The organism is Actinomyces sp. oral taxon 180 str. F0310, assembly GCF_000185285.1.
GTDB lineage: Bacteria > Actinomycetota > Actinomycetes > Actinomycetales > Actinomycetaceae > Pauljensenia.
In genome coordinates this window covers 683,528-732,333 of record NZ_GL622194.1, presented here as the reverse complement: position 1 = coordinate 732,333, position 48,806 = coordinate 683,528, and the positions used below count along the sequence as shown (strand labels likewise).

The following is a 48,806-nucleotide window of genomic DNA, read 5'->3' as shown; positions in this document are numbered from 1 at the left end:
TTTTGCTCGCGCAATTCACGCAGTTCCTTGGCCTCACTACGATTCATCGACCCATAACGCTGGCGCCACCGGCACAACGTTGCCTCGCTGATACCCAGCACGCGGCACGCCTGGGCCGTACTCATGCCCTCACATCGCAACGCCTCGGCCCTCTCTAGCTTCACAACAATCAGCTCAGGCGTGTGCTTCGAAAACTTCCTCATAGTCATCCATTCAGCCCGGCCACAAACAGCCGGGACTACTCAGAACAACCCTCTCACAACAAACGGTCCGAAAAACCCAGACCCCTCCAGGGCTCGCAGACAGGAACGATCGCGGAAGCTGGAATCCCGCAATACGAAAGAAGCGGCCTCAACACCCCTACACAAACCCCGGGACTTGGCATGCCAATCAAGTGGCGACGTCACGCGGGGCGCTACACCCGTTATGTGGCGCTAGACCCGATCAGAACGGGTGCAATGCCCACGTATCGGGTGTACCGGGCTCGCAGACAAGAACGATCGCGGAACCTGGAATCCCACAACACGAAAGATAACGGCCTCAACACCCCCTCATACATAACCCGGGACTTGGTAATCCGTCGTGTTTGAGCACGCATGGATAGGTTAATGATTCCAGTAGTCGGACCCAGCTGCGTAGGCGTGGGCGCATGGGAGAGGGGAGCGGTCGCTGAGTGGCCTCATCAGTGGGTGGTTACTTCGCACGCTCGCACGCATGTCCGTGTGGTCGCTCGCCTGACGTGAGTAGATGTCGCGGAATTTCAATGTTCTGTGGCTATGTCTCATACGTGCCGAATGGACATCATGTGTGACTGTGGGTGCTGTGCGCGATGGGTGTCCAGGTCCACACCGAGTGTGATGTGGGTCATATTTGCTGAATGAGCTTGACGGGATAGGTGGTTCGGTGGTTTATTAGTCATGTAAGGAACCACTGAACATGAATGGGAGGTGTCCATGCCCCCGACCTTCGTCTCGGGGATCCCGATCTACGTCCAGATCGCCGACAGTATCCGCGCCCAAATCCTGCGCGGCGCACTGCGCGACGGGGACCAGCTCACGTCCACCACCGAATACTCCGCCATGTACCGCATCAACCCCGCCACTGTCGGCAAGGCGTTCGCCATCCTCGTTGACGAGGGCCTGGTCGAAAAGCGACGCGGCATTGGCATGTTTGTCGCCGAGGGGGCCCGCGCCTCCCTCGTCGAGGCGGGCATGAGAACCTACGTCGACGACACCCTCTACCCGGCCGTCGAGGCGGGACTCGCCCTCGGCCTCGACATCGACTCTATCGCCAACCACGTCCGCGCCTATGCCGCCGACCTTCGCACCAAGGAAGACTCATGATCACCTTCAACGCCATCAACCACACCTATCCGGGGGAGGCGGAGCAGGCCCTCACTGACCTCTCCCTTGAGTTCGGTGACTCCACCGTCACCGCGCTCGTGGGCCCCAACGGATCGGGTAAGACAACCCTCATGCAGATCCTTTCCGGCCTGCTTCCGTCCTCCTCGGGAGGCGTGTCCATCAACGGAACGGGCATGCGCCCCAACGACCTGCTCGGCTACTCGGTCATGGCCTCCTCCGACAGGGACTTCGACAACTCCTCGGCTGGGGCGCTAGTCGCATACGCCTCCCTTCGCCCAACCTGGGATCAGAAGCTCTTCGACCACTACGCCCAGCGTTTCGGATTCCAGATGAAGCCTCGCAAGAAGCTACGCAAGGTCTCCTCCGGCCAGGCCGCGATCCTTACGGGTGCCGTCGCGCTGGCTTCCGGAGCTCCCGTCACCGTCCTCGATGAGATCCAGGCACCCCTGGACGTTCCCACCCGATACGCCTTCTACGAGGAGCTGCTCACCCTGGCCGCCGACGCCTTGGAGGGACGTCGCCCTCGGCGCACGTTCCTAATCTCCTCGCACATGGTCTCCGAGCTTGAGAACGTCGCCGAAGACGTCGTTGCCCTCAAGAATGGGCGCCTGCTCGCCCACGAGAGCGTTGAGACGTTCACCTCGCGCATCTGCGCCATCGCCGGCAACGCCGCCGACGTGGAGAGCTTCCTGGTCGACCACCCCGGCCTCGGCGTCATCACCTCGCGCACGCTCGGATCCGCCCGCGAGATCGTTGTGGACCTGCGCGGCCGCGGCATCACCGACCGCGAGATCGCATCCCACAGCCTCACACTCTCGCCCTGCACCTTCCAGGACGCTTTCGCCTACCTCATCCAGGAGAACGACCAATGAGCACCGCAACCCCCGACCTCATCACATCCTCCCCCTCGCCACTGCGCGTCGGCCTCGTCGGCTGGCGATTCACGGTGGTGCTCTACCTGCTGATCGAGAGCTTTCAGTTCCTCGTCAACTTCGTTGTCAACGGCATCGTCTACCTCTCGGTCTCCGACGTCACCGAACAGGTGGAACAGGCCGCCACGAACTCCGCCGCCGTCACGGGCGTCTTCCTCTTCGTCTGCGGGGTCCTCAGCGCCACCGTCAACATGCGAGCCTCCGCCCTCAGCGGCGGGTCGCGCCCCGTGCTCACAGCGGCAAGCTACGTTCAGTCTCTCCTCATCATCGCTCTGGGATCCCTCGTCTGGTGGCTGCTCATCGTCATCCATCCCTTGCTCTTCGTCATGGGACGCGATTCCTTCCCCCTCGGTATTGACTCGTGGATCTACGTCGTCCTCACGTGGGTTGCCTGCGACGGGGCCGGGCGCTTTATTGGTGGCCTGTCCCGCTGCATCGGCTCGACCTGGAAGCGGGTTATGGCACTCATGGTCGCGATCCCGTTGGGCATCTGCGCCATCGGCGCGCCGATCACCTGGCTGGTCCTCAGCCTCGTCCACAAGTCCGGCTACCTCCCACCCATGCACCCGGCCTTCTGGCTGCTCGGCCTCATCCCGCTGACCGTCGTCGCCGCCGGCTGGCCGCTGACCGCCTCGGGTCACATCCGGCGCGTCGGCTGATACCGAGCCAACTCGCTGAACACCGATCCCGACCGCCGCATCCCCGGCCTCGTCCCCTCTCGCGGAAGGGGCGAGGCCGGGGCTGTTTCATGGGTTATCGGACGGTGCATGCGCTGGCGGTGTGACTGTGAGGCGTGCTGGTGTCGAACAGCCGATGTTGAAGGCTGCCGTCACTACCGACGAGAATGGCGCATTATGGTGATGGAGTGTTGACACTTTGTCTTTTTTGTACGGAAACTCTATGTTTGAGGCGATTGTCTGTACCTCGGGGATACGGCTACTTCATCGTGCCCTGTGTGTGGCTGCCCCGTCATCTGTCGTCGCTATACGGGTGGCCTGGAGGGGCCTGCTCGCGCGCATGTGGATAGGTTACGACGATGTGGATAGGCTATTGACATCCGGATAGGTTAATTACCTATCCGGATCTGCATAACCTATCCGTATGTTCATAACCTATCCGCGAGCGCGCCGGGCGAAGGCTGCCTGCCTGATGGGAGCATGGATTGTGTACAACCTATCCGCGAGCGCGCCGGGCGAAGAGCGCCGCAGGACCCAGCCAGAACTCCAAGCGCGACCCTGTGGTGGGATCCATGAGTGCGCAGTGGCCCGGAATCACCCGACACAGTAGTTATCGGCTAGTATCGGGTGAGACATGACAGCCAGTCATGCCCCTCATATCAAGGAGTTACAAGTGGCACAGGGACCCTCCCGCCTCGACAACGTCATCAGCCTGGCCAAGCGCCGCGGCTTCGTCTTTCCCTGCGGTGAAATCTACGGAGGCACCCGCTCCGCCTGGGACTACGGGCCGCTGGGCGTGGAGCTCAAGGAGAACATCAAGCGCGCCTGGTGGAATTACATGGTGCGCCGCCGCGCGGACGTCGTCGGCCTGGACTCTTCGGTGATCCTCCCGCGCGAGGTGTGGGTCGCCTCGGGTCACGTCAAGGCCTTCACCGACCCGCTCATCGAATGCCTCAACTGCCACAAGCGCTCGCGCGAGGACCAGCTCATCGAGGAGCTCGCCGACAAGAAGGGCGTCGAGGAATCCTCCCTCACCCTGGCCGATGTTGCCTGCCCGACCTGTGGGGTGCGCGGCCAGTGGACCGAGCCGCGCGCGTTCTCCGGCCTGCTCAAGACCTACCTGGGCCCCGTCGACGACGAGGCTGGCCTGCACTACCTGCGTCCCGAGACCGCCCAGGGCATCTTCGTCAACTACGCCAACGTCATGAACGCCGCCCGCAAGAAGCCGCCCTTCGGCATTGGCCAGATCGGCAAGTCCTTCCGCAACGAGATCACGCCGGGCAACTTCATCTTCCGCACCCGCGAGTTCGAACAGATGGAGCTCGAGTTCTTCTGCGAGCCCGGCACCGACGAGGAATGGCACCAGTACTGGATTGACTACCGCAAGGCCTGGTACGTGGACCTGGGAATCGACCCGGAGAACCTGCGCGAGTACGAGCACCCCCAGGAGAAGCTCTCGCACTACTCCAAGCGCACCGTCGACCTGGAGTACCGCTTCGGCTTCCAGGGCGGGCAGTGGGGTGAGCTCGAGGGCATCGCCAACCGCACAGACTACGACCTGACCGTGCACTCCGAGGCCTCCGGCGCCAAGCTCGACTACTTCGACCCGAGCACGAAGGAACGCTGGACCCCCTACGTCATCGAGCCCAGCGCCGGCCTGACCCGCTCTCTCATGGCCTTCCTCATCGAGGCATACCACGAGGACGAGGCCCCCAACGCCAAGGGCGGCGTCGACAAGCGCGTCGTCCTCAAGCTGGACCCGCGCCTGGCTCCCGTCAAGGCGGCCGTCCTGCCCCTGTCTCGCAAGCCCGAACTCACCGGCCCGGCCCAAGAGCTGGCCGACCAGCTGCGCGGCCTGTGGAACATCGACTACGACGACGCTGGTGCGGTCGGTCGCCGCTACCGCCGCCAGGACGAGATCGGCACCCCCTACTGCATCACCTACGACTTCGACTCTGTCGAGGACCGTGCGGTGACCATCCGCGAACGCGACTCCATGCAGCAGGTGCGCATCCCCCTCGAGGGCGTCAAGTCCTACCTCGTTGAGCGCCTGGGCTGCTGACTTGTCTCACGTCCGCTCACCCGCAGCGGCCCCGCTTCACGTGGGGCCGCTGCGCCTATGGACGCCCGTCGTCCTCGCCCCCATGGCGGGCGTGACAGACGCCCCCTTCCGGCGCCTGTGCCGCATCATGGGAGAGTCGGGCCTGCCCGGCGCCCTGCGGCCCGCCGGGCTGCCCGCGTGGGCCGCCGACGCGTCCCCCGGTGCCGATGTCTCGTCCCAGATGGACCCCGAGGCGGGGACGGCGCGACGCGTGGCGATCCCCCGCGTTGACGCCCCCGCCGGACTGTACGTGACCGAGATGGTCACCAGCCGCGCCCTGGTCGAAGGAAACGAGCGCACCCTCGACATGGTGCGCCCAGACCCCGCCGAACGCGTCCGCTCCCTCCAGCTCTACGGCGTGGACCCCGCCGTCATGGCGCGCGCCGCCACCATGCTCGTCGAGCGCGACCTCACCGACCACGTGGACCTGAACTTCGGGTGCCCCGTGCCCAAGGTCACGAAGAAGGGCGGGGGAGCGGCGCTGCCGTGGAAACGAGACCTCTTCGTTGACCTTCTCGATTCCGTCGTTCGCGCCTGCCGCAAGGCGGGCGAGCGCGCCGGGCGTGAGATCCCCGTGACCGTCAAGATCCGCATTGGCATCGACTCTTCCCACGAGACCGCCACCGACGCGGCCCTTTCCGCCCAACGCCTGGGGGCCGCCGCACTCACGCTGCACGCGCGCACCCAGACCCAGCACTACGCGGGCAAGGCCCAGTGGGAACACATCGCGCGACTGAAGGAGCTCCTCGACATTCCCGTCTTCGGCAACGGCGACGTCTTCGAAGGGGCGGACGCCCTGGACATGCTCGAGCGCACCGGGTGCGACGGGATCAGCGTCGGACGGGGAGCGCAGGGGCGACCCTGGATCTTCCGCGACATCGTGGCCGCCTACCACGGCGCACCCATCCCGGCCGGTCCCACCCTGGCGGACGTGATCGCCGTGATCGAGCGCCACGCCGCGTGGTGCGTCGCCGACCAGGGATGCGAGGAGCGTGCCCTGCGAGAGATGCGCAAGCACATCGGCTGGTACCTGAGGGGATTCGCCGTTGGCGGAGCCCAACGTCACGCCCTCTCCATGGTCTCCACCCTGCAGGAACTCCACGACAGACTCGGCGAACTGGACGCCGACCAGCCCTTCCCGCCCGCCGCGCGAGGCCCACGCGGACGGGCCGGCGGCGAGAAAACCCCCCACCTGCCCGACGGCTGGCTGGACCACCCCCACCTGACCGAGGCCGAGCGGGCGCGCTTGCACCTGGCGGAAATCGGATACTAGAGCGAAGGAACCATGCCGCAACCAGAAACGCCTGCCCCCGACCCCGCGCCCGGAGTCATCACCCTTGGCAGAGCCGGGAAGAAGACGACACTCGGTGGACGCACCCGGGTGATCGTCCCCTTGACCGGCGACGCCGCCTCGCTGCGCTCCCAGGTGGCCGCGCTGGCCTCCTCCCGCGCCGATATCGCCGAGTGGAGGGCCGACACCTTCCTGGCCTCCCTCGTCGGCTCACACTTCGTGGCCGCCGCAGACATTCAATCTGAGCTCACGTCTGCGGCTCGCTACGTGACCGACGCGTCGCCCGTCCCGGTCCTGGCTACCATTCGCACCTTTGTCGAAGGGGGCCACGCCTACCTCGACGACGAGGAGTACTGCGCGCTCGTGCGCTGCCTCGCCCCCCTCGTCGGGGCCGTCGACGTGGAGATATCCCGGGACGGAGCCGCCTCGCTCATCGAGGATGCCCACGGGGCCGGTGCGCTCGCGGTCGCTTCCTTCCACGACTTCGAGGCCACACCCTCGGACGAGGTCCTGGCCGAGGTCCTGGCGGCCATGAACCACGCGGGTGCGGACGTGCTGAAGTTCGCCTGCACGGCCACCAGCGCGACTGACGCCGCCCGCGTTCTGGCCGCGCAGGCCTGGGCGCGCGAGGCCTACGACCGGCCCATCATCGGCATCGCCATGGGGCCCGCGGGCGCGCCGACGCGCCTGGTGGGATCCGCCCTCGGGTCGTCCGCGACCTTCGCGTGCCTGCCCGGCTGGGCGGGGAGCGCTCCCGGCCAGTTCACGGTGGAGCAGGCGCGCGCTGTCCTGGACGTGGTCGAGCGTGCAGGCCTGGGCGCCCGCGGCGCTGAGTGAGACACAGGGGCTGCGTCGGTGCCCGTTGTGTACGATGAGTCCGGTCCCGTCAACAGAACAATGAGAGCGCCTGTGCCGCGCACACAATGAGGCGCTCGGAGGGGTGAGAATGAACTGGTCCGACGTTCTTCAGTGGCGCTCTGAGCCGCTCGCCGAGTACGGGCGCGAGGCTGAGAAGCACTCGCGTGAGCTCCAGGAAGCGGCTGAAAGACTCGTCGCCCGGCTGAACTCCCTGACCGGGCGCGGCCAGACCGTCACGGCAGTGCGCCGAGCCCTCACGCAACGTATCTCGGTGATCGATGAGCAGGTCAACTACCTGATCAGCGTCAGTGAAATCGCCAGCGCCGGAGTCGACGGCATCGCCGACATTCGCGCCGACATCGCCGACATCCAGGAGACCCTCGCGTCGCAGCCGATCCACATCGATACCAGAGGCGTCGTCTCCCTCGTCTCCAGTTTGCTCGAGTCGGCTCGGGACCTCCCGACGCACTACCTGGAGATGGTGCGAAGCGTCGCGGAACGAGTGGCGAGGGTCCTCGCAAAGGCCATTGCGCTGGAGGCGAAACTGGCCGGGATGATAGCGGCCCTCGGCCTGGGCGCGTACGACAATCACGTGAACTACTCCGCCTCGGGTCCCTCGCGTCCCTCGCTTCCCCCTGCGGGTGCCAGCGAGCAGGAGGTCGCCTCGTGGTGGGCGAACCAGAGCGACGCCAACAAGCAGTGGCTCATCGAGAACTATCCGGAGAAGATCGGCAACCTTAACGGCGTTGACGGCACGTCGAGGGACAAGGCGAATCGGATCGTCCTGGACCAGAAGCTCAAGGACCTGCCCGGACAGATCAGTCAGCTTGACGAGGAGATTGCCGGTGCGTCCTCCCCGTCCGTGCGTGAGGCCCTCCGGCAGAAGAAAGCAAAGCTCCAGCATGAGTTGGATGAGCTGGAGGTGGTCAAGACGACCCTCGATAGAACGTTCGTTGATCCTAAGACTGGGGGCAAAGGTGATGGTGTTCCCCGCCAGCTGCTGGGCCTCGATTCCTCCGAACGTAACCTCAAGGCGATCGTCGCCCAGGGCAACGTGGACACGGCGGACCACGTGGGCGTGGTCGTGCCCGGATTGCACACGAACGTCGAGAAAACGTTGGATGCCTACGACAACCGAGCATCGGACATGATGAACAGTGCGAAGGAACAGGTCAAGTCGGGTGAAACCGTGGCGATGGTGTCGTACCTGGGATACGACGCCCCGCAGAAAGAACTCGAGGCTGCGACCACCGTGTACGCGGACAAGGGAGCCGTCGGCCTCGCAGGCTTCCTCAACGGCATGGATGCCTCGCGCGAACACGGGGCGGGGGACGCGCACATGACCGTCTTTGGTCACTCGTACGGCTCCACGACCTCGGGTAAGGCCGCAGCTCTCGTGAACGAGGGGGTCGTGGACGACATCGTGCTGGCCGGGTCGCCGGGCGCGGGCGTACAGAAGACCTCCGACTATCACGTGCCCCAGGGACATGCGTGGGTGAGCGCGGCACCCTACGCGTACGACCTGGTTCAGGGCTTGGGGACCGATGTGAACTTCGGGAGGAACCCCGACACGATGCCCGGCTTTCACCACCTGTCGGGCGACGTGGGGCCGACGCCGAAGGCGTACGATCCCGTCGGCCTGCACATGGCCTATTTTAATAAGGGTACTCAGGCCCAGCGTGAGATTGCCGGCGTGATTGCTGGCGTGGGGAGGAGTTAAGCGTGAGGCTCGCACGTGCCGTCGTTTCAGGAGTCTGTGTGGCGTTGCTGTGTGCTGCGTGCGTTCCCCGTTCGGAAGGAGATAACAAGGTGAATCCTGAGCATGAGGCAGCCGCGGAGGTTGCTCAGCATCTGCACTCGATTGAGGAGTTTCAGCGGGATGTGGAGCCCGCGATTGTTGCCGCGCGCAACGAGTTCCTCACCGAGGACACGATCATGGGTCTGTTTAAGAACGATTACATCTCTGAGATTTATCCCGAGGAACCTCCCCTGTACACGCTGCTCTCTCGTTTGTATTTCTTCTCTGAGACTGACGCTGATCGTCTTCGGGATGTTTACGATGCGAAGCTCAAGCCGTTGGGGTTTACATTCTCGGAGAAGCGCACCCCCGAGATGGTGCTCATGCTGTGGACCAATGCCGACTATTCGGCGAGCGTTGAGGTCGTGACCCACCTGGGGATTCGAAGTGGCGCACACTATGGTGCCAGGAACCTGCGCAGCGACGGAAGTACCGACCAACCGTCGAGGCTGTTGCCCCTTGAGGGGCGGGAGCCCGACTGGCTGACCCCGGAACTGACCGAGAAGTACCGGGAGCAGTAGCAAGGGGGCGGGTAAGAGTCCGCCATCCCTTCGCTGACCTCGTTCGCGCGGTAGCGAGGGCTCGTGCCAGCGTGGACGGGGAGGACGCTGTCCCCCGCGAACCGCGATGCAGGTGGGGGCGGACCGCATGGTCCGCCCCCACCTCAGGCAACGATAGCGAGTCGGCTTACGCCTCCTTCGGGTTCACGGTCACGACCGTGTCACCCGGGGCAACGGGGCCCGGCTGCGCCGGCGACACCTCGCCGAACTTCTTCTTATTCGTCACGACCATGGGGGTGATCGTGTCGTAGCCTGCCTCGCGAATGACATCCCAGTCGACCTCCGCCAGCACGTCGCCGCGGCGCACCACGTCGCCCTTGGCCACGCGAGGCGTGAAGCCCTTGCCCTCCAGCTTCACCGTGTCCATACCGATATGGATCAGCACCTGGATGCCCGACGCCGACTTGATGCCGTAGGCGTGACCCGTCGGGAAGGCCACCGATACCTTGCCGTCACAGGGCGCCACGACCGCGCCACCCGAAGGCGAGACCGCAATACCGGGGCCAAGAGCCCCCGCAGAGAAGGCCTCGTCGGCCACATCCGACAGCGCAACCAGCTGACCCTCCAGCGGAGAGGTCAGCGTCAAGTCAGCCACCGCCGCGGCGCTAAACTCCGGAGCAGCAAAGGAGGCGGAAGCGGCAGGCGCGACCGGGGCCCCCGGCGCGGCAGCCTGGGTGGGGGTCACGCCAGCCTTCAGCGCGGCCTTACGCTCGCGAGCCTCGGCGCGCTGTTCCTTCGTGCGATAGTCGAAGATGACGACCATCAGGAACGCCGTGAAGAACGCGACCGCGATACCGAGACCGTACAGGGCGGTGGGGGAGAACACGGGGATCGTCAGCAGGGACGTGAACACGAAGGTGTGGGTGATAGCGCCCCCGCCAATGCCGATAGTGAGGCCGCCCGCAACACAGCCGGTGAGCATCAGCGGGTAGATGCGCTTGAAGCGCAGGTGAATGCCGTACAGGGACGGCTCCGAGATGCCTCCGAAGAGCCCGGCAGCCAGCGCGCCGGAAGCGGTCTGACGCATGTCGGCGTCGCGGTCGCGAATCGACAGGAAGAGCACACCGGCCGTGGCGCCAAAGCACGCGAAGTTCCACGCGCCCATCGGACCCTGGATGAAGTCGGACCCGGTGGCGGCGATGTTGGCCAGCTGCAGGGCGTTGAGCGGCCAGTGCAGGCCCAGTGGCACCAAGAAGGGGTAGATGATCGGGATGATGATCGCGAAGAGGATCGGGGCGTTGCCGTTGAGCCACGCCAGGCCGCCACCCAGGCCATTACCGATCCAGATGCTCAGGGGGCCGATGAGGAAGGCCGTCAGCGGCATGATGATCACGAAGGAAATGAAGGGCACGAACACCATCTGCACGTTCGCGGGGATGATCTTCTTCAGGCCCTTGTACAGCAGCGCCAAAATCGGAACCATCAGCAGGGGCACGAACACCTGGCCGCCATAGTCCGCCAGCTGCAGGGGCAGGCTGCCGATCAGCGGAACATTGTCGATCTGGGTCGTGCACTGCAGCAGATCGTCTTTACCTTCGACGAGCTGGATACAGGTGGTGGCGGGGAACTTGGCAACGTCGCTCAGGCCAAGGAAGTTCGGGGTGAGCAGCGACAGGATGACGGCGGTGCCCACCCACGGGTCGATGTCCAGCTTCTTCGAGGCGTTGTAGGCCACCATCGCCGGCAGGAAGTAGAAGACCGCGCGCCACATGGAGTTCACGTAACCCAGCCACACCGGAATCGTGTCCGCACGCGTGTCAACCACGTGCAGGGCATCCAGGACCGCCAGAAACGCCAGGATCAGGGAAGCGCCGAGCAGGACGGGAAGCAGGGGGCGGAAGGAATCGGACAGATACTCGAAGAACGCATCCACGATCGCGTTCTTACCGCGCGCCTTCGCACGAGCAGCAGCCTTCACGTCCTCGTTGGACGCCGCACCCGCGGACTTCATCGCGGGAAGGTTCTGGATGTCGTTGTAGACCGACTGGACGGCACCGCCGATAACGATCTGGTAGCGGTCGCCCGACTGCGGGACCGCCCCCAGGACACCGTCGATGGACTCGACCGTGTCCTTATCGATCACGGAAGCATCGCGCAGCTCGAAACGCAGGCGCGTCGCGCAATGGGTCAAGTGGATGATGTTGTCGGGGCCACCGACTGCATCGAGGATGGCCTGTGCCGTGTTGGACACGGGGGCTCCTTCCGGTAGAGCGCCTTTCGACGCTGAATGGGACACCTTGAGTATCACAGGGCGCGGCCCCTCATGGGAAGTGCGCGCGGTCCACTTCACACTGCGGTGCTTCCCTGCGGGCCCGCGAGCGCGCTCCTCAGCTCATTAGAGGTTTCTCATGGGCGTCTCATTCCCCTCTGGGCTTGACATCCCACAGTAGAGGCATTGGACCGCTACAGGAAGGGGGTGGCGCGTTGACAACGCCACTATCCGTGCTGCTCTACAGCCACGACTCCCAAGGGTTGGGGCACGTGAGGAGGAACCTGGCGCTCGCCCACCACATCGCCGCGGGCGTCGGCGCGGGAGGGCTGCGCGGACTCGTTGTCTCGGGCCTTGCTCCCTCGCCCCTGTTCACCCTGCCCAACGGCTTCGACTGGCTGGTGCTGCCGGGAGTCGAGAAACGAGACGGAGTCTACGTTCCCCGTAGGCTCCCCGGCACCCTGTCCGAGACCGTTGCGCTGCGCTCCTTGATCCTCGGCGCCGCGCTCGCCGGCTTCGCTCCCGACCTGGTCGTCGTCGACCGACACCCGCTGGGGATCCGCCGCGAGCTCGAGGCCCCGCTTCGGGCGCTGCGCCGCTCCCACCCGGGAGCCCGCGTCGTCCTGGGACTGCGCGACGTCCTCGACGACCCCGCCGTCGCTGCCCGCGAGTGGGAGGGGCTGGGCGGCGCCGACACCCTGGTGCCCCTGGTCGACCAGGTGTGGGTCTACGGCGACCCGCGCGTCCACGACGCCACGAGCAGCGGCGAGATCCCTCCGGCCCTGGCCTCGCGTGCCCTCTTCACCGGCTACCTGGCCGCGGGACGCGCCGACGTGGACCCATACCCCGGGCGGCTCTCCCGCCCCTACGTGCTCACCACGGCCGGCGGAGGCTCCGACGGAGGACCCCTCGTCGAGGCGGCGGCCAGCGCACGGGTGCCCGCCGGCCACGAACACATCGTCGTGGCCGGCCCCCAGCTGGCCGAGGATCGCTTCGCCCGCGCCCAGGCCCTCGCTGGGCCCTCGACCACCGTGGTGCGATCCTGCCCCGGCCTGGCCCACCGGATCCGCGAGGCCGCCGCCGTGGTCGCCATGGGCGGCTACAACACCGTGTGCGAGATCCTCGCTACCTCCACCCCCGCCCTCATCGTCCCGCGGGAGAAACCGCGCCTCGAACAGGCCATCCGAGCCCGCGCGCTCTCCCGCGCCAGCGCCGTTGACACCGCCCGCCAAGAGGCCGCCACCCCGGACCTGCTTTCCCGCTGGCTCGCCGGTGCCGTCTCCACCCGAACCGACCGATCCCACGTTGAGCTCGGCGGCCTGGCCGCCGCAGCCCGAGCCGCCGCCCGCCTGCTCACCTGCACCCCCGAAGGAGAACTCACATGACCCGCATCGGCTACGTCCTCAAGGTCTACCCCCGCTTTTCCGAAACCTTCGTCGTGACCGAGATCCTTGCCCGCGAAGACCTCGGCCAGGACCTGTCCATCTACGCGCTGCGGCCCACGACCGACACGCGCTTCCACCCCGAGATCGCGCGCGTCGAGGCCCCCGTCAGGTGGGTGCCCCGCCCCCGCAAGGCCGCCGAGCTGTGGGAGACCCTCACCGAGGGCCTCACCGACGAGGACATGCGTCGCCGCTTCGTTGATCTCATGCCCCACATAGCATCCCTGAGCGCCGATGACGTCGCTCAGGGAGTCGCCCTCGCGCGAGCGGCCCGCGAGGACGGCATCACCCACCTGCACGCCCACTTCGCGTCCCTGGCCGGGCGGACCGCGTGGATCGCCTCGTCCCTGACGGACATCCCCTACACGGTCACGACCCACGCCAAGGACATCCACCACGAGTCCGTCGATATGAACCTGCTGCGCAAGGTGTGCGCGGGCGCCGCCCAGGTGATCGCGATCTCGAGCTACAACCAGGACTACCTCAACCGGGTGCTCGAGGGCACGGGGGCGCGCATCATCCTGCAGCGCAACGCCCTGGAGCTGGCGCGCTTCGCCTACCGAGACCCCAGGCCCTCCTACGGGCCGCTGCGCATTCTCGCGGTCGGACGCCTCGTCGAAAAGAAGGGCTTCGCCCACCTCATCGACGCCCTCGCCCTGGCCCGAGATGCCGGGATCAACTTCGACGCCCAGATCATCGGCGAGGGGGACCTCGCGGGCGAGCTCGTCCAACGCATCGAGGACAGGGACCTGTCGGATTCGTGCCGCCTGCTCGGGGCGCGCACACAGAACGAGGTCCGCTCCCTCCTCGAAAACTCCGACGTTTTCGTCGCACCCTGCGTGCCCGGCGCCGACGGCAACATTGACGGGCTCCCCACCGTCATCCTTGAATCCATGGCCGTGGGCACTCCCGTGATCGCCACCTTCGTCAGCGGCATCCCCGAGGTCGTCATCAACGGGCGCACCGGCGTCCTCGTTCCCCCGGCCTCCGCGGGCGCCCTCGCGCAGGCTCTGGGAGACATCGCGTCGGGTCGCGTCCCCGCCCGGGATCTGGCCCGAGGTGCGCGAGCCCTCATCAAGGAGACCTACGACTCCCACGTCCAGGCCGCCCGCCTGGCGAGCCTCGAAGACGAGGAGGAGCGCTGATGAGAATCGCCTACGTGTGCGCCGACCCCGGCATCCCCGTCTACGGCACCAAGGGGGCCTCCGTCCACATCCAAGACGTCGCGGGCGAACTCGTGCGGCGCGGGCACGAGGTCGAGATCCACGCCGTGCGCCTGGGCGAGCACCCGAGCGCCGACCTGGCGAGCGTGCCCACGTGGACCTACCCGCTGCCCGTCCACTGCTCCGACCGCGAACGCGCGCAAGGCATGGCGGCGAGCGCCATTGCCGAGCACCTCGAAACGGACACCCCCGACCTTGTGTGGGAGCGCTACTCACTGTTCTCCACCGTGCTCGCCCGCCTCGCCGACACCCGGTCGGTCCGAGGAATCCTCGAGGTCAACGCACCCCTCATCGACGAGCAGCGAGAGCACCGCAGGCTTGACGACGAGCAGGGTGCCCTGGCGAACCTGAGGGAGCAGGTGCGCGCGGCAGCCGCCACGATCTGCGTGTCCGAACCCGTGCGCGCCTGGGTTGAGGAGCGCACCGGCACCCGGCGTGCCCACACGATCCCCAACGGCGTGGACACCACCAGGATCACGCCGGTGGGCGAGGAGGACGGCCGCGTCGTCGTCACCTTCGTGGGAACCCTCAAGCCCTGGCACGGCGTCGAACACCTCATCGAGGCGCGCCGACTGGCTGCGGCCCCCTGGAGCCTGCGCATCATCGGCGACGGCCCCCAGCGTCCCCACCTGGAGGAGAGCGCGAGGCGCGCGGGCATCGAGGCGGACTTCCACGGTTCCGTCCCGCCCCACGACATGCCCGCCCACCTGGAGGGAACGGCCATCGCGGTCGCCCCCTACCCGATGCCCGAACGCGCCGCAGACCACTACTTCTCGCCCCTGAAGGTCTATGAGTACATGGCCGCCGGCCTTCCCGTTGTCGCCAGCTCGCTTGGGCAGATACCCGACGCGCTCGACGGCTGCGGCGTCCTCGTGCCGCCGTCCGACCCCGCCGCCCTCGCGCGTGCGATCGACTCCCTCGCCCAGGACCCGGCTCGGCGAGCCGAGCTGGGGGAGCGGGCGCGACGCCTCGCCGTCGACCGCCACTCCTGGAGCGGGGTCGTCACGCGGGCGCTCGACCTGTTGGGGGTGCGCCATGCCTAAGATTTTCCGGGGTAAGCGCCTGAGCCCGCTGGCACGCACCCTGTCCCTCGTTGGGCCGGACGTGCGCCCCAACCGAGGCCTCGCCGTGGGCGGCATCGTCGCTCTCCTCATGGACGTCGTGTTCCGCGTCATGGAGCCCTGGCCCATGAAGATCGTCGTCGACTCGGTGTTCGAGGCCGCCCTGCCCAAAACGGACGACGCGTGGGCGGCCGCGCCCATGATCGTGGCCTGCGCGCTCCTGCTCGTTCTCATCGTGGGACTGCGTGCGGCCAGCAACTACCTGGCCACCGTGTGCTTCGCGCTCGTCGGCTCCCGGACCGCCCAGTCCCTGCGCGCCCGCGTGTTCCGCCACGTCCAGGGCCTGTCCCTGCAGTTCCACGCGCGCAACCGCAGCGCGGATACGGTGCAACGCATCGTCGGAGACGTCAATCGCCTGCAGGAGGTGGCCATCACCGCCGGGCTGCCGCTGTTGGCCAACACGGCGACCCTGGCGGTCATGCTCATCGTCATGATCGTCCTGGACCCCTTGCTCGCGCTCATCGTCGTCGCGGCCATCGCGCTGTTTCTTCTCCTCTCGCGAGGCTCCTCCCAGCGCATCACCGTGGCCGCCAGGAGCACCCGCAAGGGCGAGGGCCAGCTGGCCAACACCGCGCAGGAATCCCTGGCCTCGATGCCCGTCGTCCAGGCCTATGGCCTTGAGGACTACATCGCGAAGCGCTTCGGGGGAGCCAACGGGCGGGCCGTGCGCCAGGGTGTGAAATCCCTGCGGCTGGCGGCCAGGCTCGAACGCTCCACGGACCTCCTGGTCGGCATCGCGTCGGCCATCGTCCTCGTCGGAGGCGGCCTGCGGGTCCTCGACGGCGCGATGGGTGTGGGTGACCTCGTCCTGTTCACCTCCTACCTGCGCACCGCCATGAAGCCCCTGCGTGACATGGCCAAGTACACGGGCCGTATCTCTCGGGCCGGGGCCTCCGGTGAGCGCGTCGCCGACCTCATGGAGGTCCGCCAGGACATCGCGACGCACCCGGACGCTCTCAGCCCCGCCCACATCGGTGGGTCGCTCGAGTTCGACCACGTCGTCACAGAATACGACGGCGTGGAGGTCCTCCACGCCGTGTCCCTCAGCGTCGCCCCGGGGGAGAGGGTGGCGATCATCGGCCCCTCCGGCTCCGGAAAGTCCACCTTGGCGTCCCTGGTGGTGCGCGCTCAGGATCCCGTGCGCGGCCGGGTCATCATGGGCGGCTACCCGATCAAGGAGCTCTCCCTTGCCGCGCTGCGATCCAACGTGACCCTGCTGCACCAGGAGGCCGTCCTCTTCGCCACCACGATCCGCGAGAACATCGCCCTGGGGCGCGAGGGCGCCTCGGATGAGGAGATCGTGGCGGCGGCCAAGGCCGCCAACGCGCACACCTTCATCATGGAGATGCCCGGCGGCTACGACGCGCAGGTGGGCGAGCGGGGAGGAACTCTCTCCGGCGGCCAACGCCAACGCATCGCCATCGCCCGAGCGCTGCTGCGCAACACGCCTGTCATCATCCTCGACGAGGCCACCACCGGCCTGGACCCCGAATCCGCCGGCCTCGTCCTGGACGCCATCGACGGCCTCGTGAGCGGGCGCACCGCCCTGGCCGTCACCCACGACCCCCAGGTTGCCCTGCGCTGCACGCGCGTCGTGTGGATCGAGGAGGGACGGATCCTCCTGGACGGAAGCCCCGCGCGTCTGCTCGCACAGTCCGATCTCTTCCGAGCCTGGATGGCAAGCGCCGCGGCGAACACCAGCGGAGCGGGGGCATCATGAACGAGTCCATGTCCCTGGCAATCTCCACCCTCCTCGACCCGGAGCGCCTCAGCGGCGCCCTGGGCGAGGCCAGAGCGGCCAGCCGGGTGCGCATCAAGCCCGGTGTTTCCGTCAGCGCATCGCTCGTTGACGCCGACGGGGTCCCCGCGGGTTGGGCGCGCATCCTGTGGCCCGCCGCGCGCCCGAAGGCGGACAAGACCGCCAGGAAGGCGCGCAGCCTCGGCCTGCCCACCCGGATCCGCCCCCTGCCGTTCGACCTGCGCATCCAATGGGGCGGCGTCGAATCCGACCCCGCGCTCATGACCCACATCGCGCGCGCCGCCGCCGCGGGGAGCGTCGACCCGGCGACCTGGAGCATTCTGCGCCACAACCCCCTGCGTCGAATTGTCGCCCGGAGCGGCGGAACCATCGTGCGGATCCGGACCCACTCCAGGCGGGTCGACACCGCCCTCGGCCGCTACCTGCAGGAGGCCATCCCCGTCCCCGAGCGGCTTGACGACGCCGCAGACCCCCACGTGTGCGTCCTGTCCGACGCGGGAGGCTGTGACCTGTCCACCCCGCGCGGGAGCGCCGAGCAGGTGCTCAGCTGGAACGAGGAAGCCGGTGGCCTCTTCGCCCGCCTCCATGCCAGCGCGCCACCCCTCCACGTGCGGGCGGCGCTGGCCGCGCCCGCGCCCTCCACGACCGACACGCTGCGCGTCCACGCCGCCATTATCGGCGCGCTTGATGCGGACCTGGGGGCACGCATCGAGGCTCTCGCACGCGTTGCCCCCGAAGCACCCGGCGGGGCCTGCGCGATCATCCACGCCGACGCCTCACCGGATCAGGTGCTCGTCAGCGGGTCGGGTCGCCTGCTCCTGGCCGACTTCGACCGCGCCCGAATGGGGAACGCCGCCTTGGACGTCGCCTCCTACACGGCCGCCACCAGCCCCGATGCCGCCTCCGCCTTCCTGCGCGGCTACGAACAGGCCGGTGGGTGCATTCCCGACGAGGTGACCATGGCGGCGGCGGTTCTACACGCCCGCGCCCTGTCGCTGGCAGACCCCCTGCGCGAGGCGCGCCCCGACTGGGCGCTGCGGGTCGGACAATCTCTGGACCTCATGGAGGAGAACACCCATGGCACTCATTGATGATGTCGTGACGATCCCCGGTCTTCGGCGAGCCTGGCCCGCAGACGAGGCCATCAGCGTGGAGATCGTCGACGAACGCGGACGGATACGAGCGGGACGCGTCGACCAGTCGGGACTGGTCCTCTCCCTCTACGCTTGCGACCCGGTGCTGGGCACAATCCCCGTGGGGGAAGGAACCCTCGTCGTCCACCGCCTCGCACGCCGCGCCGTCGTGGTTGGCGAGGACCGGGTGACCAAGCACGTGCGCAAGGGCGGCGAACGCATCGCCCGCGCAACCGTGACCGCCGGGCGCGCCTACCGATCCTGGGGGCTTGAGACGGCCTCGATCACGTCCTGGACGCCCACCTCCGTCACCTTCACGAGTCTGCCCGGACGCTGCCTCGCCGACATCGGAGACGCGGGCCTGCCCGGGTGGCGCCTGCTCGCCGACTCCTGGCGCCCCGTCAGCGAGGCTGACCTCGCCCGGCACAGCGGAGCCCACGAAGCCAGGAATCTCGCCCGCTGGGCGCAGCACGCGCGACGATTCGACACCGTCCAGGACGGCCCTCGCCTCGCCGAGGCCGTACTGGAGACCTCCCGGCGCCTCGTGGAACCCGCCGACGCGACCCCCGTCGTCTCCCACACCGACCTCCACGACGGTCAGCTCCTGTGGGATGGCACGACCCTCGGGGTCATTGACCTTGACGGAGCCCGCCTCGCCGAGGCGGCCCTGGACCTGACGAACCTGCGGGCGCACGCCGAACTGGCGCGCCTGCGCGGTTCCCTGAGCGCCCGAGGCCTCGACTCCATCATCGGGTGGCTCGACGACGCCGCCCGACGCATGCCGACCTCGCAAGGGCGCCTGAACGCCTACCTGGACGCCGCGCGCCTGCGCCTCATCTTCGTCCACTCGTTCCGGCCCGGATCGCGCGCCTGGCTGGATGACTGGAGAGATCACGCGCTCGGTGGCCTCGCGAACACCCCCTAGCGCACCCCACCCCTAGCACACCCCATACGAGAAAGAGCACTCCCATGAAAATGACAGTTATCGGTTGCGGATACCTTGGCGCCGTCCACGCCGCCTGCATGGCGTCCCTGGGCCACGACGTCGTCGGCATCGACATTGACCGCGATAAGGTGCGGGCGCTGGCAGCGGGCCGCTCTCCCTTCCACGAGCCGGGCCTGGAGGACATCCTCGATGAGGGTATCGCCGCCGGAAACCTGCGCTTCACCGCCGACCCGAGTGCCGCCGACGTGCGCGGGCGGAGCCTCCACTTCATCACGGTGGGCACGCCCCAGGCCACCGACGCGGGAGCCGCTGACCTGAGCCACCTCATGTCCGCCGTCTCGATGCTCGCCGAGGCGCTCGACCCGGCCGAGCGCGCCGTCGTCGTGGGTAAGTCAACGGTCCCGGTGGGTACCGCTGCGCGCGTGGAGCGGGAGCTGGCCGCAGCCGGAGCCTACGTCGCGTGGAACCCCGAGTTCCTGCGCGAGGGCTACGCCGTGGAGGACACGCTTCGCCCCTCCCGCCTCGTCTACGGTCTCTCAGATAACCCCGAGGCCGCCACGCGCGGGCGCGAGGCACTCGACGAGGCCTACCGGCCCCTGCTGGAGGCGGGCACCCCCGTCATCGCATCCGATTTCGCCACGGCCGAGCTGGTCAAGGTCGCCGCCAACTCCTTCCTGGCCACCAAGATCAGTTTCATCAACGCGATGGCGGAGATCTGCGACGCTACCGGAGCCGACGTCACGATGCTCGCCCATGCCCTCGGCCACGACGAACGCATCGGCAGGCGCGCCCTGGGAGCCGGCATCGGATTTGGCGGAGGCTGTCTGCCCAAGGACATTCGCGCATTCGTGGCGCGCGCCGAGGAACTGGGGCGGGGAGAATCCGTGGCCTTCCTCAAGGAAGTGGACGCCATCAACCTGCGTGGGCGAAGCCGGGCAGTCGCGGCCGCCGAGGCCGCCCTGGGAGGCAGCGTCAAGGGCGCCAACATCGCCGTCCTGGGTGCCTCCTTCAAGCCCGACACCGACGACGTGCGTGATTCCCCGGCCCTGGATGTGGCCTCGCGTCTGCACGAGCGTGGAGCACGCGTGCGCGTCACCGACCCGATCGCGCTGTCCAACGCGGCTGTCGACAAGCCCCACCTGACCATGGTGGAGGACCTGGACTCTGCCCTGCGCGACGCCGACCTGGTGTTCCTGGCGACGGAGTGGCCGCAGTTCGTCGGCCTGGATCCCAAGGAGATCGCTCCCCTTGTGCGCACCCGCACCGTGGTCGACGGGCGAAACGTGTTGGATCGCGACAAGTGGAGCGAGGCCGGGTGGACGCACGTCGGGATCGGACGGTGAGCGATGCGCTCCGCGGGGCGCGCCCCTCGTGGAGAACTCGCGAGGAGCCGCCCCGCCGGGGTGCGCGCCAGAGCGGTACGGGTCACAATGAGGCCATGAGCGCCCAGCCCGCACCTCCCCGGGTGTCCGTCAGCATTCGCACCAGGATTATTGCCGCGATGATCCTGGTCGCGGGCGCGGCACTCACCGTCTCTGGGATCCTTGTCTCCGTCCTGCAACAGCGCGCCCTGGATGCGCGGGCGGTGGACAACCTGCGTCGGTCCAAGGCGGCTCTCGAGCATCTGATCGCCGAGGGAACAGACCCCGACACGGGAGGGCCTCTCACCGACCCTTCCGAGATCGTGCGCACGCACCTGTCTCGCACCTTCTGGGGCTCAAGCGCCGGGGAGGTCGGCTTCGTGGAGGGGAGCCTCTACTGGCTTCCCTCCCAGGAGCCTCGCCTGCACCCAGAAGAGGACCTCGAGCTCATGGCCCACGTGGCGGCCTTGACCACGGGCACGGACACCGTCTACGAGACCTTCACGAGCGCGCAGACCACCTATCGTCTCGTCGTTATTCCCGTCAGGGGCCAGACCTCGACGGCGGCTCTCGTGCACGTCATCGACATGAATCGCTACTCGCAGTCCTTCCACTCCACGATGCTGCTGTACGCGGTCTCGGCCGTCGGTACGGTCGCGCTGGTGGTTCCCCTCGCCTGGTTCGCCGTCACGAGGCTCCTGCGCCCCATCGGCGAGCTTCGCCGAGCCACCGACTCCATCGGTGAGGCCGACCTGGCGACCCGCGTGCCCGTTCGCGGCAGGGACGACCTGTCGGCCTTGGCGGCGGCGGTCAACAGGATGCTGGATCGAGTCGAGCGGGCGGTGGTGGCGCGGCGCGAGCTCCTCGACGATGTCAGCCACGAGCTGCGCACTCCGATCACGGTGGTGCGCGGCCACATGGAGCTCCTGGACCCGTCCGATCACGCCGACGTCGTTGACACGCGCGCCCTGGTGATTGACGAACTCGACCGGATGGGCATCCTCGTCAAAGACCTGCTAGAGCTTGCCCGCGCCTCCGACGCCGTCGCCCCCACGCCCGTCGATCTGGCGGCGCTCACCGACGCCGTCGTGGACAAGGCCAGCGCACTCGGCGATCGCGACTGGGTCCTTGACGCCTCGGCGCACGCCAGCTGCAGCCTCGATTCGGCCCGCATGACGCAGGCGTGGCTGCAGCTGGCGCAAAACGCCGTCCAGTACTCGGCGAAGGGCACTGAGGTGGGAATCGGGTCGCGTGTCGAAGGGGACGTCGCGCGCATGTGGGTGCGCGACCGGGGGGAGGGCATCGCCCCGCAGGACATTGAGCGGGTCCGCGGCCGTTTCGTGCGCGGGGTGGGCGCCGAGCGCGTGTCCGGATCGGGCCTTGGCTTGAGCATCGTCGAGTCCATTGCGCGCGCCCACGGCGGGCGCCTTGACATCGAATCGACGCTGGGGGAGGGATCGACCTTTACCCTGGTGATACCAGTGCGCCCGGGCGGCGCGGACTCAGGAGTCACACCATGACGACCATTCTTATCGTCGAAGACGAGCGCAGGATTGCCTCCTTCGTCGCCAAGGGGCTTCGCGCCGCTGGCTTCGTTCCGGAGGTGTATTCGACGGGGGCGGAGGCCGTCGAGGCGGCCCTTCAGGGGCGCGGCGCCCTCATGCTGTTAGATGTCGGCCTGCCCGACATTGACGGCTTCGAGGTCCTCGAACAGATCAGGGGACAGGGGGTGGAGATGCCGGTCATCATGCTCACGGCGCGCACCTCGGTGTCCGACCGCGTCGCGGGCCTGGAGGGTGGGGCGGACGACTACGTGCCCAAGCCTTTCTCCTTCGAGGAACTCCTTGCCCGAGTGCGCCTGCGTCTTCGGGAGGAAGCGCCGGTTCCGGGGGGACTGACCCTGACGAGGGGGTCCCTCGTCCTTGACCTGAAGAGCCGACGGGTTCGCGTGGGGGAACGATCGGTGGATCTGTCGGCCCGGGAGTTTACCCTCCTGGAGACGTTCATGCGCAATCCCGGGCAGGTTCTCAGCCGCGAGCAGCTGCTGTCGGCGGTGTGGGGGATCGACTTCGATGGCGGATCCAACGTGGTGGATGTCTACCTGTCCTATCTGCGTCAGAAGATAGGAAAGGATCGTTTCGAGACCGTGCGAGGCATGGGGTACCGTCTCGTGTGAGCAGGGAAACGTGTGGGGGCGCCACCGTCGGGTGGCGCCCCCACACGTCTCGTTAGTCGTCGTGGTCGGAGTCCTTATCGTCGTCATCGTCGCGGTCATGGTCGTGGTCATCATCGTCGTCGGAGGTGGCGCGATACGGCTGGGAGGGAGCCACGCGGTAGGGCGCTGGCGGAGGATCAGCCACGGGTGCGGGCGCGGTCGGCGCAGGAGCAGGCTGCTCGGGGGCGGTGGGATCAGGTTCGGCGGTCGGCGTGGGCACCTGGGCGCCGGAGTCCGACTGCGCGGCGGAGCCCTCGGGCCGAGAGGGCACCACGAGGCCGGACTCGCTCATGGACTCGCCCGACCCGCTGGCGAGTGCGCGCAGGCCCGTGAAAGCGACGACTCCGATGACAGCGATGGCGCAGATCGCCGAAGCGATCCTCATGCGTTCTGACATGTGTACTCCTTTCATCACTGCCGAGGATGGCGTGCGAGCGTGAGAAGCCGATTGTCCTGGCATGAGGATATTCTCATGAAAGCCGTCATCGGTTTGAGGGATGGTTCGGGTGGGCGGCCCGGGGATGCCTCTTACCCTGTTCGACGAACCCCAGTGTCCATGATATCGGCCCGTCGGTCGGCAGTGGGACCGTCTGGCGCGCGCAGCGTAAAATGGGCGGGTGACCGAGTTTTCTCTTGCCATCCCCGGCGTCGACGGGGTCGATGCGCGGCCGCCTTACGCACATGCCGATTCGCAGCGGTGGGTGCCGGAGGACCACAAGTCTTCTGAACGCACCGAGTTCGAGCGAGACCGCGCTCGAATCCTGCACTCCTCGGCGCTGCGCCGCCTGGGGGAGAAGACTCAGGTGCTGGGGCCCATTTCGGATGATTTCGTGCGCACGCGCCTCACTCACTCCCTTGAGGTCGCCCAGGTGGGGCGTGAGCTGGGTAAGGAGCTGGGGGCGGACCCCGACGTGGTGGACGCGGCGTGCCTGTCGCACGACCTGGGACACCCGCCCTTCGGGCACAACGGCGAGCGTGCCCTGGATGCTGCGGCAGCCACCATCGGGGGGTTCGAGGGAAACGCGCAGACATTGCGCGTGGTGACGCGCCTGGAACCCAAGGTGATCGGTGCGGGAGGTGTGCCGGCCGGCCTGAACCTGACGCGCGCGACCCTGGACGCGATCTGCAAGTATCCGTGGGTGAAGTCGGGCGGCCCGGACCTGGCCAAGTCGACGCGCAAGTACTCGGTCTATCCCGATGATGCGGCCGCCTTCGCGTGGATGCGGCAGGGCGCGCCCGCGGGCAGGCGATGCCTGGAGGCCCAGATCATGGACCTGTCGGACGACATCGCGTACTCGGTGCACGACGTGGAGGACGCGGTGGCCACCCGCAAGCTGGATCCGTCGGACCTGTACGATGATGCCCACGCGGATGCCGTCATCGCCTCCACGCTCGGCTGGTACGGTGCCTCGGTGGCGCGCTCGGATCTGGAGGATGCCCTGACACGGATCGTGTCGATGCCGGAGTGGCTGCGTTCCTTCGATGGCTCCTACGGCTCGCTGGCTCGCCTTAAGGACGCGACGAGCGAGCTTATTGGGCGTTTCTGCTCGGCCACGGTCCGTGCCACGCGCGAGGCCTTCGGCGACGAGCCTCTCGGCAGGTATCGCGCCGACCTGGTGGTGCCGCGACAGGTGAGGGCCGAGATACAGATCCTCAAGGGCATGGCCGTCCACTACGTCATGAGTCCGCGTGAAACGGAGCCGGTGTACTACCAGCAGCGCACCCTCTTGGCCGACCTCGTCGACGCCCTGTACGAGGCCGGAGCGGACGCGCTCGAACCCGTGTTTGCCGAGCAGTGGCGCGCTGCGTCGGGAGACGGGGTGCGCCTGCGCGCGGTGATCGATCAGGTCGCCTCCCTCACCGACGTGTCAGCCTCATCTTGGCATGCCCGCTGGTGCGGGATGCTCTCCTCCCAGCTCTAGGGTTCCTCCGCGCCCGGTTGCGGGCCTCGGTAGACTGAAGAACATGGCGGGTCTGATTCGCAAGGACGACATTGAAGCGGTACGTAACGCGCTCAAGATCGACGAGATCATCGGCGAACACGTAGCGCTCAAACCCGCGGGAATCGGCTCCCTCAAGGGCCTGTGCCCCTTCCACGACGAGAGGACCCCCTCCTTCAACGTGCGTCCCCACCTGGGCATGTACCACTGCTTCGGGTGCGGGGAGAGCGGGGACGTCATTTCCTTCGTGCAGAAGATCGACCACCTTCCTTTCATGGAGGCCGTGGAGATGCTCGCGGCCAAAGCCGGCATCACCCTCCACTACGAGGAGGGCGGGGCGCGGGTGCGCACCGAGGAGCCGGGCAAGCGCCAGCGCCTGCTGGACGCCCACCGCGTGGCCGAGGAGTTCTATCAGGCCCAGCTGGCCAGCCCCGAGGCGCACGCGGGACGCCAATTCCTCGCGGACCGGGGTTTCAGCCAGTCAATGTGCGCGCACTTTGGGGTTGGCTACGCCCCGGCCTCCTGGGATGCTCTGACCCGCCACCTGCGTTCCAAGGGCTTCACGGACCAGGAAATCCAGATCGCGGGCCTGGCCTCGCAGGGCACCAGGGGCATCTACGATCGCTTCCGCGGGCGCCTGGTGTGGCCGATCCGCGACATCACGGGCGCGACCGTCGGCTTCGGGGCGCGACGGTTGGACGAGTCGGAGAAGGACTCCCCGAAGTACCTCAACACCCCCGAGACCCCCATCTACAAGAAGTCTCAACTCCTGTACGGCCTCGACCTGGCCAAGAAGTCGATCGCCACCGACCACAGGGTGGTGATCGTCGAGGGGTACACCGACGTCATGGCCGCCCACGTTGCGGGCGTGACGAACGCCGTGGCCACGTGTGGGACGGCGTTCGGATCCGAGCACGTTCGGATCATTCGCCGCCTCCTGGGCGACCACGCCGACCCGGCGGCGGGGGTGCTCCTGTCGAGCGGTCGCGCGCACGGGTCGGAGGTGATCTTCACCTTTGACGGCGACAGCGCCGGGCGCAAGGCTGCGTTGCGCGCGTACGGGGAGGACCAGAACTTTGCGGCGCAGACGTTCGTGGCTGTCGCCCCGGGCGGCCAGGACCCGTGCGAGCTTCGGCTGTCGGCGGGAGACCAGGCGGTCGTTGACCTGGTGAACTCGCGCACCCCGCTGTTTGAATTCGCGATTCGTTCCGTCTTGGCCCAGATGGATCTTCGCAGCGCCGAGGGGCGAGTGCAGGGCCTGCGCGCCTCCGCCGGCATCGTCGCCCACATCAAGGATCGAGCGCTGCGCGCCGAGTACACGCGCGCTCTGGCCGGCTGGCTGGGAATGGACATGCGGTCGGTTGAGCAGGCGATCCGCGTGGCCGCCCGCACCCAGGCGAGCGAGCACGAGGCCCGCCCCGGCGCCGTGGAGATGGCGGGAGCCGGGCGCCCGGCGCCGAACCCGGAGCGGCGAGGACCGGAGGACCCAGTCACTCGCGTCGAGCGCCAGGCCCTGGAGGCGGTGCTCCAGCAGCCGCTCGCGGTCGTCGGCTCCGGCTTCGAGGAGCTGGACGGGCAGTCCTTCACGGTTCCGACCCACCGGGCGGTTCACGACGCGATCCGAGCGGTCGGCGGCCTGGACGCCTTCACCCAGATGATGCGCCAGGCCGAGGCCCACTTCGGGCCGGGGGAGAACGCCACGGCGGCGGCCTCCCGCCACTTCGTACAGGTCGTGCTGGAGAGCGCGGGCGAGTTCATCGCCCCGGCGGTCACCCAGTTGGCCGTCGCCCCCCTGCCCGTCGCGGGCGAGGCGGACCTGCGGTCCTACTGTCGCGGAGTCGTGGCCGCGATGGTTCGAATGGACCTGACCCGCAAGCTGGGGGAAGCCCGCGCTCACCTGTCTCGGATGAGCGAGGAGGACCCCGAGTACTCCGAGGCGTTCCGCTCACTCATGCGACTGGAGCAACGCAGACAAAACTACACAGAAAGGGACTAACCGATGGCCGACGTGGAGAGCTTCGCCTTGGATCACACAGCCGTCAAGGCGCCGTACGTGCGCCTCATCGGCGTGGAGGAGGGCCCCCGAGGGGACCGCATCTCCAACTTTGACGTGCGCCTCGTCCAACCGAACGAGGGAGAGATTCCCACCTCGGGGCTGCACACGATCGAGCACCTGCTGGCCTCTCTGCTGCGCGATCGCATGGACGGCATCATCGACTGCTCGCCCTTCGGGTGCCGCACGGGCTTCCACCTCATCACGTGGGGGACGCCCAGCGTGGAGGAGGTCGCGGCGGCGTTGGTCTCCTCCCTGCGCGCCATCGCGCAGGACATCACGTGGGAGGACGTGCCGGGAACCGACGTGTATTCGTGCGGCAACTACCGGGATCACTCCCTGTTCAGTGCGCGCGAGTGGAGCCGCACTGTCATCGACCAGGGGGTGTCCATTGACCCCTTCGAGCGTCGAGTGCTGACCGAGGAGGGATGACACCGGGGCATCCCCCGGTGTGGTCCCGGGGAAAGGACGGGGACGCACCAGGGTGGCCCCCCATGGAATCGGGGCAGCGGCTTCGGCGACACTTGGAGTGTTCGTGAACCAGCAACGAGAAAGCACCGAGATGTCTGCTCCCGCACTCTCCACCCCCGCTCATGTCGCACCCCGCTCTCGGCGGGGAGTCAACCAGTACTGGATCAAACTGGCGATGGCGGCGCTCATGGTCCTTGACCACCTCCCGCACGTTCCCGGCCTGATTCCAGTCATGTGGGTGGATATCTTCCATGTCGTCACCAGGTGCGTGGCCGTGTGGTTTGCCTACGGGGCCGTCGAGGGCGTCCTCTACACCTCGAACATACGCAAGTATCTGGCCCGCCTGTGGGGTGCGGCCGTCATCATGGCGGCGGGCAACTACGCGCTGGGCCTGCTGCTGGCCACCCGCGGCGTCCACATGTACGACAACAACATCTTCCTCACGCTGGCCGTGGGCACGACGCTCCTCGCGCTCGTGAGGCGCCTGGACGCAACGAAGTGGCACACTCCGGCGATCATCGGCGCCCTCGTGGCCTCCCTCGTGTGCGCGGTGCTTCCGATTGAGGGAGGCCTGCCCATTGTCCCCTTCATGGCGATTACCTACGCGCTCTACTCCCGTGTCGTGTGGCGCGACCTGGCGTACCTTGCCCTCGGCGCGGCGATGTTTGCGCTGGCGTGGCAGCCCTACGACACGTGGCAGGCGACGGTGTCGATGCTCGCGGAAAACTCCGACTTTATGCTGGTGCTGGTCATCCCGGTCCTTCACCTGTACAACGGCGAGCACGGTCCTCACACGCGCTTCTCGAAGTACTTCTTCTACGTGTTCTACCCGGCGCACCTGTGGCTGCTTGCCCTGGTGGCCTTCGTCCAGGCCGGCTGAGGCCGCCCCGACTCGGATGGCGTTCCCGAACCGCAGCAAGCGGCTCGGGGGCGCCTCCTAGTCCAGGCCCACCGCCTCGCGCACGCTCGCCTCCAGGGCGTCGGCCGTGAGCCTGCCCGCGTCATCCAGCGGGCCCGAGGCCGTCAGGACTGAGAAGAGCCCGTTTTCCCCCCGGCGCACCCACGCCGTGATCGTCGTCCCGTTGCCTGCCTCCACCTGGGAATGCAGGACGATCGAGCGGTTGACGAACTCGCTCAGGTGACGCATGAACTGGCCCGGATCGCCCGTCCCACGTCCCGCCAGGGTCGGGCGAGAGGGGTCCACCCACTCCAGGGCAAAGAGCTGGCCCTCGGCCTCCCAGCGCGCACGCGCCACGTCGTACCACGGGAACACGGTGGGCATGACCTCCCCGTCCCCGGACGAGGCCTCGGTACCGAATACGTACAGGCCCGACTTCGCGGCCGCCATCCAGCGCCCGTCCTCCAGCTCTAGACCGGGGGAGCGGCGCTCGCGGGAGGGCAGGGCGGACGCGAGAGGGTCAGGCAGAGTCGTCATTCGTCGATCGTATCCTTTCGGCAGAAATCGTGCGCACAGGCCTATGCGTACGTGAAAGCGTACGTTATGATGGTGGTGGAAAGGGATAATTATGACTGCTGTGAGTGCTACTGCCGCACGCTCGGACCTGTATCGGCTCATCGACACCGTGAATGAGGAGTCGACTCCGATCACGATCACCGGACGTCGCGGAAACGCTGTTCTCATCGGCGAGGCCGACTGGTCCGCGATTCAGGAAACCCTCTACCTGCAGGGGATTCCCGGGATGGCGGACAGCCTGAAGGAAGCCGCTCGCGAAGACCTCGACAATGCCCTCGATGACGTGGAGTGGTAGCGATGTGGCGGGTCGTTTTCTCCAAGCAGGCCGCGAAGGATGCGAAGAAGCTCTCCGCCAGCGGACTCAAGACGAAAGCTCAGAGCCTCATCAAGGTTCTGACTGAGGATCCGTTTGCGACGCCTCCCCGCTACGAGCGCCTCGTGGGCGACCTCGCTGGCATGTATTCGCGCAGAATTAACATTCAGCACAGGCTTGTTTACGAGGTCTTCGAAGAGGAACGCACTGTCCGCGTCCTGCGCATGTGGACCCATTACGAGTGACGCACTGTGCGTCAGCGACCCGAGACTTGAGCGCGGCGAACGTGTCAGGATGATCGTGAACATCACGGGAGTGACGATGCCGGTGCCCACTCCCTGGACCAGGCGACCGGCCAACAACGCTGGGTACGTGGGGGCGAGTGCCGCAACCGTTGCGCCGGCGACGATTGCGGCAGCGGCCGTGACGAATAGAGAACGCGGTGCGAAACGGCGCTGTAGCCAGCCCGTGATCGGCAGGGGCTGCGTCGGGGTGTTCGGCACGCGAACGCACCACGGGACTGTAGCGACGATGGGTCGGCCTTCGTAAGCCGACACGGAGGTGAGAACTTCCACAGCGGATGGGGGAGTGGGTCACATGCCGAAATCAATCGGCCACATTGCGGACTGCGGGCATATTCTGGCCTCGTATTTGTGAAAAACCACCTCAGGAGGCACGATGGCATCAACGCAGCACACACCGACGGAGCTTGAGACTGCCGGCGACCAGGTTCTGCCCGCCGCCGACGAGCTAGCCGGTCGTTTCCCCCTGACCCCCAACGCTCACCCGGCGACGCCGCAAGAGTACAACGAGATCATGTCGAGCCTGGCCTTCGGCAAGAAGTTCACCGATCACATGGCCCACATGCGCTGGACCCGTGAGGGGGGCTGGGGATGCCGCGAGGTGATTCCCTACGGCCCGCTCGAGCTCACCCCCGGAGCCTCCGTCTTCCACTACAGCCAGTCCGTCTTCGAGGGCATCAAGGCCTATAGGCGCGAGGACGGCTCCGTGTGGACCTTCCGCCCCGGCTTTAACGCGGCCCGCATCAACCATTCGGCGCGCCGCCTGGCCCTTCCCGAGGTGAGTCGGGAGGACTTCGTGGCCTCCCTCGTTGACTATGTGCGCGCCGACGCCAAATGGGTTCCCGACGCCGAGGGCTCCTCCCTCTACCTCCGTCCCTTCATGTTCGCCTCTGAGGAATTCGTGGGGGTTCACCCCGCCGACGTCGTCGACTACTACGTCATCGGTTCTCCGTCGGGCCGCTACTTCAAGGACGGTCTGGCGGGCGTGGCCATCTGGGTGGAACGCGAGTACCACCGCGCGGGCCCGGGCGGAACGGGGAGCGCGAAGGCCGGAGGAAACTACGCCGCGTCGCTGCTGCCCCAGATCCAGGCCGAGGCCAGGGGATTCTCCCAGGTGTGCTTCCTGGACACCTACGAGGGCAGATACCTCGAGGAGCTGGGAGGCATGAACATGTTCGTCGTCATGGCGGACGGGACGGTGCGTACCCCCGAGCTTTCCGGCGTCATCCTTGAGGGCGGCACGCGCAGCGCGATCCTGCGCATGCTGCGCGACGAGGGAGTGGACGTGCGCGAGGAGACGATCGCCCTGTCACAGGTCGTGGACGGCATCCGCTCGGGCGCGGTCGCCGAGGTCTTCGCGTGCGGCACGGCCGCCGTGGTCACCCCGATCACGCGCCTGGGCAGCGATGACTTCGACGTGGAGCTCGAGGTGGGGAATAAGACCCGCGAGATCCACCGGCGTCTCACCGACATTCAGTGGGGCCGCGCCGAGGATCCCTACGGCTGGACCTACCGTCTGGTCTGAGCATCAACGGGTGAGGGAGCCACGGCCTCGTCGATGAACGAGGCCGTGGCTCCCTTATGTGGCGACAATGCGATAACAATCCTTCGTGACAGTGGTGTCAGAATGTAACTAAGGTTATCCTTGGTTTGGTACTCGTGTGCGTCATGTTGATAGGAGAACAATGAAACGCGCGATCGTTGTCGTCTGCTCGTGGGCAGCGGCTCTCTGCCTGGTGCTGGCCTACCTGGCAATCGGCTGGGGCGTCGACGATATTACGACACAGCATCGCTGGTCAACGTGGTGGATCGCCGTGGCCGGGGCGCTGGGATCAGGTGTCTGTGCGTGGGCGGTCAGCGCCCTCGGCGCCTCGCAGATGAACCAGTTGGAGCCGACCCTGCGCCACTCCATGATTCGCCAGGTCTTTGCGCTGGGACCCTCGCAGCGCACGAACGAGCGCGCCGGCCGCGTCGTCAACTCCGCCACCGACGGCGTCGAGCGCGTCGCCGCATACAAGGGCATCTTCCTCGCCCCCATGATCGCCTCGCTCACGACCCCGATCCTCGTCGTCATTCTCGTCGCGCTGACGATCGACCCGGCCTCGGGCGGCTTCCTCGCGATCGCGATCCCGCTGGTCCCGATCTGCGTCATGGGCTTCCGCACGGCATTTAAGCCGGTGTCCTCTCGATACCGTCACGCCTCGCGCCAGCTCGCCGCCAAGGAACTCGACGCCATCCAGGGCCTGGGCGACCTGGCCCTCATGAACGCCGGCAAGGACATGGGCAAGCGCCTGGCCGAGGCCGCCGAAGAGGTCCGCTCGAAGGTCATGAGCTACCTGGCCGGCAACCAGCTGATCCTCCTCGTCATCGACTCCGTCTTCTCCCTCGGCATGATCACCGGCGCGATCGCGCTGGCCCTCATCCGCTACCAGCAGGGAGCCATCAGCGTCGGCGAGGGCATCTCCCTCGTGCTGCTCTCCTCGATCATGCTCGACCCCCTGGACCGCATCGGCCAGTTCTTCTACATCGGCATGGGTGGCATCGCGGCCAACAAGGAGATCAAGAAGTTCATCAAGCAGACCCCGCCCGTCTCGGACGCCAAGGGCGTGAAGGCCCCGGTCATCCCGCCCCAGCGCGGCGAGATCAGTCTGTCGAATGTCTCGTTCTCCTACGCGAAGGACACCCCGGTCCTGAAGGGTGCGAACCTGACCCTCACCCAGGGCGAGCACGTCGCGCTCGCTGGCCCCTCGGGCGTCGGCAAGTCAACGATCTCGGCCCTGCTGCAGGGATTCCTGCGTCCCACCCGCGGCCGCGTGAGCATCAACGGCGTCGACCTGGCCACCGCACCCCTGTCGTGGGTTCGCGCCCAGACCGCGGTCGTCGAGCAGACCACCTACCTGTTCTCCGGTACGCTGCGCGACAACCTCCTCCTGGCAGCCCCCGCGGCCACGGACGACCAGCTCATCGAGGCCCTGCGCGCCGCGCACCTGGGCGAGTTCTATGACTCCCTTCCCGGCGGCCTCGATGCTCGCGTGGGCGCGCGAGGCTTGGCCGTGTCTGGCGGCGAGGCCCAGCGCATCGCGATCGCCCGCGCCTTCCTGAAGAACGCGTCGATCATGATCCTGGATGAGCCCACCGCCCACGTGGACCTGGCCTCCGAACGAGAGATCCTCGCATCCCTGGAGACTGTGTGTGCCGGGCGCACCACCCTGACGATCTCTCACCGAGACGCCACGATCAAGGGGGCCGACCGCGTCGCGACGCTGACGGAAGGAACGATTCGATGACCCGCAGGCAACTCTCCCTTCGACTCCTGTCGATCACGCGCCGCGTGCTACCGCCGCTGGCCGCGTCCATCGCCGCTCGCATCGTCTTCCTCACGATCGGCATCGCCCTATTCGCCCTGGGCGGCTGGGCCGTAGCCGGCCTCGCGTCGGGGGAGAGCACCTGGGGCATCGCCCTGGTGATCGCCTGCGCGGTCGTCCTGAGCCTCCTCAAAGGCCTGGCCCGCTATCTTGAGCAGTTCGCCGGTCACTTCGTGGCATTCCACTCCCTGGCGATGCTGCGAGGCTACTTCTACGACCAGCTCGAGCCCCAGGCTCCGGCGGGCACGGACCGCCTGGATTCGGGCGACATCATGAACCGCGTGACCAAGGACATCGACCGCGTCGAGGTCTTCTTCGCCCACACGCTGGCCCCCGTCACCACGGCGATCATCGTCCCGATCCTGTCGGTCGTGTGGATGGGCACCGCCGTGTCCTGGACGCTGGCCGCCGTGCTGGCTCCCTTCCTGCTGATCGTCGGCGCCGTCGTGCCCTTCCTTGGGGCGGGAGCGACCGCCCGCGCCGCCCGCGAGCTGCGCGAGGCACGCGGCGCGATTGCGGCCCACGTCACCGACTCCGTGCAGGGGGTGCGTGAGGTCCTCGCCTTCGGTGCGCAGGAGCGCCGCGAGGCCGAGATGAGCACCATCGAGGAACGCATCAGCGCAGCCATGAAGACGCAGGGCTGCTGGATTGCGCTGCGCCGTGGCCTCAACCAAGCTGCTGTCGCCCTCGGTGTCGTCACGGTCGCCATGGTGGCCGGCGCCGACGTGCTCGCGGGCTCCCTGACCCTGCCGCAGGCCGGGATGGCGGTGGGCGTTGCGATGGGCGCCTTCGGGCCGGTCCTCGCGGTCGAGGAGTTCGCCGCGGACCTGGACCAGGCCTTCGCGTCGGCCGCCCGCGTCTTCGCGATCACCGACCGTGCTCCCGTCGTGTCCGACCCGGCCGAGCCCAAGGCCCTGACCGCCGGCGACATCGAGATCACCGACGTGACCTTCTCCTACCCGGTGGAGGGGGACGAGGCTCTGCCAGCCCCCACGGTCCTTGATGGCGTCAGCATCCGCATCCCCGCCGGGAAGCGCACCGCCATCGTGGGCGCCTCCGGCTCGGGCAAGTCGACGCTGGCCTCGCTGCTGACCCGCACCTGGGATCCGGCCTCGGGCGCGGTCGCCATCAATGGAACGAACGTGGCCGAGGTGTCCCTGTCCGACCTGCGCGCCACGGTTGCCTCCGCGCCCCAGCGCCCCTACCTGTTCAACGACACCCTGTGCGCCAACCTGCTGCTGGCCGCTCCGGGGGCGAGCGAGGAGGACCTCGAGCGCGCGCTGGAGGCCGTGGACCTCACCGGCTGGCTGGCAACGGAAAAGGACGGCCTGGACACGGTCGTCGGCGACATGGGCGAACGCCTCTCGGGCGGCCAGCGTCAGCGCCTGGCCCTGGCCCGCGCGCTCCTGCGCGACGCCCCGATCTACGTTTTCGACGAGGCAACGAGCCAGGTCGACCCAGCTACCGAGGCACGCGTGCGTGAGGGTATCGCCCGCGTGGCGCGCGGGCGCACCATCGTCGAGATCGCCCACCGCATCAGCGCCGTTCGCGACGCCGACCTGATCGTCGTCATGGACGCTGGCCGCGTCGTCGAGACCGGCACCTACGCCGAACTGCGCGCGCGAGGCGGCGCGCTCGCCGCCCTCGAGGCCCGCGAAACCCGTCAGCCCGGTGCCTGAGTGAGGCGCGAGACGCGCGGGATGGGGCCACGGCCTCGTCCCCCGCGTCGTTGCGCGCCCGATACCGATAGGATGCGACCTATGGAAAGACTGATCGGCTGGACGAAGGCTGACGAGTGGGGATCCACGAACGCGATCCCCGAGTTCCTCGGCGACGCGGCCGGGGACGAACCGGTTTCCGAGGTCTGGTTCGGGGCGCACCCCGACGGCCCCACGCTGCTGACGGGCGGGCAGACCCTGGCCGAGCACATCGGAAGGGACCCCAAGGGCGCGCTCGGCGGCGGGCTCCTTTACGCCTTCGGCCCGACCCTGCCCTTCCTGGCCAAGATCATCGCCCCCGCGCAGACCCTGTCCCTGCAGGTCCATCCCACCAAGGAGATTGCCCGCGAGGGGTATCTGCGCGAGGAGGTCTTGGGGGTCGCGCGCACGGACAAGAGGCGCGTCTACCGGGATATGAACCACAAGCCAGAGATGATCTACGCGCTCACTGAGTTCAGCGCGCTCGTGGGTTTCCGCGTGCCGCGCAAGGCCCTTCAGCTGCTCGTCGGCCTCGAGGGGGAGCTCGCGGAGCGCCTGCGCCACCGCCTCAAACTCTCAACGGTGCGCGGGGGACTGCGTTCCCTGGCCACCTGGCTCTTCGACGAGGATTCTCCCGCCACCCCCGAGCGGGTCGCCGAGTTTGTGGCGGCCTGCGAGGCGCGCCTGGCCTCGGGCAGCTCCCCGTCCCCGCGCACCGACGAGCTCGTGAGCGTCCTGGGGGAGAAGCACCCGGGCGACCCGGGCATCATCGTCGCATTCCTCATGAATCCCGTGTCGCTGCGTCCGGGCGAAGCCGTCTATATTCCCCCGCGCCAGATCCACGCCTACCAGTCGGGCCTGGGCATTGAAGTCATGGCTTCCTCGGACAACGTCGTGCGTGCCGGGCTCACCCGCAAGTACGTGGACTCCGCCCAGCTCGTGGAGATCACCGAGTTTTCGGCCCTGCCGCCCGTGCGTGTAGCCCCCGAGCATCCCTCGGCCACGACGGACCGCTATCTGGCTCCCGCCCAGGAGTTCGAGCTGTCCGTGACCACCCTGGCGCCGGGCAGGCACTCCAGCCGTGTCGATGAGGTTGCGATTCCCGGGGAGGGGCCGCGCATCGTCATCGCCACCTCGGGCGTCGTTACTCTGCACGTGAGCGAGGACCAGGGCGGGCACAGCGTCGAGCTGAGTCGCGGCCAGGCCCTCTTCGTGTCGGCCGCCGAGCGGCGGCTGTGGGCGTATGGGAGCGGGTCCTTCGTTCAGGTCGGCGCGCCCTGATCGCCTCGCTGCGCCCGAGCCGAGGCGGGGCGTTCGCCGTCGTGATTGTCAAGTTGTCCCACGGAGTGATCGTGGTTGGTGGGAAACTCTTGTTGTCTGGGAGGAAACCCATAAAATAGGCGTCGGGTCTCATCTCCGCTCGCTGCGACGAGGCCCGACTGTCAATCGCAGTGCGGGTACCGCGTGGGGGTGCCCGCGCTGCGATTCTTTCTCGCCTAGAAGACCCCCGACGCCCAGTCGGCGAGCGTCTTGCAGGTCGAGGCCAGCTCCCCCTCGTGGGCGTCGTACCCGGCAACGATCTGCTCGGTGTCGACCGCCTCGTTGCCGCTTGCCCACACGATTGCTGTCTCCCGGGTAACCTCGGGGTGGAACTGGATGCCCAGGGCGGACCCGTAGGAGAAGATCTGCGTGTACTTCTGCGAGCGCGCCCACTCGCGTGCCCCCGGGGGCAACTGCGTGATGGCGTCGGAGTGATCGGCGAACACCGCGTGGGTCGAGGCCAAGGCCATGCGCAGGGGGACGGCTCCGCCCCCGCCCGCCTGGTCGTTGGTGCCCCAGGCCAGGGAGATGATGCCGCACTCGGGGCCTGCGGGGTCACTGACCGTGACCCTCCCGCCGAAGGTCGCGGCAATCAGCTGGGCACCCAGGCAGATGCCGAGCACCCGGATGTTTGCGCGCACGCAGCGGCGCACGAGCTCGCGCTCGGCTTCCAGCCACGGGAAGGCCTCGTCGTCGTAGACGTTCGCGCGCCCGCCGAGCAGAATCAGGGCACCCGGCAGGGGAGCGGTGGCCAGGTCATGGAGGCGCTGTGGGGCCTCCCAGGCGCGCAGCACCTCGTGATCGCCAAGGAAGGCGGAGAGCTGACCCGCCGGGACGATCGGGTCGTTTTGAATCACGAGGATGCTCATACGCCAATTGTAGGCGCGATCACGCGCCGGTACCTATCGGCCCTTGAAGAAAGCGAACAGCTGGCGCTCGCGGATCGTCGTTGATGCGATGACGACACCGATGAGAGTCCACGACGCAGCACAGATGCCCTCGGTAGCGACCAGGCGCATCAAGTCAGAGCGGTCACTGGGTGGCGCTCCGCTCAGGATCGTGAGGCATATGGCGGAGGTGAGGACGAATGCGCTGCCCACCCACGCCACGGCCTCGAACAGCTGGAGGACCGTCGTATCTGATCTGCGGAGCCCAGCATGCAGAGCCGAGGCGATCTCGAGGCGACGCCACCACGTGGCAGCGGCCCCTAGCGCGGCACCGATTGCGCTCGCTGCGATCCACGCCCACCAGGTCGGCCTCTGTCGCAGTCGCCCCGCCGCGTCGAAGGTCGTCCCGCGTGTAGGGTTCATGGCCAGGACCTGGGCGTTCTGGTCGTTGCTTCCAACGAGGGTTGAGCGCACCAGGGCATCGACGTCTTCGCTGTGCGGCCAGGATTCGTACCAGCACTCATCGAAGGTCCCCGTCGCGGGCACGGGGGCAAGAGCCGCGTAGGCGTAGCCGGGACGACGCCCGTCGTTCTCGTCCCACGGGTAGGTGCCCGCGACCTCGGCCTGCCCGTGTGCGAGGGGGAGAAGGGATCCTTGACTGGTGCCGAGGTCCTCGGCTACCTGCTCAGGGAGCAGAATTCCCGTCGGATCGGCCGTTGTTGTCCCCAGGAGAGAGACGGTTCCAGGCGTGACCTCGTACAGAGGTAGCGACGAGGCAGGAAGGGCGAGCGGGGACAAGCCGGATTCGACCGAGCGAACGGCTCCTGCACGCACCCCGGGGATTCGCGACAGCGCATCGCAAGTGGCCCCGTCGATGCCCCCTTGCGCTTGGAGGACTCGCACTGATCCCAGATGGATACGGAAAGAGGCAGCCTCAACGCTGACGGAACGAAGAGAGAACGCATCGGCGCAGATGATGCCTCCGACCAGGGTGGTGGCCAGGACAGTCAGCATCCCGACGCGGGCCGTCCCGCTCAGGCAGTCCCTCCAGGCCTCGGACAGGAGTGCGCGCCACGAGAGTGTACCCATTGCTATCTCTCCTCATCCTGGAAGAGGGCGAGGTCAATGACGGCGTCGCACTGCGCGCGAATCGACGGATCGTGCGTCGCGATCACGACGCTCACTCCGTCCTCGCGCAGCGAGCCGAGCGTGGAGGCGATATCGCGAGCCGTGGACTGATCAAGCTGCGCGGTCGGTTCATCCACGAGGAGCAGGGTGGGGGAGCATGCGAGCCCGCGGGCGAGGAGCACACGCTGAGCCTCGCCGCCCGACAGATCACGAAATGGGCGGGTCGCGAGATGCGTCAGATCAAAAGCGTCAAGGAGTCGCTGTGCCTCCACATCGGCCTGCGCCCGGCTCATGCCACGGGCCAACAGGGGCAGCGTAACGTGGTCAATCGCGCTGCGCGCGCGGACACCGAACGGGTTCTGGAAGACCCACGCGATACGGGGACTCTGCGAACCAGCCGGATGGGGGACGGTGATCGTTCCCTCGGTCGGAGTCTCCCATCCCGCGATCAGCGACAGTAGCGTTGACTTGCCGGAACCAGATGGGCCGATGATGGCGGTGAGGGCACCGTCCTCGCAGCGGGCGCTCAGATGGCGAAAGAGCCACGGGGTGGCGGCGAACTTGTGCCCGACGTTGTCTAGCTCGACGGACATGAGCGTCCCTCGACGGCGGTGTCGACGGCGGAGAGCGGGGTAGCTGGCAGGACGTAGGTTCGGCCGAGCTGAGAGGAGACGATAGAGACGGGAATTGGCGTGCCGTCCTCAAAGACGCACGCGCCCGTCGCGTCTCCGATCACTGAGGCCGGCGGGACGACCGTGACGGTGATGGGGGAGGCGAGCTTCCAGGAGACAGGCAGCTGAACGGGTCCATCGCCGCTCGGGGTGGAGCGGACGAAGGCCGTGAACTCGCGCGAGGATAAGATCGTCGCCGTCAGGGTGGGGTCGGTGATGATGCCGTCAGAGGGGACCGGGTAGTCCGTGTCTCCCAGGGTGATGACGTGGTCCGCGGGATAGGCGTCCGGTGGAACGGAGAGGCGCAAGGCGTCGCGGGAGTCCTCAAGGGTGAGGAGAACAGTGCTCGTATCGACGCTGTCACCCAGGTGAACGGGGACCGATGAGGGGGTGACTGTCGGCGAGGGGATCCACAGGACGCGAGAGGCTTCGATGCGGAAGGGGACACCTCCGGCTCCGTCGTTCACGCCCATCGCCGAGGCCAGGGCCGCTCGCGTGGAGGGCGTGACCCGCTGAGATTCCGCGGGAGCCGCATATCCGAGCCGCGCAAGCTCAGTGTTCAGGGCACCGATATCGGGTCCCGTGGCTCCGTCCACCACGTCCTGATAGAGCGGGGTGGATAGGGCTAAGGCAAGAAGGGGCAGGCCGTCGATCTCGCAGGGAATAGAACCTGACGTGATGGGAGTTCCCGGCGGTGCCTGAAGCGCCGTGATACGCCCGGCGATGGGGGAGGTGAGTTCATGAGGCGAGGCCGGGGGAATCGTGAGGGTGAGGGAGCGCGTGTCGGTGAACTCGCGCGTGGTGACGGGGACCGTTGATGGAGCAGATGACGAGGCCAGCGAGGCTGGGGTGGGCGGTGAGGCGATGAGAATACCCGCGCTGACCCCACCCGCACCGGCGATGAGAGCGACGAACGCGGTGAGGGCGAGCCAGCGGCGAGAAGTTGCCATCTCAACTCCGGAGGGTGGTTGTGGTCATTTGCTGGGGTCCTCGAGGCATCGTTGCAAAATGTCGGGTCCCTGAGCTGGGTCGATGAACGGCAACGTGCTTGCGAGAGGCGTTCCACGCTCGCGAGCGCGCGCGAGCTCTTGGGCCGTGAACGACGGCTCAACCGCCTTGTTGCGGATCAAGCACTGCGTGTACAGCTCATTGACATCCCGGTGATCCGGGTTGACACGCATGCTGAACTCGAGAGCCTCGATAATCGGCTGACCAGCATCGCTGGAACAGGTGGAGACAAATTCTTGTTGCTGTTCCTCAGATATGGAGGAGCCAACCGGCTGATCGGGGACGCTCAGCGTGCCGCTCGGGCCGAACGATGCGCCGGTCACGCCCTTGTCCGTCAGACAACTCAGCACGCGCTGACGCATGTCCTGGAGTTCTGCCTCGCTGATGGCGGAGTCGGCGAGGACAGATTGAACGAATTCATTGGACGCCCACTCATTGCGCGCCTGCTCAATGTCGGCCGCCCACGGCCCCTGTGCCGCGGGCGTGGTCTGTTGGCAGCCACACGCTGTGGAGACGACGAAAACAGCGGCAGCGAGCAGACCGATGCGCGACCGTACGGAGTGCGTGCCTTCTCTGTTGGGCGCTCCCATGATGTTCTCCCTTGAACAGTCGGAATCCGGGTTCCTTCTCACAGGATAGCGAGGAAGCGACACCGTCACCCGCAAAACAGGAAGGCAAGTTGGGTGTTCGGCATACACGTGCCCTTGACGCACCGCAGCCCCCAGTCCCGGAACCCGACGCGGCGTGCGATCCCCACCGCGGCAGGCCGACCCGGAAGCGGGGGCTGCAACACACGATTCATTGTGTGGGGCGAAGTTCAAAATACAGGGAGCGTTGCCTGAAAAAACCCTGGGAAGGGTGTGCGGGGCGGACCGGCGTCCGCCCCGCACACCCCAGCTGCAACCGGTCGATCACTTCGATGCCAGGCGGGCTCCCTGCGTCAGCGCCTCCAGCTTCGCCCATGCAATCGACGGGTAGATACGGCCGCCGAGGCCGCAGTCCGTTGACGCCACGACGCGCTCGTCGCCCACGATGTCCGCGAACTGGCGGATGCGCTGAGCCACCAGCTCCGGGTGCTCCACGACGTTTGTCGAGTGCGACACCACGCCCGGGATCAGGTACTTGCCCTCGGGAAGCTTGATGTCACGCCAGATCGTCCACTCGTGCGCGTGGCGAGCATTCGCTGCCTCGAATGTCAGGCCGTTTGCGTTGACGAGGAGCGCCAGATCCACGATGTCCTTGAACGGGATGTCCGTCGTGTGCGGGCCGTGCCACGACCCCCAGCACACGTGGAAGCGCACCAGAGACGGGTCGATGCCTTCCAGCGCGTGGTTGAGTGCGTCGATGCGTACGCGCGAGAAGGTACGGTAATCCTCCACCGACGGCTCCGGGTTCATCTGATCCCAGCCCTCCGCGATGTCCGGTGCGTCGATCTGCACCGTCAGGCCCGCGTCCGTGATCCGCTTGTACTCCTCGCGCAGCACGTCCGCGCACGCCCACACCACGGCCTCGTCGTCCGCGTAGAACGCGTTGGCCACGCGAGCCGCCGAACCCGGCGAAATCGCCGCCACGAAACCATCCGACACGGGCTTGCCCGCCGCCTCAAGCGCGTGCTTCGTTCCCGCGATGTCGCGCGCGACGGCCTCGGCGCCGATGTAGGTGAGTTCGCTCGTGATCGTCGGGAACGCAATCGGGTTGCGGTTCGCGATATGAATGCCCGAATCCGGGTCCGCGTAAGCATCGGCGAAACGCTGCCAGTCGCGGCGCTCGGCGAACGAGGAGAAGGACAGGCGACCGTCTCGGCCAGCCGGGGGACGGACGTCGAAACGCTGCACGTCCTCGAACGATAGCCCGCCGAAACGAGAGAAGGAGTACGTCCACCAGGCGCCGTAGTCGACCGTGTCAATCATCGCGTGGCCGTACTCGCCGTCGTTCACAATATCCAGGCCAATCTCGGCCTGACGCTTCACGACGCCGTCGACCTGATCGCGCAACAGCGACGTGAAATCGGCCTCGCTGAGCGAACCGGCGCGGCGCGCGCGGTTCGCCTCGATCAGCTCGGGGGTGCGGGGCAGGGAGCCAACATGGGTGGTGCGAATCGTCATCGCAGTCCTTTCTCTTCGGTGCCCTCAGACTACGTTTCGCGCGTCCGCAGCGTGCGGGAGAGTCCACGGTATGGCCCGTCGTGACCGGCCGGCGGAGAAACGGGAGGCGAATTCACGCACGCAGCCCTTTCCTTTTCCCTGTGGGTGTGCGCACATGCGTCCAGCCGCTGAAACGGCCAACGGCCCCACCCAAGCACCGGAATGCCGCGCTATACCATCCCGGCGCGGCCCCGGCCTCGTCCATGAGACGAAACCCGCACGGAAACGCGGCGCTCACGCTCCTAGTGTTGACTCATTACAAGCAATCGAAAGGCACACTCATGAGTCGCCCGCTGCGCTCGGCAACATCCACCCAGGGCCGCAACATGGCCGGAGCTCGCGCCCTGTGGCGCGCCACCGGCATGAAGGACGGGGACTTCGGCAAGCCGATCATCGCGATCGCCAACTCCTTCACCCAGTTCGTTCCCGGCCACGTCCACCTGAAGAACATGGGGGATCTGGTCGCCGGAGCTATCGAGGCCGCGGGCGGTGTCGCCAAGGAGTTCAACACGATCGCCGTCGACGACGGCATCGCCATGGGCCACGACGGCATGCTCTACTCCCTGCCCAGCCGCGACCTCATCGCCGACTGCGTCGAAACCATGGTGAACGCGCACCGTGCCGACGCCCTCGTGTGCATCTCCAACTGCGACAAGATCACCCCCGGCATGCTCCTGGCCGCCATGCGACTGAACATTCCGACGATCTTCGTCTCGGGCGGACCCATGGAATCCGGCGCCGCCGTGGACGGCGTCGTCGAGCACCGCCTCGACCTCATTGACGCGATGGTCATGGCCGTTGACGACTCCGTCAGCGACAATCAGCTGGCCAGCATCGAAGCAAACGCCTGCCCGACCTGCGGCTCCTGCGCCGGCATGTTCACGGCGAACTCGATGAACTGCCTGAACGAGGCCATCGGCCTGGCCCTGCCTGGCAACGGAACCACCCTGGCCACCCAGGTTGAACGCAAGAAGCTCTTCACCGAGGCCGGCACGCGCATCGTCGACATGTGCCGCGCCTACTACGACAATGAGGACGACTCGGTCCTGCCTCGCTCGATCGCCACGAAGGAGGCTTTCGAGAACGCGATGAGCCTGGACGTGGCCATGGGCGGCTCCACGAACACTGTCCTGCACATCCTCGCCATCGCCAACGAGGCCGGGGTTGACTTCACCCTTGACGACATCGACGCGATCTCGCGCCGAGTGCCCTGCCTGTGCAAGGTGGCCCCCAATTCCACGACCTACCACATCGAGCACGTCCACCGCGCCGGCGGCATCCCCGCGCTCCTGGGAGAGCTCGACCGCGCGGGCCTGCTGCGTCGCGGCGTCCACTCCGTCCACTCCTCCTCCCTGGATGAGTGGCTCGGGGCGTGGGACGTGCGCGGCGCCGCCCCCTGCGACGAGGCGAAGCACCGCTTCCTCGCCGCCCCCGGCGGCGTGCGCACCACCCGGGCCTTCTCGACCGCCAACCTGTTTGAGTCCCTCGACACCGACGCCGCCTCCGGGTGCATCCGCTCGGTCGAGCACGCCTACACCAAAGACGGCGGCCTGGCGGTTCTCTACGGCAACATCGCCGCAAACGGCGCCATCATCAAGTCCGCCGGTATCGACGAGTCCCTCTTCCACTTCATCGGCAAGGCCTTCGTCGTCGAATCCCAGGAGGAGGCTGTTGAGGCGATCCTCTCCAAGCGCGTCACCGAGGGCGACGTCGTCGTCATCCAGTACGAGGGCCCCAAGGGCGGCCCCGGCATGCAGGAGATGCTCTACCCGACCTCCTACCTCAAGGGCCTGGGCCTGGGCAAGAAGTGCGCCCTGATCACCGACGGACGCTTTTCGGGCGGCACCTCGGGCATATCCATCGGGCACATCTCTCCCGAGGCCGCGGCCGGCGGCGCGATCGGGCTGGTGCGCACCGGCGACGAGATCGAAATCGACGTCAACAACCGCGTGCTGCGCGCCCTGGTGAGCGACGAGGAGCTGGAGCGCCGCCGCGCCGAGAAGGGCCCGGCCCCGTGGAAGCCGTCGAAGCCGCGCCCCCGCCAGGTCTCCGACGCCCTGCGCGTCTACGGCATGCTTGCCGCCTCGGCCGACAAGGGAGGCGTGCGCGTCCTGCCCGACTGGGCGTGAGCCGAGCGCATACAATCGGGGGCATGCATGGAGAGTACAAAGTCCCCGGAGGCAAGCTCGTCGTCGTCGACACCGACGTGGAGGAAGACCGCCTTGCGCGCGTGAGCGTGTCGGGCGACTTCTTCCTCGACCCCGACGACGCGCTCACCCGGATCACCGCGTCCCTCGAAGGGGCCCCGGCCTCGTCGAGCGCCAAGGAACTGGCCGCGCGCGTGGAGGCCGCCCTCCACGAGGGCGACACCCTCATGGGCGTGACCCCCGAGGCCGTCGGCATCGCCGTGCGGCGGGCACTCGGCGCGGCCCTGTCGTGGGACGACATCGACTTCGAGGTGATCCACGGCCCCGTCGTTGACCCGATGATCAACGTCGCCATGGACGAAACCCTGGTTGAGGATGTGGCCGCGGGGCGCCGCAAGCCCTTCATGCGCCTGTGGGAGTGGAACGGCCCGCAGGTCGTCATCGGCTCCTTCCAGTCCTACCAAAACGAAATCCAGCAGGGCGGGGTGGAGCGCTACGGCATCACCGTCTCGCGCCGCGTCACCGGCGGCGGGGCCATGTTCATGGAGCCCGGTAACTGCATCACGTACTCCCTCGTGATTCCCACCGCCCTCGTGGAGGGGATGAGCTTCGAGCAGGCCTATCCATACCTGGACCAGTGGGTCATGGAGGTTCTCGACAAGCTGGGCATCAAGGCCAGGTACGTGCCCCTCAACGACATCGCCTCGGAGGCGGGCAAGATCGGCGGCGCCGCCCAGAAGCGTTGGGCCAGCGGCTACATGGTCCACCACGTGACGATGGCCTACGACATCGACGCCATCAAGATGAACGAGGTGCTGCGCATCGGCATGGAGAAGATTCGGGACAAGGGCACCCGCAGCGCCGTTAAGCGCGTGGATCCGATGCGCTCCCAGACCGGTCTTCCCCGCGAGGAGATCCTCCAGGCGTTCTTTGACCACTTCAAGGAGAAGTACAACGCGAGCGTCGGCACCATCACCGAGGAGGACCTGAGGGTCGCTCGCGAGCGCTGCGAGACTAAGTTCGCGCGCCCCGAGTGGGTGCACCGCATCCCCTGACTGCTCTACCGTCCGCCGTGGGCGTGCCTGTTTTCGCCCGCTTCGGTCCTCGTTCCTTGACGAGGCCGGGGCGGGTTTGCGCTCAGAAGAGCTGGAGCGCGCGCACCCCGTGGATGACGAGTTCGACGCCGATGACGAGGATAAGGAAGCCCATGATGCGTACGATCGCGCCGACGCCGCTAGCTCCCAGCCTGTCGATCCAGGGCGTGGCGTAACGCAGCAGCAGCGCGATGGCGGCGGCCGTCACCGCGATTCCAAGGACGATGCCGACGTGAAAGCCGATGGCCGTGTTTCGGGCGGCCAGCGCGATGACAACGCCGATCGATCCGGGGCCAGCGATGAGGGGCAGCGCCATGGGGGAGAAGGAGACGTCCGCCTTGGTCGTCGCGTGCTGGTCCTCCTCATTGGTGGAGCGGCGCTTGTTTTCCAGCATCGAGAAACCCGAGTGTGCGACGACGAGGCCGCCGGCGATCTGGAGGGAGGGCAGGTCGAAGCCGAAGAAACGCATGATAAGCGAGCCGCTGATCGCGAAGACCGCCAAGATGGCGAACACGTAGACGCCGGTCTTCCAGGCCTGGGATCGCACCGCCGCGGGGGTGCTGCCTGCGGTGAGGCCCGCGAAGCCGGCGAGAGCACCGATCGGGTTGGTGATCGGGGCGAGCGCCAGGATCGCTGCGGACATTCCGGCGAGAACGGTCGTCATGGGGTCAATCCTAGCCGGTGCGCTCGGGCAGCAGTGAGCGGTCTCATCGCAGACGGCGCTCCCCGAAAACGGCCGTGCCCAGGCGCACGATCGTCGCGCCCTCGGCGATGGCCCACTCCAAGTCACGGCTCATCCCCATCGACAGCTCCAGGGCTTCCTCGCCGACACCAAGTTCGCGGGCGGCCTCGCCTCGGATCGTGCGCAGGCGAGCGTAGGCGGCGCGCACGTCGGCCTCAACAGGGGAGTTCAGGCCAACCGTCATGAAGCCCGCGAGCTGCAGGTGGGCCGAGGCCTCGACCGCGTTGATCAGTGCGGCGACGTCGGAGGGGGCGCAGCCGTGCTTCGTGGCCTCACCCGACACGTTGACCTCAACGAAGACCGGGAGGCGCACACTTGCGCGCGCGTCGATCTTCGCCGCCAGGGCGGGGGAGTCAAGGGACTCGATCGCGTCCACGCAGGACAGGGCGTGGTTGATCTTGTTGGACTGAAGCGGGCCGATCAGGTGGACGCGGGCGCCGGGAACCTCCCGGATCGCGTCCACCGTGGATCGGGCCTCCTGCACGCGGTTGTGGCCGAGCAAGATGGGCAAACCCGCGTCACGCAGTGCAGTGGCGGCGGCGCGGCACTCCTCGGGGGTGCGCGTCTTGACCGCCAGCTCCAGGGTGACCGAATCGGTGCGTCCGCACGCGGATGTGGCGTGATCGATGCGGTCGCGGGCGGCGGCGATGGCGTCGGGAATACTCATGACGTCATGGTACGTGGCCCCAGCTTTCGGGGTTGAATCAGGGGCCGGTCAGGGACGGTCGGAGGCACGGTCGTGGCACGGTCGTGGCACACTGGAGTGTTCACCATTCGACGAAAGGACACGGTTGTGAAGACCCTGCTCAACATCATCTGGTTCTTCTTCGGCGGCCTGCCGCTCTTCCTCGGCTACCTGCTGGCCGGTCTCATCTCCTGCATCTTCATCGTCACGATCCCTGCGGGACTGGCCTGCTTCCGCATCGCCGGATACGTGCTGTGGCCCTTCGGCAAGCGCGTCATTGACAAGCCTGGCGCCGGGGCGGGATCGGCCCTCATGAACATCGTCTGGTTCGTCGTGGCTGGGCTGTGGCTCGCCATCGGGCACGTGACCACCGCCGCCGCGCAGGCCGTGACCATCGTTGGCATCCCGCTGGCCATCGCGAACCTCAAGATGATCCCGATCACCTGCTTCCCCTTTGGCAAGGCCGTCATCGACGACCCGACCGCATCCATCCTCTGACGCGTCCTACACTGGGGTCATGGCTCGTAAACACAGCAAGGATCACGGCGGTGGCCCCACCCGCGCCATCGAGGCGCTCACGGCGGCCGGCGTTGCTTTTACCGTTCACGAGTACGAGCACGACCCGGCCGCCCGGGCATTTGGCGAGGAAACCGTTGAAAAACTGGGGATCGACCCCACCCAGGCCTTTAAGACGCTCATGGTGCGCCTGGAGCCCACCGGCGAGTTCGTCGTCGGCTGCGTGCCCGCGCTGGCCCACCTGTCCATGAAGCTGATCGCCAAGGCCGCCGGTGCCAAGAGCGCGGCCATGGCCGACCCAGCGGTCGCACAGCGCCGCACCGGCTACGTCGTGGGCGGCATCAGCCCGCTCGGGCAGACCACGCCTCACCGCCTGTTCATCGATTCCTCGTGCCTGGACCACGAGACGATCATCATCTCGGGCGGGCGCCGCGGCCTGAGCGTCGAGCTGAGCCCCCTCGACCTCGTCGAGCTCGCCGGCGCCCAGGTGACGGACCTGGCTGCGCGCGGCTGAGACAAGCGCGGGGCGCACCCAGTCGATGCCGGGGCCGACGGACCTGGCGGCGCGCGGCTGAGACCGTTGGGCCCCTGCGGGTGGTGTGATGTCCGGGTTGGTGTAACCGGGACCGCCCCTGCGGAACGCGGTGCTTGGGTTGGTGTAACCGGGACCGCCCCTGCGGAACGCGGTGCTTGGGTTGGTGTAACCGGGACCACCCCTGCTGGTTGATTGTCGGTGTATTTGAGGGTTTTTCGCGGAGCGGGGGTGGTCTGGGTTTCACGAGGGGAATGAACGGTGGTTGCGGGGGTGGTCTGGGTTTCACGAGGTGACGGATCGGTGCCAGGGGGCCACCTGGTATGCCGAGAAAAGCGGGGGCAGTCCGTTTGCCTGCTTTGGCTCCGGGCAAGAAGCTTCCCCACGCGCAGCCGGGTCACCCTCGTGCGGGCAGGCGCATCGCCGCGGCCGGGGAAACCCGCCCGATCACGTCTGCCTCGCAAGAGACCTACACGTGGACACTCATTGAGGCAGCGCCACGGTTGTGACATCATCGGCAGCGATGAACGTGACTGAACTGAGCCGCCGTGGGCGCGCCGCCTACTGGGTGGTCGCCGCCCTCGCCTGGGCGGGCGTCGCCTCGACCATCATCATCAGCACGCTGGGCGGGTATGCCCCGCCGACCTACGTCGAGGAGGGGCTCTTCGCGGGAGCCGCCCACGGCTGGTCGGGCGCGCCCCAGCGCCTGGCCGATTGCCTGTCCTACTTCACCGAGCTGTCCAACATCATCGTCGCTCTCATCTCGACGATGCTGGCTCGACGCGGCAGCGTGGGACGCTGGGGGAGAGCCACCCACCTGTGCTCCCTCATGATGATCACCGTGACCGCGATCGTCTACGCCACCCTCATCGGCCCCTACGAGGTCCTCTCCGGCTTCGCGCTCGTCACCAACCCGCTCCAGCACATCGTCGTCCCCGCCGCCTTCGTGGGAACTGCCGCGCTCGCGGGGCCGCGCGGCGGCATCACGTGGGGGACGCTGGGACGCGCCCTGTTGATCCCGGTCGCGTGGGTGGCATACACGCTCGTGCGCGGAGCGTTCACCCATCAGTACCCCTACGGTTTCGTTAACGTGTGGCGCATCGGCTACGCGCAGGTCGCCATCAACATCGTGGCGATCCTGATCGGTGCCCTGCTTTTTATGGCGCTCTTCGCGGGCGCCGACTGGGCGATCCGGCAAGCGGGGCGGACCGACACGAGCCGCTCCGAAGACGCGTAGAGGAACGGCAACGTCTCGCAGCGGGCAGCGGTTGTGCGACGGGCGGGTGTCTCGCGGGCGAACCGAGGGTGACGACAGGTTGTTGTTTTG

At 67.3% G+C, this 48,806-nt stretch carries 44 protein-coding genes; 32 read left to right on the top strand and 12 right to left on the bottom strand.

The window, feature by feature from the left end:
- On the bottom strand, positions 1-203 hold a 203-nt coding region (locus tag HMPREF9006_RS03260), incomplete at its 3' end, for a helix-turn-helix domain-containing protein (protein ID WP_034230974.1).
- Between the two features lie 750 nt (positions 204-953).
- Between HMPREF9006_RS03260 and HMPREF9006_RS03255 the strand changes: the two genes are divergently transcribed.
- The 8 genes from HMPREF9006_RS03255 to HMPREF9006_RS03220 all read left to right on the top strand — a co-directional run bounded on the left by HMPREF9006_RS03255 (position 954) and on the right by HMPREF9006_RS03220 (position 9,542).
- Positions 954-1,343, top strand: a complete 390-nt coding sequence (locus tag HMPREF9006_RS03255; RefSeq protein ID WP_034230971.1) for a GntR family transcriptional regulator — start codon at positions 954-956, stop codon at positions 1,341-1,343.
- Positions 1,340-2,236, top strand: coding sequence for an ATP-binding cassette domain-containing protein (locus HMPREF9006_RS03250; RefSeq protein WP_009212106.1), 897 nt, complete (start codon positions 1,340-1,342; stop codon positions 2,234-2,236). The genes HMPREF9006_RS03255 and HMPREF9006_RS03250 overlap by 4 nt, the downstream gene beginning before the upstream one ends.
- Positions 2,233-2,955, top strand: a complete 723-nt coding sequence (locus HMPREF9006_RS03245) for a hypothetical protein (RefSeq protein WP_009212105.1) — start codon at positions 2,233-2,235, stop codon at positions 2,953-2,955. Before HMPREF9006_RS03250 ends, HMPREF9006_RS03245 begins: the two co-directional genes overlap by 4 nt.
- A 691-nt stretch (positions 2,956-3,646) precedes the next feature.
- Positions 3,647-5,035 carry a glycine--tRNA ligase gene (locus HMPREF9006_RS03240; RefSeq protein ID WP_034230969.1) on the top strand — a complete coding sequence of 463 codons (1,389 nt, stop codon included), beginning with the start codon at positions 3,647-3,649 and terminating at the stop codon, positions 5,033-5,035.
- Between the two features lie 40 nt (positions 5,036-5,075).
- Positions 5,076-6,347 (top strand): tRNA dihydrouridine synthase DusB, encoded by a 1,272-nt coding sequence (gene dusB / locus HMPREF9006_RS03235; RefSeq protein ID WP_009212103.1) that lies wholly within the window; start codon positions 5,076-5,078, stop codon positions 6,345-6,347.
- 12 nt (positions 6,348-6,359) lie between these two features.
- The gene (gene aroD / locus HMPREF9006_RS03230) at positions 6,360-7,202 is read left to right on the top strand and encodes a type I 3-dehydroquinate dehydratase (RefSeq protein WP_034230967.1); all 843 of its coding nucleotides are present in this window, start codon (positions 6,360-6,362) and stop codon (positions 7,200-7,202) included.
- Between the two features lie 109 nt (positions 7,203-7,311).
- Positions 7,312-8,943, top strand: coding sequence for an alpha/beta hydrolase (locus HMPREF9006_RS03225; protein ID WP_009212101.1), 1,632 nt, complete (start codon positions 7,312-7,314; stop codon positions 8,941-8,943).
- Between the two features lie 2 nt (positions 8,944-8,945).
- On the top strand, positions 8,946-9,542 hold the full coding sequence (locus HMPREF9006_RS03220) for a DUF4853 domain-containing protein (protein WP_232209813.1): 597 nt from the start codon (positions 8,946-8,948) through the stop codon (positions 9,540-9,542).
- Positions 9,543-9,708: 166 nt separating this feature from the next.
- Here HMPREF9006_RS03220 and HMPREF9006_RS03215 read toward each other — a convergent pair whose 3' ends face one another.
- On the bottom strand, positions 9,709-11,772 hold the full coding sequence (locus tag HMPREF9006_RS03215; RefSeq protein ID WP_009212099.1) for a glucose PTS transporter subunit IIA: 2,064 nt from the start codon (positions 11,770-11,772) through the stop codon (positions 9,709-9,711).
- A 251-nt stretch (positions 11,773-12,023) separates the two neighbouring features.
- Between HMPREF9006_RS03215 and HMPREF9006_RS03210 the strand changes: the two genes are divergently transcribed.
- From HMPREF9006_RS03210 to HMPREF9006_RS03170, 9 genes are all read left to right on the top strand, one after another.
- Positions 12,024-13,175 (top strand): glycosyltransferase family protein, encoded by a 1,152-nt coding sequence (locus HMPREF9006_RS03210; RefSeq protein ID WP_009212098.1) that lies wholly within the window; start codon positions 12,024-12,026, stop codon positions 13,173-13,175.
- Positions 13,172-14,377, top strand: coding sequence for a glycosyltransferase (locus HMPREF9006_RS03205; protein ID WP_009212097.1), 1,206 nt, complete (start codon positions 13,172-13,174; stop codon positions 14,375-14,377). Before HMPREF9006_RS03210 ends, HMPREF9006_RS03205 begins: the two co-directional genes overlap by 4 nt.
- Complete coding sequence (locus tag HMPREF9006_RS03200) at positions 14,377-15,498, top strand: glycosyltransferase family 4 protein (RefSeq protein ID WP_009212096.1); 1,122 nt, start codon at positions 14,377-14,379, stop codon at positions 15,496-15,498. The genes HMPREF9006_RS03205 and HMPREF9006_RS03200 overlap by 1 nt, the downstream gene beginning before the upstream one ends.
- Complete coding sequence (locus tag HMPREF9006_RS03195; protein ID WP_009212095.1) at positions 15,491-17,296, top strand: ABC transporter ATP-binding protein; 1,806 nt, start codon at positions 15,491-15,493, stop codon at positions 17,294-17,296. The genes HMPREF9006_RS03200 and HMPREF9006_RS03195 overlap by 8 nt, the downstream gene beginning before the upstream one ends.
- On the top strand, positions 17,293-18,426 hold the full coding sequence (locus tag HMPREF9006_RS03190) for a phosphotransferase (RefSeq protein ID WP_009212094.1): 1,134 nt from the start codon (positions 17,293-17,295) through the stop codon (positions 18,424-18,426). The genes HMPREF9006_RS03195 and HMPREF9006_RS03190 overlap by 4 nt, the downstream gene beginning before the upstream one ends.
- Complete coding sequence (locus HMPREF9006_RS03185) at positions 18,413-19,393, top strand: phosphotransferase (protein ID WP_009212093.1); 981 nt, start codon at positions 18,413-18,415, stop codon at positions 19,391-19,393. The genes HMPREF9006_RS03190 and HMPREF9006_RS03185 overlap by 14 nt, the downstream gene beginning before the upstream one ends.
- A 44-nt stretch (positions 19,394-19,437) precedes the next feature.
- Positions 19,438-20,757, top strand: coding sequence for a UDP-glucose dehydrogenase family protein (locus tag HMPREF9006_RS03180; RefSeq protein ID WP_009212092.1), 1,320 nt, complete (start codon positions 19,438-19,440; stop codon positions 20,755-20,757).
- A gap of 95 nt (positions 20,758-20,852) precedes the next feature.
- Entirely contained in the window at positions 20,853-22,295 is a 1,443-nt protein-coding gene (locus HMPREF9006_RS03175) for a sensor histidine kinase (protein ID WP_009212091.1), read from the top strand.
- Positions 22,292-22,951 (top strand): response regulator transcription factor, encoded by a 660-nt coding sequence (locus HMPREF9006_RS03170; protein ID WP_009212090.1) that lies wholly within the window; start codon positions 22,292-22,294, stop codon positions 22,949-22,951. Before HMPREF9006_RS03175 ends, HMPREF9006_RS03170 begins: the two co-directional genes overlap by 4 nt.
- Positions 22,952-23,003: 52 nt before the next feature.
- On the opposite strand, the gene HMPREF9006_RS03165 is transcribed toward HMPREF9006_RS03170, so the two are convergent.
- Complete coding sequence (locus tag HMPREF9006_RS03165) at positions 23,004-23,387, bottom strand: hypothetical protein (protein WP_156794383.1); 384 nt, start codon at positions 23,385-23,387, stop codon at positions 23,004-23,006.
- A gap of 220 nt (positions 23,388-23,607) precedes the next feature.
- Between HMPREF9006_RS03165 and HMPREF9006_RS03160 the strand changes: the two genes are divergently transcribed.
- From HMPREF9006_RS03160 to HMPREF9006_RS03145, 4 genes are all read left to right on the top strand, one after another.
- Positions 23,608-24,912, top strand: a complete 1,305-nt coding sequence (locus HMPREF9006_RS03160) for a deoxyguanosinetriphosphate triphosphohydrolase (RefSeq protein WP_009212088.1) — start codon at positions 23,608-23,610, stop codon at positions 24,910-24,912.
- A 43-nt stretch (positions 24,913-24,955) separates the two neighbouring features.
- A complete protein-coding gene (dnaG, locus tag HMPREF9006_RS03155; RefSeq protein WP_009212087.1) occupies positions 24,956-26,926 on the top strand; it encodes a DNA primase in 1,971 nt (656 codons plus the stop codon).
- Positions 26,927-26,929: 3 nt separating this feature from the next.
- Positions 26,930-27,415 carry an S-ribosylhomocysteine lyase gene (locus HMPREF9006_RS03150; protein ID WP_009212086.1) on the top strand — a complete coding sequence of 162 codons (486 nt, stop codon included), beginning with the start codon at positions 26,930-26,932 and terminating at the stop codon, positions 27,413-27,415.
- A gap of 103 nt (positions 27,416-27,518) precedes the next feature.
- A complete protein-coding gene (locus HMPREF9006_RS03145) occupies positions 27,519-28,334 on the top strand; it encodes a beta-carotene 15,15'-monooxygenase (protein ID WP_009212085.1) in 816 nt (271 codons plus the stop codon).
- Positions 28,335-28,391: 57 nt separating this feature from the next.
- Here the strand turns inward: HMPREF9006_RS03145 and HMPREF9006_RS03140 are convergent, their stop codons facing one another.
- Complete coding sequence (locus HMPREF9006_RS03140) at positions 28,392-28,889, bottom strand: hypothetical protein (RefSeq protein ID WP_034230963.1); 498 nt, start codon at positions 28,887-28,889, stop codon at positions 28,392-28,394.
- A 91-nt stretch (positions 28,890-28,980) separates the two neighbouring features.
- Between HMPREF9006_RS03140 and HMPREF9006_RS03135 the strand changes: the two genes are divergently transcribed.
- The 6 genes from HMPREF9006_RS03135 (at position 28,981) to manA (ending at position 35,886) form a co-directional block, all read left to right on the top strand.
- The gene (locus tag HMPREF9006_RS03135) at positions 28,981-29,223 is read left to right on the top strand and encodes a type II toxin-antitoxin system Phd/YefM family antitoxin (RefSeq protein ID WP_009212084.1); all 243 of its coding nucleotides are present in this window, start codon (positions 28,981-28,983) and stop codon (positions 29,221-29,223) included.
- Between the two features lie 2 nt (positions 29,224-29,225).
- Positions 29,226-29,486, top strand: coding sequence for a Txe/YoeB family addiction module toxin (locus HMPREF9006_RS03130; protein WP_009212083.1), 261 nt, complete (start codon positions 29,226-29,228; stop codon positions 29,484-29,486).
- A gap of 433 nt (positions 29,487-29,919) precedes the next feature.
- On the top strand, positions 29,920-31,068 hold the full coding sequence (locus HMPREF9006_RS03125) for a branched-chain amino acid aminotransferase (protein WP_009212082.1): 1,149 nt from the start codon (positions 29,920-29,922) through the stop codon (positions 31,066-31,068).
- 160 nt (positions 31,069-31,228) lie between these two features.
- On the top strand, positions 31,229-32,830 hold the full coding sequence (locus HMPREF9006_RS03120; RefSeq protein ID WP_009212081.1) for an ABC transporter ATP-binding protein/permease: 1,602 nt from the start codon (positions 31,229-31,231) through the stop codon (positions 32,828-32,830).
- Positions 32,827-34,587, top strand: a complete 1,761-nt coding sequence (gene cydC / locus HMPREF9006_RS03115; protein ID WP_009212080.1) for a thiol reductant ABC exporter subunit CydC — start codon at positions 32,827-32,829, stop codon at positions 34,585-34,587. The genes HMPREF9006_RS03120 and cydC overlap by 4 nt, the downstream gene beginning before the upstream one ends.
- 81 nt (positions 34,588-34,668) lie before the next feature.
- On the top strand, positions 34,669-35,886 hold the full coding sequence (gene manA, locus HMPREF9006_RS03110; RefSeq protein ID WP_009212079.1) for a mannose-6-phosphate isomerase, class I: 1,218 nt from the start codon (positions 34,669-34,671) through the stop codon (positions 35,884-35,886).
- 215 nt (positions 35,887-36,101) lie between these two features.
- Here manA and HMPREF9006_RS03105 read toward each other — a convergent pair whose 3' ends face one another.
- The 6 genes from HMPREF9006_RS03105 to HMPREF9006_RS03080 form a co-directional block, all read right to left on the bottom strand.
- Positions 36,102-36,794: a type 1 glutamine amidotransferase gene (locus HMPREF9006_RS03105; protein WP_009212078.1), complete on the bottom strand. Its 693-nt coding sequence runs from the start codon at positions 36,792-36,794 to the stop codon at positions 36,102-36,104.
- A gap of 33 nt (positions 36,795-36,827) precedes the next feature.
- A complete protein-coding gene (locus tag HMPREF9006_RS03100) occupies positions 36,828-37,901 on the bottom strand; it encodes a hypothetical protein (RefSeq protein ID WP_009212077.1) in 1,074 nt (357 codons plus the stop codon).
- Positions 37,902-37,903: 2 nt separating this feature from the next.
- Positions 37,904-38,533, bottom strand: coding sequence for an ABC transporter ATP-binding protein (locus HMPREF9006_RS03095; RefSeq protein ID WP_009212076.1), 630 nt, complete (start codon positions 38,531-38,533; stop codon positions 37,904-37,906).
- Positions 38,518-39,561 (bottom strand): hypothetical protein, encoded by a 1,044-nt coding sequence (locus HMPREF9006_RS03090; RefSeq protein ID WP_009212075.1) that lies wholly within the window; start codon positions 39,559-39,561, stop codon positions 38,518-38,520. Before HMPREF9006_RS03090 ends, HMPREF9006_RS03095 begins: the two co-directional genes overlap by 16 nt.
- Before the next feature lie 24 nt (positions 39,562-39,585).
- Positions 39,586-40,317, bottom strand: a complete 732-nt coding sequence (locus tag HMPREF9006_RS03085) for a hypothetical protein (RefSeq protein ID WP_232209811.1) — start codon at positions 40,315-40,317, stop codon at positions 39,586-39,588.
- A 213-nt stretch (positions 40,318-40,530) separates the two neighbouring features.
- Entirely contained in the window at positions 40,531-41,724 is a 1,194-nt protein-coding gene (locus HMPREF9006_RS03080) for a cobalamin-independent methionine synthase II family protein (RefSeq protein ID WP_009212073.1), read from the bottom strand.
- 320 nt (positions 41,725-42,044) lie between these two features.
- Here HMPREF9006_RS03080 and ilvD point away from each other — a divergent pair, with 320 nt between their 5' ends.
- Positions 42,045-43,892: a dihydroxy-acid dehydratase gene (gene ilvD / locus HMPREF9006_RS03075; RefSeq protein ID WP_009212072.1), complete on the top strand. Its 1,848-nt coding sequence runs from the start codon at positions 42,045-42,047 to the stop codon at positions 43,890-43,892.
- 23 nt (positions 43,893-43,915) lie between these two features.
- Entirely contained in the window at positions 43,916-44,965 is a 1,050-nt protein-coding gene (locus HMPREF9006_RS03070; RefSeq protein WP_009212071.1) for a lipoate--protein ligase family protein, read from the top strand.
- An 82-nt stretch (positions 44,966-45,047) separates the two neighbouring features.
- On the opposite strand, the gene HMPREF9006_RS03065 is transcribed toward HMPREF9006_RS03070, so the two are convergent.
- Both HMPREF9006_RS03065 and HMPREF9006_RS03060 read right to left on the bottom strand, forming a co-directional pair.
- Complete coding sequence (locus HMPREF9006_RS03065) at positions 45,048-45,668, bottom strand: MarC family protein (RefSeq protein WP_009212070.1); 621 nt, start codon at positions 45,666-45,668, stop codon at positions 45,048-45,050.
- A gap of 43 nt (positions 45,669-45,711) precedes the next feature.
- On the bottom strand, positions 45,712-46,413 hold the full coding sequence (locus HMPREF9006_RS03060) for a YggS family pyridoxal phosphate-dependent enzyme (protein ID WP_009212069.1): 702 nt from the start codon (positions 46,411-46,413) through the stop codon (positions 45,712-45,714).
- Between the two features lie 126 nt (positions 46,414-46,539).
- On the opposite strand from HMPREF9006_RS03060, the gene HMPREF9006_RS03055 reads away from it, so the two are divergent.
- From HMPREF9006_RS03055 to HMPREF9006_RS03045, 3 genes are all read left to right on the top strand, one after another.
- Positions 46,540-46,929: a YccF domain-containing protein gene (locus HMPREF9006_RS03055; protein ID WP_034230957.1), complete on the top strand. Its 390-nt coding sequence runs from the start codon at positions 46,540-46,542 to the stop codon at positions 46,927-46,929.
- Positions 46,930-46,948: 19 nt separating this feature from the next.
- Complete coding sequence (gene ybaK / locus HMPREF9006_RS03050; RefSeq protein ID WP_009212067.1) at positions 46,949-47,461, top strand: Cys-tRNA(Pro) deacylase; 513 nt, start codon at positions 46,949-46,951, stop codon at positions 47,459-47,461.
- Positions 47,462-48,002: 541 nt separating this feature from the next.
- Positions 48,003-48,716, top strand: coding sequence for a Pr6Pr family membrane protein (locus HMPREF9006_RS03045; protein ID WP_009212065.1), 714 nt, complete (start codon positions 48,003-48,005; stop codon positions 48,714-48,716).
- The last annotated feature ends 90 nt before the right edge of the window (positions 48,717-48,806 follow it).

What these genes read in the sequence shown, in the direction of transcription:
- HMPREF9006_RS03255 (WP_034230971.1), top strand. Translation starts at nt 954, where the DNA reads ATGCCCCCGACCTTCGTCTCGGGGATCCCGATCTACGTCCAGATCGCC.
- HMPREF9006_RS03250 (WP_009212106.1), top strand. Translation starts at nt 1,340, where the DNA reads ATGATCACCTTCAACGCCATCAACCACACCTATCCGGGGGAGGCGGAG.
- HMPREF9006_RS03245 (WP_009212105.1), top strand. Translation starts at nt 2,233, where the DNA reads ATGAGCACCGCAACCCCCGACCTCATCACATCCTCCCCCTCGCCACTG.
- aroD (WP_034230967.1), top strand. Translation starts at nt 6,360, where the DNA reads ATGCCGCAACCAGAAACGCCTGCCCCCGACCCCGCGCCCGGAGTCATC.
- HMPREF9006_RS03225 (WP_009212101.1), top strand. Translation starts at nt 7,312, where the DNA reads ATGAACTGGTCCGACGTTCTTCAGTGGCGCTCTGAGCCGCTCGCCGAG.
- HMPREF9006_RS03205 (WP_009212097.1), top strand. Translation starts at nt 13,172, where the DNA reads ATGACCCGCATCGGCTACGTCCTCAAGGTCTACCCCCGCTTTTCCGAA.
- HMPREF9006_RS03200 (WP_009212096.1), top strand. Translation starts at nt 14,377, where the DNA reads ATGAGAATCGCCTACGTGTGCGCCGACCCCGGCATCCCCGTCTACGGC.
- HMPREF9006_RS03195 (WP_009212095.1), top strand. Translation starts at nt 15,491, where the DNA reads ATGCCTAAGATTTTCCGGGGTAAGCGCCTGAGCCCGCTGGCACGCACC.
- HMPREF9006_RS03190 (WP_009212094.1), top strand. Translation starts at nt 17,293, where the DNA reads ATGAACGAGTCCATGTCCCTGGCAATCTCCACCCTCCTCGACCCGGAG.
- HMPREF9006_RS03185 (WP_009212093.1), top strand. Translation starts at nt 18,413, where the DNA reads ATGGCACTCATTGATGATGTCGTGACGATCCCCGGTCTTCGGCGAGCC.
- HMPREF9006_RS03180 (WP_009212092.1), top strand. Translation starts at nt 19,438, where the DNA reads ATGAAAATGACAGTTATCGGTTGCGGATACCTTGGCGCCGTCCACGCC.
- HMPREF9006_RS03175 (WP_009212091.1), top strand. Translation starts at nt 20,853, where the DNA reads ATGAGCGCCCAGCCCGCACCTCCCCGGGTGTCCGTCAGCATTCGCACC.
- HMPREF9006_RS03170 (WP_009212090.1), top strand. Translation starts at nt 22,292, where the DNA reads ATGACGACCATTCTTATCGTCGAAGACGAGCGCAGGATTGCCTCCTTC.
- HMPREF9006_RS03165 (WP_156794383.1), bottom strand. Translation starts at nt 23,387, where the DNA reads ATGTCAGAACGCATGAGGATCGCTTCGGCGATCTGCGCCATCGCTGTC.
- dnaG (WP_009212087.1), top strand. Translation starts at nt 24,956, where the DNA reads ATGGCGGGTCTGATTCGCAAGGACGACATTGAAGCGGTACGTAACGCG.
- HMPREF9006_RS03150 (WP_009212086.1), top strand. Translation starts at nt 26,930, where the DNA reads ATGGCCGACGTGGAGAGCTTCGCCTTGGATCACACAGCCGTCAAGGCG.
- HMPREF9006_RS03140 (WP_034230963.1), bottom strand. Translation starts at nt 28,889, where the DNA reads ATGACGACTCTGCCTGACCCTCTCGCGTCCGCCCTGCCCTCCCGCGAG.
- HMPREF9006_RS03135 (WP_009212084.1), top strand. Translation starts at nt 28,981, where the DNA reads ATGACTGCTGTGAGTGCTACTGCCGCACGCTCGGACCTGTATCGGCTC.
- HMPREF9006_RS03130 (WP_009212083.1), top strand. Translation starts at nt 29,226, where the DNA reads ATGTGGCGGGTCGTTTTCTCCAAGCAGGCCGCGAAGGATGCGAAGAAG.
- HMPREF9006_RS03125 (WP_009212082.1), top strand. Translation starts at nt 29,920, where the DNA reads ATGGCATCAACGCAGCACACACCGACGGAGCTTGAGACTGCCGGCGAC.
- HMPREF9006_RS03120 (WP_009212081.1), top strand. Translation starts at nt 31,229, where the DNA reads ATGAAACGCGCGATCGTTGTCGTCTGCTCGTGGGCAGCGGCTCTCTGC.
- cydC (WP_009212080.1), top strand. Translation starts at nt 32,827, where the DNA reads ATGACCCGCAGGCAACTCTCCCTTCGACTCCTGTCGATCACGCGCCGC.
- manA (WP_009212079.1), top strand. Translation starts at nt 34,669, where the DNA reads ATGGAAAGACTGATCGGCTGGACGAAGGCTGACGAGTGGGGATCCACG.
- HMPREF9006_RS03105 (WP_009212078.1), bottom strand. Translation starts at nt 36,794, where the DNA reads ATGAGCATCCTCGTGATTCAAAACGACCCGATCGTCCCGGCGGGTCAG.
- HMPREF9006_RS03100 (WP_009212077.1), bottom strand. Translation starts at nt 37,901, where the DNA reads ATGGGTACACTCTCGTGGCGCGCACTCCTGTCCGAGGCCTGGAGGGAC.
- HMPREF9006_RS03095 (WP_009212076.1), bottom strand. Translation starts at nt 38,533, where the DNA reads ATGTCCGTCGAGCTAGACAACGTCGGGCACAAGTTCGCCGCCACCCCG.
- HMPREF9006_RS03090 (WP_009212075.1), bottom strand. Translation starts at nt 39,561, where the DNA reads ATGGCAACTTCTCGCCGCTGGCTCGCCCTCACCGCGTTCGTCGCTCTC.
- HMPREF9006_RS03080 (WP_009212073.1), bottom strand. Translation starts at nt 41,724, where the DNA reads ATGACGATTCGCACCACCCATGTTGGCTCCCTGCCCCGCACCCCCGAG.
- ilvD (WP_009212072.1), top strand. Translation starts at nt 42,045, where the DNA reads ATGAGTCGCCCGCTGCGCTCGGCAACATCCACCCAGGGCCGCAACATG.
- HMPREF9006_RS03070 (WP_009212071.1), top strand. Translation starts at nt 43,916, where the DNA reads ATGCATGGAGAGTACAAAGTCCCCGGAGGCAAGCTCGTCGTCGTCGAC.
- HMPREF9006_RS03065 (WP_009212070.1), bottom strand. Translation starts at nt 45,668, where the DNA reads ATGACGACCGTTCTCGCCGGAATGTCCGCAGCGATCCTGGCGCTCGCC.
- HMPREF9006_RS03060 (WP_009212069.1), bottom strand. Translation starts at nt 46,413, where the DNA reads ATGAGTATTCCCGACGCCATCGCCGCCGCCCGCGACCGCATCGATCAC.
- ybaK (WP_009212067.1), top strand. Translation starts at nt 46,949, where the DNA reads ATGGCTCGTAAACACAGCAAGGATCACGGCGGTGGCCCCACCCGCGCC.
- HMPREF9006_RS03045 (WP_009212065.1), top strand. Translation starts at nt 48,003, where the DNA reads ATGAACGTGACTGAACTGAGCCGCCGTGGGCGCGCCGCCTACTGGGTG.